General features: G+C 46.6%; 56 protein-coding genes and 5 pseudogenes (1 of these 61 running past the window's edge). 58 read left to right on the forward strand and 3 right to left on the reverse strand.

Annotated features, from left to right (window positions below):
- The 3 genes from C400_RS28075 to coaD all read left to right on the forward strand — a co-directional run.
- The coding region (locus tag C400_RS28075; RefSeq protein WP_232795398.1) for a hypothetical protein at window positions 1-272 on the forward strand (272 nt) is incomplete at its 5' end.
- A 177-nt stretch (window positions 273-449) separates the two neighbouring features.
- Window positions 450-1,088: a 16S rRNA (guanine(966)-N(2))-methyltransferase RsmD gene (gene rsmD / locus C400_RS0119080; RefSeq protein WP_016819263.1), complete on the forward strand. Its 639-nt coding sequence runs from the start codon at window positions 450-452 to the stop codon at window positions 1,086-1,088.
- On the forward strand, window positions 1,081-1,602 hold the full coding sequence (gene coaD, locus C400_RS0119085; protein ID WP_016819264.1) for a pantetheine-phosphate adenylyltransferase: 522 nt from the start codon (window positions 1,081-1,083) through the stop codon (window positions 1,600-1,602). The genes rsmD and coaD overlap by 8 nt, the downstream gene beginning before the upstream one ends.
- Here coaD and C400_RS0119090 read toward each other — a convergent pair.
- The gene (locus tag C400_RS0119090) at window positions 1,565-2,848 is read right to left on the reverse strand and encodes a nucleoside recognition domain-containing protein (RefSeq protein WP_016819265.1); all 1,284 of its coding nucleotides are present in this window, start codon (window positions 2,846-2,848) and stop codon (window positions 1,565-1,567) included. The two genes, coaD and C400_RS0119090, sit on opposite strands and share 38 nt — an antisense overlap.
- Window positions 2,849-3,044: 196 nt before the next feature.
- Here C400_RS0119090 and C400_RS0119095 point away from each other — a divergent pair, with 196 nt between their 5' ends.
- Window positions 3,045-4,076: a SepM family pheromone-processing serine protease gene (locus tag C400_RS0119095; protein WP_017427903.1), complete on the forward strand. Its 1,032-nt coding sequence runs from the start codon at window positions 3,045-3,047 to the stop codon at window positions 4,074-4,076.
- Here the strand turns inward: C400_RS0119095 and C400_RS0119100 are convergent.
- Window positions 4,066-5,301, reverse strand: a complete 1,236-nt coding sequence (locus C400_RS0119100) for a nucleotidyltransferase (protein WP_017427904.1) — start codon at window positions 5,299-5,301, stop codon at window positions 4,066-4,068. The two genes, C400_RS0119095 and C400_RS0119100, sit on opposite strands and share 11 nt — an antisense overlap.
- 354 nt (window positions 5,302-5,655) lie before the next feature.
- On the opposite strand from C400_RS0119100, the gene C400_RS0119105 reads away from it, so the two are divergent.
- The 30 genes and pseudogenes from C400_RS0119105 (at window position 5,656) to C400_RS0119260 (ending at window position 33,959) form a co-directional block, all read left to right on the forward strand.
- Window positions 5,656-6,177, forward strand: a complete 522-nt coding sequence (locus C400_RS0119105) for a YceD family protein (protein ID WP_017427905.1) — start codon at window positions 5,656-5,658, stop codon at window positions 6,175-6,177.
- Window positions 6,178-6,367: 190 nt separating this feature from the next.
- Window positions 6,368-6,541: a 50S ribosomal protein L32 gene (rpmF, locus tag C400_RS0119110; protein ID WP_013370634.1), complete on the forward strand. Its 174-nt coding sequence runs from the start codon at window positions 6,368-6,370 to the stop codon at window positions 6,539-6,541.
- Window positions 6,542-6,817: 276 nt separating this feature from the next.
- Window positions 6,818-7,414, forward strand: coding sequence for a transcription factor FapR (gene fapR / locus C400_RS0119115; protein ID WP_014599659.1), 597 nt, complete (start codon window positions 6,818-6,820; stop codon window positions 7,412-7,414).
- A complete protein-coding gene (gene plsX, locus C400_RS0119120; RefSeq protein ID WP_017427906.1) occupies window positions 7,398-8,390 on the forward strand; it encodes a phosphate acyltransferase PlsX in 993 nt (330 codons plus the stop codon). The genes fapR and plsX overlap by 17 nt, the downstream gene beginning before the upstream one ends.
- An 8-nt stretch (window positions 8,391-8,398) precedes the next feature.
- A complete protein-coding gene (locus C400_RS0119125; protein WP_017427907.1) occupies window positions 8,399-9,388 on the forward strand; it encodes a beta-ketoacyl-ACP synthase III in 990 nt (329 codons plus the stop codon).
- An 81-nt stretch (window positions 9,389-9,469) separates the two neighbouring features.
- Window positions 9,470-10,410 (forward strand): annotated as a pseudogene (fabD, locus tag C400_RS0119130) (ACP S-malonyltransferase).
- A gap of 51 nt (window positions 10,411-10,461) precedes the next feature.
- Window positions 10,462-11,211 carry a 3-oxoacyl-[acyl-carrier-protein] reductase gene (gene fabG / locus C400_RS0119135; RefSeq protein ID WP_017427908.1) on the forward strand — a complete coding sequence of 250 codons (750 nt, stop codon included), beginning with the start codon at window positions 10,462-10,464 and terminating at the stop codon, window positions 11,209-11,211.
- Between the two features lie 109 nt (window positions 11,212-11,320).
- The gene (locus C400_RS0119140) at window positions 11,321-11,554 is read left to right on the forward strand and encodes an acyl carrier protein (protein ID WP_007429985.1); all 234 of its coding nucleotides are present in this window, start codon (window positions 11,321-11,323) and stop codon (window positions 11,552-11,554) included.
- Between the two features lie 227 nt (window positions 11,555-11,781).
- Window positions 11,782-13,020, forward strand: coding sequence for a beta-ketoacyl-ACP synthase II (fabF, locus tag C400_RS0119145; protein ID WP_016819273.1), 1,239 nt, complete (start codon window positions 11,782-11,784; stop codon window positions 13,018-13,020).
- Between the two features lie 12 nt (window positions 13,021-13,032).
- Window positions 13,033-13,731, forward strand: a complete 699-nt coding sequence (gene rnc, locus C400_RS0119150; protein WP_013309856.1) for a ribonuclease III — start codon at window positions 13,033-13,035, stop codon at window positions 13,729-13,731.
- A 256-nt stretch (window positions 13,732-13,987) separates the two neighbouring features.
- Window positions 13,988-17,557 (forward strand): chromosome segregation protein SMC, encoded by a 3,570-nt coding sequence (gene smc, locus C400_RS0119155; protein WP_017427909.1) that lies wholly within the window; start codon window positions 13,988-13,990, stop codon window positions 17,555-17,557.
- Between the two features lie 38 nt (window positions 17,558-17,595).
- Window positions 17,596-18,612: a signal recognition particle-docking protein FtsY gene (gene ftsY, locus C400_RS0119160; protein WP_016819275.1), complete on the forward strand. Its 1,017-nt coding sequence runs from the start codon at window positions 17,596-17,598 to the stop codon at window positions 18,610-18,612.
- Between the two features lie 153 nt (window positions 18,613-18,765).
- Window positions 18,766-19,416, forward strand: coding sequence for a PAQR family membrane homeostasis protein TrhA (gene trhA, locus C400_RS0119165; protein WP_017427910.1), 651 nt, complete (start codon window positions 18,766-18,768; stop codon window positions 19,414-19,416).
- A gap of 168 nt (window positions 19,417-19,584) precedes the next feature.
- The gene (gene ylxM / locus C400_RS0119170; protein ID WP_017427911.1) at window positions 19,585-19,953 is read left to right on the forward strand and encodes a YlxM family DNA-binding protein; all 369 of its coding nucleotides are present in this window, start codon (window positions 19,585-19,587) and stop codon (window positions 19,951-19,953) included.
- 51 nt (window positions 19,954-20,004) lie between these two features.
- Entirely contained in the window at window positions 20,005-21,381 is a 1,377-nt protein-coding gene (gene ffh, locus C400_RS0119175) for a signal recognition particle protein (protein ID WP_017427912.1), read from the forward strand.
- A 69-nt stretch (window positions 21,382-21,450) separates the two neighbouring features.
- Window positions 21,451-21,723, forward strand: coding sequence for a 30S ribosomal protein S16 (gene rpsP, locus C400_RS0119180; protein ID WP_013370647.1), 273 nt, complete (start codon window positions 21,451-21,453; stop codon window positions 21,721-21,723).
- 23 nt (window positions 21,724-21,746) lie between these two features.
- Window positions 21,747-21,977: a KH domain-containing protein gene (locus C400_RS0119185; RefSeq protein ID WP_013370648.1), complete on the forward strand. Its 231-nt coding sequence runs from the start codon at window positions 21,747-21,749 to the stop codon at window positions 21,975-21,977.
- A gap of 97 nt (window positions 21,978-22,074) precedes the next feature.
- On the forward strand, window positions 22,075-22,590 hold the full coding sequence (rimM, locus tag C400_RS0119190) for a ribosome maturation factor RimM (protein WP_016819279.1): 516 nt from the start codon (window positions 22,075-22,077) through the stop codon (window positions 22,588-22,590).
- Window positions 22,590-23,408 carry a tRNA (guanosine(37)-N1)-methyltransferase TrmD gene (gene trmD / locus C400_RS0119195; protein WP_017427913.1) on the forward strand — a complete coding sequence of 273 codons (819 nt, stop codon included), beginning with the start codon at window positions 22,590-22,592 and terminating at the stop codon, window positions 23,406-23,408. The genes rimM and trmD overlap by 1 nt, the downstream gene beginning before the upstream one ends.
- Before the next feature lie 224 nt (window positions 23,409-23,632).
- Window positions 23,633-23,977, forward strand: coding sequence for a 50S ribosomal protein L19 (gene rplS, locus C400_RS0119200; protein ID WP_007429998.1), 345 nt, complete (start codon window positions 23,633-23,635; stop codon window positions 23,975-23,977).
- 101 nt (window positions 23,978-24,078) lie between these two features.
- Entirely contained in the window at window positions 24,079-24,705 is a 627-nt protein-coding gene (lepB, locus tag C400_RS0119205; RefSeq protein ID WP_016819281.1) for a signal peptidase I, read from the forward strand.
- A gap of 87 nt (window positions 24,706-24,792) precedes the next feature.
- Entirely contained in the window at window positions 24,793-25,653 is an 861-nt protein-coding gene (gene ylqF, locus C400_RS0119210; RefSeq protein WP_026065473.1) for a ribosome biogenesis GTPase YlqF, read from the forward strand.
- Between the two features lie 169 nt (window positions 25,654-25,822).
- Complete coding sequence (locus C400_RS26300) at window positions 25,823-26,509, forward strand: ribonuclease HII (RefSeq protein ID WP_017427915.1); 687 nt, start codon at window positions 25,823-25,825, stop codon at window positions 26,507-26,509.
- Window positions 26,510-26,599: 90 nt separating this feature from the next.
- A pseudogene (locus tag C400_RS0119220) lies at window positions 26,600-28,722 on the forward strand (DNA ligase).
- Window positions 28,719-29,018, forward strand: a complete 300-nt coding sequence (locus C400_RS0119225) for an EscU/YscU/HrcU family type III secretion system export apparatus switch protein (protein ID WP_017427916.1) — start codon at window positions 28,719-28,721, stop codon at window positions 29,016-29,018. Before C400_RS0119220 ends, C400_RS0119225 begins: the two are co-directional and overlap by 4 nt.
- Window positions 29,018-29,401, forward strand: a complete 384-nt coding sequence (locus tag C400_RS0119230; protein ID WP_017427917.1) for a YraN family protein — start codon at window positions 29,018-29,020, stop codon at window positions 29,399-29,401. Before C400_RS0119225 ends, C400_RS0119230 begins: the two co-directional genes overlap by 1 nt.
- Window positions 29,402-29,554: 153 nt before the next feature.
- The gene (locus tag C400_RS0119235) at window positions 29,555-30,106 is read left to right on the forward strand and encodes a nitroreductase family protein (protein ID WP_017427918.1); all 552 of its coding nucleotides are present in this window, start codon (window positions 29,555-29,557) and stop codon (window positions 30,104-30,106) included.
- Between the two features lie 164 nt (window positions 30,107-30,270).
- Window positions 30,271-30,810 (forward strand): annotated as a pseudogene (locus tag C400_RS26965) (magnesium chelatase domain-containing protein); the annotation flags it as partial.
- A 1,146-nt stretch (window positions 30,811-31,956) separates the two neighbouring features.
- Window positions 31,957-32,119, forward strand: a pseudogene (locus C400_RS26970) (EscU/YscU/HrcU family type III secretion system export apparatus switch protein); the annotation flags it as partial.
- A 220-nt stretch (window positions 32,120-32,339) separates the two neighbouring features.
- Entirely contained in the window at window positions 32,340-33,959 is a 1,620-nt protein-coding gene (locus tag C400_RS0119260; RefSeq protein WP_016820939.1) for a YifB family Mg chelatase-like AAA ATPase, read from the forward strand.
- A gap of 278 nt (window positions 33,960-34,237) precedes the next feature.
- Here the strand turns inward: C400_RS0119260 and C400_RS0119265 are convergent, their stop codons facing one another.
- A complete protein-coding gene (locus C400_RS0119265) occupies window positions 34,238-34,666 on the reverse strand; it encodes an organic hydroperoxide resistance protein (protein ID WP_016820940.1) in 429 nt (142 codons plus the stop codon).
- 147 nt (window positions 34,667-34,813) lie between these two features.
- Here C400_RS0119265 and C400_RS0119270 point away from each other — a divergent pair, with 147 nt between their 5' ends.
- The 24 genes and pseudogenes from C400_RS0119270 to fliM form a co-directional block, all read left to right on the forward strand.
- The gene (locus tag C400_RS0119270) at window positions 34,814-35,284 is read left to right on the forward strand and encodes a MarR family winged helix-turn-helix transcriptional regulator (RefSeq protein ID WP_016820941.1); all 471 of its coding nucleotides are present in this window, start codon (window positions 34,814-34,816) and stop codon (window positions 35,282-35,284) included.
- A gap of 340 nt (window positions 35,285-35,624) precedes the next feature.
- On the forward strand, window positions 35,625-36,785 hold the full coding sequence (sucC, locus tag C400_RS0119275) for an ADP-forming succinate--CoA ligase subunit beta (protein ID WP_016820942.1): 1,161 nt from the start codon (window positions 35,625-35,627) through the stop codon (window positions 36,783-36,785).
- 49 nt (window positions 36,786-36,834) lie between these two features.
- Window positions 36,835-37,764, forward strand: a complete 930-nt coding sequence (gene sucD, locus C400_RS0119280) for a succinate--CoA ligase subunit alpha (RefSeq protein WP_013370665.1) — start codon at window positions 36,835-36,837, stop codon at window positions 37,762-37,764.
- Between the two features lie 227 nt (window positions 37,765-37,991).
- On the forward strand, window positions 37,992-39,110 hold the full coding sequence (gene dprA, locus C400_RS0119285) for a DNA-processing protein DprA (RefSeq protein ID WP_017427920.1): 1,119 nt from the start codon (window positions 37,992-37,994) through the stop codon (window positions 39,108-39,110).
- Between the two features lie 215 nt (window positions 39,111-39,325).
- Window positions 39,326-41,429: pseudogene (gene topA / locus C400_RS0119290) on the forward strand (type I DNA topoisomerase).
- A 27-nt stretch (window positions 41,430-41,456) separates the two neighbouring features.
- Complete coding sequence (trmFO, locus tag C400_RS0119295; RefSeq protein ID WP_017427921.1) at window positions 41,457-42,797, forward strand: FADH(2)-oxidizing methylenetetrahydrofolate--tRNA-(uracil(54)-C(5))-methyltransferase TrmFO; 1,341 nt, start codon at window positions 41,457-41,459, stop codon at window positions 42,795-42,797.
- A gap of 26 nt (window positions 42,798-42,823) precedes the next feature.
- Window positions 42,824-43,366, forward strand: a complete 543-nt coding sequence (hslV, locus tag C400_RS0119300) for an ATP-dependent protease subunit HslV (protein ID WP_013370669.1) — start codon at window positions 42,824-42,826, stop codon at window positions 43,364-43,366.
- A 36-nt stretch (window positions 43,367-43,402) separates the two neighbouring features.
- Window positions 43,403-44,803: an ATP-dependent protease ATPase subunit HslU gene (hslU, locus tag C400_RS0119305; protein ID WP_017427922.1), complete on the forward strand. Its 1,401-nt coding sequence runs from the start codon at window positions 43,403-43,405 to the stop codon at window positions 44,801-44,803.
- Window positions 44,804-45,210: 407 nt separating this feature from the next.
- Window positions 45,211-45,618 carry a flagellar basal body rod protein FlgB gene (flgB, locus tag C400_RS0119310; RefSeq protein WP_017427923.1) on the forward strand — a complete coding sequence of 136 codons (408 nt, stop codon included), beginning with the start codon at window positions 45,211-45,213 and terminating at the stop codon, window positions 45,616-45,618.
- Window positions 45,619-45,624: 6 nt separating this feature from the next.
- Window positions 45,625-46,077 (forward strand): flagellar basal body rod protein FlgC, encoded by a 453-nt coding sequence (gene flgC / locus C400_RS0119315; RefSeq protein WP_017427924.1) that lies wholly within the window; start codon window positions 45,625-45,627, stop codon window positions 46,075-46,077.
- Window positions 46,078-46,116: 39 nt separating this feature from the next.
- Window positions 46,117-46,431 carry a flagellar hook-basal body complex protein FliE gene (gene fliE / locus C400_RS0119320; RefSeq protein WP_007430020.1) on the forward strand — a complete coding sequence of 105 codons (315 nt, stop codon included), beginning with the start codon at window positions 46,117-46,119 and terminating at the stop codon, window positions 46,429-46,431.
- Window positions 46,432-46,468: 37 nt separating this feature from the next.
- Window positions 46,469-48,052, forward strand: coding sequence for a flagellar basal-body MS-ring/collar protein FliF (gene fliF / locus C400_RS0119325; protein ID WP_013370673.1), 1,584 nt, complete (start codon window positions 46,469-46,471; stop codon window positions 48,050-48,052).
- An 11-nt stretch (window positions 48,053-48,063) separates the two neighbouring features.
- Entirely contained in the window at window positions 48,064-49,080 is a 1,017-nt protein-coding gene (gene fliG, locus C400_RS0119330; RefSeq protein WP_013370674.1) for a flagellar motor switch protein FliG, read from the forward strand.
- Entirely contained in the window at window positions 49,073-49,909 is an 837-nt protein-coding gene (locus tag C400_RS0119335; RefSeq protein ID WP_013370675.1) for a FliH/SctL family protein, read from the forward strand. Before fliG ends, C400_RS0119335 begins: the two co-directional genes overlap by 8 nt.
- Entirely contained in the window at window positions 49,896-51,215 is a 1,320-nt protein-coding gene (gene fliI, locus C400_RS0119340) for a flagellar protein export ATPase FliI (RefSeq protein WP_016820950.1), read from the forward strand. Before C400_RS0119335 ends, fliI begins: the two co-directional genes overlap by 14 nt.
- Before the next feature lie 10 nt (window positions 51,216-51,225).
- Window positions 51,226-51,669 carry a flagellar export protein FliJ gene (gene fliJ, locus C400_RS0119345; protein ID WP_013370677.1) on the forward strand — a complete coding sequence of 148 codons (444 nt, stop codon included), beginning with the start codon at window positions 51,226-51,228 and terminating at the stop codon, window positions 51,667-51,669.
- Between the two features lie 47 nt (window positions 51,670-51,716).
- A complete protein-coding gene (locus C400_RS0119350) occupies window positions 51,717-52,718 on the forward strand; it encodes a magnesium transporter MgtE N-terminal domain-containing protein (RefSeq protein ID WP_017427925.1) in 1,002 nt (333 codons plus the stop codon).
- Between the two features lie 27 nt (window positions 52,719-52,745).
- Complete coding sequence (locus C400_RS0119355; protein ID WP_017427926.1) at window positions 52,746-54,200, forward strand: flagellar hook-length control protein FliK; 1,455 nt, start codon at window positions 52,746-52,748, stop codon at window positions 54,198-54,200.
- Between the two features lie 19 nt (window positions 54,201-54,219).
- Complete coding sequence (locus C400_RS0119360) at window positions 54,220-54,753, forward strand: flagellar hook capping FlgD N-terminal domain-containing protein (RefSeq protein ID WP_017427927.1); 534 nt, start codon at window positions 54,220-54,222, stop codon at window positions 54,751-54,753.
- Window positions 54,750-55,130: a TIGR02530 family flagellar biosynthesis protein gene (locus tag C400_RS0119365; RefSeq protein WP_016820954.1), complete on the forward strand. Its 381-nt coding sequence runs from the start codon at window positions 54,750-54,752 to the stop codon at window positions 55,128-55,130. The genes C400_RS0119360 and C400_RS0119365 overlap by 4 nt, the downstream gene beginning before the upstream one ends.
- Before the next feature lie 93 nt (window positions 55,131-55,223).
- On the forward strand, window positions 55,224-56,033 hold the full coding sequence (flgG, locus tag C400_RS0119370; protein ID WP_017427928.1) for a flagellar basal body rod protein FlgG: 810 nt from the start codon (window positions 55,224-55,226) through the stop codon (window positions 56,031-56,033).
- Between the two features lie 60 nt (window positions 56,034-56,093).
- On the forward strand, window positions 56,094-56,318 hold the full coding sequence (locus tag C400_RS0119375) for a flagellar FlbD family protein (RefSeq protein ID WP_013370683.1): 225 nt from the start codon (window positions 56,094-56,096) through the stop codon (window positions 56,316-56,318).
- Window positions 56,315-56,788, forward strand: coding sequence for a flagellar basal body-associated FliL family protein (locus C400_RS0119380; protein ID WP_013370684.1), 474 nt, complete (start codon window positions 56,315-56,317; stop codon window positions 56,786-56,788). Before C400_RS0119375 ends, C400_RS0119380 begins: the two co-directional genes overlap by 4 nt.
- A 43-nt stretch (window positions 56,789-56,831) precedes the next feature.
- Window positions 56,832-57,671 carry the 5' portion of a flagellar motor switch protein FliM gene (fliM, locus tag C400_RS0119385; RefSeq protein WP_016820956.1) on the forward strand. 159 nt of this gene lie beyond the right edge of the window, so the window shows 840 of its 999 coding nt (coding positions 1-840); it begins with the start codon at window positions 56,832-56,834; its stop codon lies beyond the right edge, outside the window.

Here is a 57,671-nt window from a genome sequence, read left to right on the forward strand (position 1 = left end):
ACGTTCCGAACGCAGGGAACAAGCCTCATGACGGCAGCCGTGCAGAACATGAAGAAGATGGCGATCCACCTGGATCGCCTGGAAAAACAGGGGTGAACCCTGTTTTTCCAGAGACCAGAGATCTCGTATGTAAAGAAAAAAAAACCACGTCTCAAAAAGACGGGGTTTCTCGACAATCTGAGCTTCTTTTTATGCAAAAAAACAGGCGCTCTACGAAAGAGCGCCCGAATGGGAGAGGAGAAACCGGACGAAGAGCTTATGGGGAAACGTAAGTCTTCTCCGCGGTTGTCTACGACATTGGTTGAATGCCGATATCCTAAGGATGCCCAGGAGATGGTTTTTTATACCTGCTTCATCACTAAGTTTTTCAAACGGCGATGCATGTGGTACGATAACGTCATAATCTTTATATGGTTATGAACACATATAGAAAATAGGTGAGTTTCAGCGTGAGAGTGGTATCGGGTAGTGCCAAAGGAAGGCCGTTAAAGGCAGTTCCCGGCACCGGGACGCGACCGACCACGGATAAGGTCAAGGAAGCGCTATTTAGCATGATAGGTCCTTATTTTGATGGAGGAGTCGCGCTTGATTTGTTTGCTGGCAGTGGCGGCCTGGGTATAGAGGCGCTTAGTCGGGGAATGGACAAGGCAGTTTTTATTGATATGGAATCCAAAAGCATTGATGTCATTAAAGAAAATTTGCGAAAAACTGGATTGGAAGGAAAGGCAGAAGTGTTCCGCAATGATGCCGGACGAGCGCTTAAGGCGCTGGCAAAACGTGGAGCTCTTTTTGATGCTGTTTTTCTGGACCCGCCTTATCGTCTCAAGCACGGGGATGAATTGATGAGCCGCATGGCCGAGTTGGACTTGCTTCGTTCAGGTGCAATCATCGTGCTGGAGTATGAATCGGGACATGAGTATCCGATAAGTTTCGGACCGTTTGAACAGGTTAGAAAAGCGGTCTATGGTGAAACAGCGTTATCCATTTATCACTTTGATGATGCTTTGTCAGACGCCGAAGAACATACAGAAGCCGAAGGGGTCAAATTCGGCATCACCGAATCAGACGGGGAGGACCATCATGATTGAGCACAAACCACGTATTGCCGTATATCCGGGAACCTTTGATCCCGTGACGATGGGGCATCAGGATATTATTCAAAGAGCGGCCCGACAGTTTGATTTACTGATCGTCGCGGTTCTTAACAATATTAGTAAAAATCCGCTGTTTTCACTTGAGGAGCGAATGGAGCTGCTACGTACGGTAACTCGCGATATTCCAAACGTTGAAGTGGACAGCTTCCGTGATCTGACAGCCAATTATGTACGCCAAAAAGGGGCTCAGGTTATTGTCAGAGGAATTCGGTCAGTGACCGATTTTGAATATGAACTCCAATTAGCCTCTACAAATCATAAGTTGAACCCGGATGCGGAAACGATCTTTATGATGACCAACCCGGCTTATTCATATCTGAGTTCCAGTATGGTGAAGGAAATTGCGCATTTTGATGGCAAGGTCGTAGATCTGGTGTCACCAGAGGTGGAAGACGCACTGCGTGCCAAGGTTAGCGCGAATCGCGGTGGCTCCACCATGAAGTCATAAAGGAAACGGCGAGCAGAGCAAGTATAATCGTACTCAGAAGTACAACGGACAGTACGGTTAGTTGCCAGGGGTACATGGATGTTCCTACTATTTGTGTTAATAAGCTGCTGGCTCCGGCCATGACAGATTGCGATCCGGAATCATTTACACTTTCGGCAAAAGAAGATACAGAACTGCGGCTGACGTAAGCAGGAATTGTATTACTGACAATGTGGCTAAGCGGAGTCCATGCCGCCAAGGTTAGTCCAAAAGCAATGATCCCATGTAGCACTCGTGATAAGGTGAAGGTGATGCCCTTGTCGGAAGGTTTGGTGACGGCGGTAATTTGAAGCCAGCCGCACAAGCCGCCCCAGCCCAACACAGCACTGATCAGCGCTGCTTGTGTACGGAGATCGTAGGGCAGGCGGCTGATTTCATAGGAACCCAGATGGATTTCCATCCAGGCAGGCCACACCATAGAAAGCGTTCCTTGACCTGAGTATAAGGTCAGCAGCCGAATCAGTACGGAAAAGAAAATAATGAATCCACCTGTCACCATCAGCATCTGTACAGCATGGGATACGGTTTCGCCTAACAGTTTTCCAAAGCTGCGGCCATCCCGTTCTCTGGCAGAGCGGGTAGCTTCCCATGCGGATCGGATCAGGGAGGTGGTAGTGCGGGAAACAGAAGCGCGCCGGATGGCAGCTGGCGTTTCCCGTTTTTTCGATTTTCTGGACGAATCAGGTATTCTGGCTGTGATCCAGCCTGCCAGCAGCCCGGAAATCCAGTGAACAGCAAGTAACAGCCCACCTACAGCAGCATTGTGCAGCAGTCCTGTGCCAATGACGAGCAGGATCGTAATCGGATTGCAGAAATGAGCGATAGCGGTCAGACGTCGAAGCTGAAGCGCGGTCATATCCTCCTGTTGTGCCCATTGGCGTACCGCTTCCGCAGCAGCCGGGAATCCCGCAGTTAGACCGAGGGCCAATACCCAGCCGCTTCGTCCCGGCAGCCGAAACCAGGATCGCATGAACGGCTCCAGCAGAACACCTAGACCATGTACCAGACCAAAGGCGATGAGCATTTCAGATAGCATCAAAAAAGGCAGCATGGCCGGGAAAATAATGCTCCACCATAATTTAAGTCCCTGGGTAGAGGCTTGAAATACTTCTTCTGGTGAGGCAACAATAGCCATTACAAGCAATATGGCTCCGAGGCCAAGCAGCAAGGTTGTCCAGTAAGGAGCAGGGCGGGCTTCCTTTTGCATCAAAGATTTCACCTCTCATAAATATACTAAGGAGAGTCGGATGCTGTCTCCAGCGTTATGCACCTTCATTGTCTGGATATAGGTTGCTCGTACATGTTGTCGTAAACAATGTATGCTTTTTTGGAAGGCTTGAGAACAGGTGGTGCAGAGGCACTTGGGTAAGATAAGAGAAGTTAGGCTGCAAGGGGGAGAAGCAATGATGCGAATTAACCGGAAAAGAGCCTTTTTTACAACCGGTTATGTCTTAATGCTGGCTGCAATGGTCTATGTGCTGGTTTATATGCCAACCCCTTATCTGATCTATGGACCAGGTGGGGCAAACGAGATCAAACCGATGGTTAAAGTACAGGAAGGTGATAGCAACGAACGGGGGAGCTTTATGATGACGACGGTATCGGCGCGATATGCCAATGTCATCATGCTAGCTATGTCCAAACTGGACAGCAACTCGGAGATTCAGCGCAAAGAGGATCGTCTGCATGGCAGAAGTGAAGATGAATATGCAGCAGAGCAGGTATGGTATATGGGGGATTCCCAATCTTCCGCGATGGAGGCTGCCTATACCCGTGCCCATGTTTCCTATCGCATTGTGCCGGATTATGTGTATGTATTTAAGGTTCCGGGACCGAACAGCGTGTTTGAGCCCGGAGATGAAATATTAGAGTTAAACGGTACGAGGGTAACTGATAATCATTCCATTCGGAAGGCATTGAAGGATGAGAAACCCGGAACGCTGGCTAAAGTGAAGCTAAAGCGCGATGGAAAGTTGCTGGCAGTGCAAGCTCCATTAACAACCATCACGGACAGTGAGACGAGAAAACAACGTTCCGGGTTTGGTGTCAGTATTGCTACAGTACAGAAGGTAGAGCCGAAGGATGGACGTAAAACGATTCATTTTACATCCACGGATGTCGGCGGACCTTCGGCAGGTTTGATGTTTACTATGGAAATCTATAACCAGTTGACGCCAGGTGACTTAAGTAAGGGATATCGTGTAGCCGGTACGGGTACTATTGATAAGGACGGTCAGGTTGGAGCGATTGGTGGCGCCAAGTATAAAATCGTCGCTGCTGACCGTCAGGGTGCGGAATTGTTTTTCGTCCCGGCGGATAATTATAAAGAGGCCAAAGCCAAAGCAGAGCAAATCGGAACCCAGATGAAGCTTGTCCCGGTTCGCAAGCTTGGCGATGCGCTGAATTATATGGAAAAGCTTCCTATTAAACCATAAGGGGCGGTCGTAAGTAATCAGCATACATGTCACGTATGGCGGGACGCGGCATCCCGGCTGCATGTATGGCGGCTGCGGCAGTATCCCAGTCCAGATGGGCATGTGATCCGGCAGACGGCTTGACCCATACTGGCAGGGTGGCGGTGTCTTTCATTCGCGCCAGCAGCTCGCGTCCAGCCCTATTAAAGCCGAGCACGCGGATATAGCCGGGACCTTTCGCCAGCTCAGTGGGAGTCATATCAGCTTTGGCATGATTCAGTAAAATATGTGTACACATCCGCTGAAGCTTTGTACGAGTATAGCGCTTTGTCTTGACAGCGGCAAACAGGGCCTCCATAGAGGGATGAGGCAGCGTGTACAGTGATTGCTGTAGGCGATGCTCCAGCCCTTCGGTGACCTCGTGCAGCTCCGCCAGCTGCTGCGGGCTACGCGTGATCAGGGCGTTCAGCAACGGCTGGCAGAACGCTTCCCAATGCAGCGGGGCACGTTCTTCTTGCCACTCGCGCTGCAAAATCTCCAGGGTCGCCGCAGGTACGTACGGCGACGCGGCCTCCGGCCCGCCGTCCAGCAGCAGACGGCGGATGGCCGTGGCGCTGGCGATGACTCCGTCCGCAGGCGCCACCGTCTCATGGTATCCCGATCCCGTGCGGGCCACCGTAAAGGGCTTGATTGTGCTGCCCAGCCGTTCCAGCGCAATCAAGTAATGCAGCCCGAGCGTATTGTTGGGCTGCTGCATGAGAGCGGCGAGCGCAGCACCGTCCGCTCCTTCGGCCGCCAGCGCGGCTGCGGCTCCTGCGTAGGCGGCAGGATAACTTGCGCCCTTGCTCAGGCGCTGGGCGATGCCGGCCTTGAGTTCGGCCGGCTCTGCCGCCAGCACGCGGGCCAGCGTGTGCAGCGGGGCGATATCTCCGCTCTCGCTGCCGAAGCAGAGCGCGTCGACGATGCCCGTCGCGCAGAGCAGGGTCACCGCGCCGCGGGCAAACCATTCTGCGGGCTGGACAGCATAGGCCACAGGCAGCTCCAGAACCAGATCTACCCCCATAGCAAGTGCCATTTCGGTGCGTGACCATTTGTCTGTAATCGCGGGTTCGCCTCGTTGAAGGAAGGGACCGCTCATCACAGCCACCGTTCGCTGTGCACCAGTGATACGAAGAGACTCCTTCCAGTGATGGACATGTCCGTTATGTAGGGGATTATACTCTACAATGATACCGAGTGTTTTCAAGACTGTATGTCGGCTCCTTTCTTGAAGTAGCTTATTTGATAACTATTTTGAATGAGTGGTTTACTACTAGCGAATGCATGTTTTCAGGGCAGCTATCTGATATTTCATCATGCACTTGAACAAGACCATTGAGACCTGGAGCAAAAAGCTTTATACTCGCATTATTGTACACGAAGAGTGGCGGGGGTACGAATACTCACAGGTACATGATAAATACAACACATTTTTGCATCCGCATAGATCTTGCCGAACCATTGGAAAATCGATGGATTTGTAAGTGGTGTAAAGTGAAAGGTGTTGACAAACGACTCGATCAGTCGGTATAATAATTTTTGTTTGTTTGGAGTGATAGTGATGCAACTATTTTTTCGCAAAGTAGCAACAAGTGACGGTCCCTTTCCTATCCGTGAATCTCTTAATGTGAGTGAATTGGTGGATGATCGTGCTGATGTTACAGCCGTTTCCCCGCTGGAGACCGACTTGGTCGCCGTTAGTCTGGGTCAAGGCTCGATGAGTGTGGAAGGCACGTTGACCGCAGGTCTGGACATGCTTTGCTCCCGCTGTTTGAGCCCGATGCACGAGGATTTGAATATTGAATTTCGTGAACGGTTTAAGCAAACCTCATCTTCAAATGTTGAAGAGGAGGATGAAGATGGCGATTTTATCGCAGTGACGGAGGATTCCTTCGACATTGCACCGTATTGTGAAGAACTGTTTGTACTGCATGTGCCGTTTGCGCCTATATGCAGTGAGGATTGTCAGGGGATCGCGCCAGCGGCCGGACAAGACTGGAGCCTTGGCTCCGACGACAGTAACGATAGTGATACGGAAAAGATTGATCCGCGTCTGGCAGGGCTTAAGGATTTTTTTAAATGAGAATTGAGTTCAATTCTGAAAAAAATCATCATCCGCTTGTGCCGGGAAGTTATTGAACCGATACGTGGATGTTGCAGGCTTGATTCACCGGCTGTAAGATCATTGTCTTTTGGCATTTTCTTTCGGTCTTGAATGAGATAAGAAGTCATACCCGTCATGCGGGGTTGATCTGTTTAAGGAGGTGGGAATAATGGCAGTACCTCAACGGAGAACATCCAAAACTCGTCGCGACAAACGTCGTACTCACTTTAAACTGGAAGTACCAGGTATGGTGAAATGCTCCGAATGCGGCGAATTGAAACTTGCTCACCATGTGTGCAAAGTTTGCGGAACGTACAAAGCTAGAGAGATCATCTCTCAATAATGTCCGATAAGCGGATTCTTTGGAATATTCGCAGAGAAAGTAGCGCTTCACTACAGTGAGGCGCTACTTTTTTTATCAGCATGCTTTCTTTTTGCGTCAGCATGCTATATACTGTTTTAGTACCAGGTTCTAAGAAAGAAGGGCCTAAGGGGTTCCTTTATACATACAAGAAGACAAACCGGCTTGAAGTTTAGCCGTTAGAACGTGAAGTAACCTGAACTGTCGGCTGAACGGCAGTTTACTGTAGGGAAAGGAGGCGTCACTGATATCGAACGTTTGCCGAAGAGACAGAGACAGCAACGGCTGACTCAATTAATTGACGATAATCCGTTCGTGACGGATCAGGAATTGACAAGACAGCTGAAGGTAAGCATTCAGACCATTCGGCTGGACCGGATGGAACTGGGAATCCCAGAATTACGGGAGCGGCTAAAGCTGATGGCTGAGCGCTCCTACGATCAGGTTCGTTCCTTGCCTTTACATGAAGTAATTGGGGACATCGTTGATCTCCAGTTGGATCGAAGTGGTATTTCGATTTTTGAAATCAAAGAGGAACATACTTTTTCACGTACAGGCATTGCGCGAGGACATTATGTGTTTGCACAGGCCAATTCATTGGCCGTTGCCGTAATTAACGATGAGATAGCATTGACCGCTTCAGCGGATATTCGCTTTGTTCGTCCGGTTCATTTGGGTGAAAAATGTATTGCCAAGGCATATGTACGCTCAAATCCAGAACAAAAAGGGAAGGCCAAAGTGGAAGTGTTTGCTTACGTAGGAGAAGAAATGGTATTCCAAGGCAACTTTGTCATTTATCGCTCCACGGAGGAAGAGTATAGCGAAGGAGGAAGTCAGCATGCGGATCGCCATTGATGCCATGGGAGGAGATAATGCTCCTGAGGCGACAGTAGAGGGCGCGTTATCTGCGGCGGCGGAATGGAAGGATACAGACATTACGCTGGTTGGTGACCGGGAACGGATTGAAGCGGTTTTGAACGGGAGGGCGCTGCCGACGAACCTCACCATTCGCCATACGTCCGAAACGATAGATGCGCAGGACGAACCTGTAAAGGCAGTGCGGCGTAAAAAGGATGCCTCCATGGTCGTAGCGGGTCGAATGGTTAGAGAAGGCGAAGCGGATGCCATGATTTCCGCAGGTAATACAGGCGCTCTAATGACTACAGGATTACTAGTGGTTGGAAGAATGGAGGGCATTGAGCGTCCGGCTCTCGCGCCGATGATACCGACGATTGATGATCAAGGTATTCTGGCGCTGGACTTGGGGGCCAATATGGATGCTAAGCCTGAACATCTTGCCCAGTACGCACTGATGGGGAGCTTGTACCGTCAGAAAGTTCACGGAGTGGCTTCTCCAAGGGTAGGTCTGCTGAATGTTGGGACTGAAGCAGGAAAAGGCAATGAACTAACAAAGTTGGCGTATCCTCTTATCGAGCAGTTACCTGTCAATTTTGTGGGGAATGTTGAATCCAGAGATGTGTTAACCGGAAATTGTGATGTACTGGTGTGCGACGGATTCGCCGGAAACATTATGCTAAAATCGCTAGAGGGAACAGCCGGAGCGATATTTTCTCTCCTTAAAGAGCAGTTCACCAAATCCTTAAAGACCAAGCTTGCGGCAGCCTTGATTATGCCTGAACTTCGGGGGCTGAAAGGGAAACTCGATTATAAAGAGCACGGCGGGGCTCCTTTGTTGGGGTTGAGCGGACTCGTCTTAAAAAGTCACGGTTCGTCTGATGGCATTGCCGTCAAAAATGCGGTAAGGCAGGCTCGTACGGCCTTGCAAAACCGGTTGGTGGAAAGTATATCCAAGGAAATCAGCAGGAAGTGAGTGACGATATGAATAAATTACGGCCGGTTGGTGTTATCGGAACAGGGAAATACGTACCTGAGAAAATTCTGACCAATAAAGATTTGGAAGAAATCGTTGAAACAAGTGATGAGTGGATTGTTAGCCGTACAGGGATTCAGGAGCGCCATATTGCTGCTCCTGAACAGGCTACATCTGATTTGGCTTATGAAGCAGCAGTTAAGGCGTTGGAGTCTGCGGGTATGACGGCACAAGATCTGGACCTGATTATAGTAGCTACGGTTACACCAGATATGGCGTTTCCGTCAACTGCTTGCATTCTTCAGGACAAGTTGGGGGCCAAAGGCGCAGCGGCTTTCGATTTGTCTGCTGCATGCTCGGGTTTTGTGTACGGGCTGGCTACGGCAACGAGCTTCATTAAGACAGGTATTTATAACAATGCGTTAATCATTGGTGCAGACTGCCTTTCCCGGATTACAGATTATACTGACCGCAACACCTGCGTGCTTTTCGGAGATGGAGCAGGAGCTGTAGTGATTGGTGAAGTACCTGAAGGTAGAGGATTCCAATCCTTTGATCTGGGGGCTGAAGGCGCTGGAGGCACCTTGCTCAAGTTGGAAGCTGGGGGCTCACGTTTGCCTGCGAGTGCAGACACACTGGAAAATAAACAGCACTATATTTATATGAATGGACGCGAAGTGTTCAAGTTCGCGGTTCGCGTTATGGGAACAGCAACGGTTGATGTGTTGGAAAAAGCTGGGTTGTCCAAAGATGACATCGATCTGTTCGTTCCGCATCAAGCCAATATCCGAATCATCCAATCAGCAATGCAACGTTTGGATTTGCCAGAGGAAAAGGTAGTTATTAATGTTAATAAATATGCGAATACATCCGCAGCATCCATTCCTCTTGCTCTTGTGGAAGCAGCTGAGGAAGGCCGCATGAAGGAAGGCGACCGTATACTAATGGTGGGCTTTGGTGGCGGTTTGACTTGGGGTGCGTCGGTTCTTATCTGGTAATTAAGTGGAAGATTTGATATAATATTGAATTTGTCTGGTGTTTTACAGAAGAAGCATTGGATACAGAGAGGTGCATGCACGATGGGCAAAACGGCATTTATATTTCCCGGTCAGGGTTCACAAGCTGTAGGTATGGCTAAAGATGCTTATGAAGCAGTTCCGGCTGCAACAGAAGTATTCCGTAAAGCGGACGAACGTTTGGGTTTCGCGCTAAGCACACTGATCTTTGAAGGGCCTGACACAGCCTTGAAGCAAACATCCAATACGCAGCCTGCGCTGTTAACGGCGAGTATTGCGTTGTATGAAGCGTTCAAGGAAAAGGGCATCCGCCTGATTATGTGGCTGGGCACAGTCTAGGAGAGTACAGTGCTCTAGTGGCTTCCGGTGTTCTCACATTTGAGGATGCAGTTGAGACTGTTCGTGCACGTGGTCAGTTTATGGAGCAGGCCATTCCTGATGGACAAGGCGGGATGGCTGCTGTGCTGGGCGCTGATCGTGAAGCATTGGCGGCATTGTGCCGTGATATCACAGAATCTGGTCAACTGGTAGAACTGGCTAACATCAACTGTCCCGGACAAATTGTTGTATCCGGTACACAGGCGGGCGTAGCTGCCGTCGCTGAACGTGTGAAGGAAGCAGGTGGCAAGCGTGCTATTACTTTGGAGGTCAGCGGACCTTTTCACTCGTCATTGATGAAGGAAGCGGCAGATAAGCTCTCCGATAAATTGGAGACTGTGAAATTTGCCGAAGCCCAGATCCCGGTTGTGACCAATGTGACAGCAAAACCTGTACGTGAGGGAAGTGAAATTCGCCAACTGTTGGTGGAACAGGTCTATTCCCCGGTACTATGGGAAGACAGCGTAGCATGGCTGCTGGAACAAGGGGTGGACACCTTTGTTGAGTTCGGACCGGGAAGTGTTTTGACCGGACTGGTTAAAAAGATTGACAAAACGGTTAAGCTGTATAACATGAGTAACCTGGAGTCGTTTGCTTCTATAACAGAAGCCCTAGAAGCCCGTTAAAAGTATTAATGATTACCTTTACGGGTTAAATACTTGCAAGGGAGGATAATGATGTCTAAGCCATTAAGTGGAAAAACAGCGCTGGTTACGGGAGCATCGCGCGGAATTGGCCGTAGTATCGCACTGGCGCTGGCTGAAGCAGGCGCTAATGTTGCAGTAAACTATGCTGGTAGTGAAGCGGCTGCGACTGAGGTAGCAGAGCTGATTCGTGCCAAAGGTGTGGAAGCTATTACAGTTCAGGCTAATGTGGGACGTGCTGAAGAAGCTGATCAGTTGATCAAGGATGTGGTTGGCGCTTGGGGCAAGATTGATATCCTGGTGAATAATGCTGGCATAACAAGAGATAATTTAATCATGCGGATGAAAGAAGAGGAATTCGATCAGGTGATCGAAACGAATCTCAAGGGTGTGTTTAATTGTCTCAAAGCGGCGACACGCCCAATGATGAAGCAGCGTTCCGGCCGAATTATCAATATCTCTTCCGTTGTTGGTGTACTTGGTAACGCAGGACAAGCCAACTATGTTGCTGCTAAAGCGGGAGTGATTGGTCTTACTAAATCCTCTGCTAGAGAGCTTGCCTCAAGAGGAATTACAGTCAACTGTGTGGCTCCTGGATTCATTGATACTGAAATGACGCAGGTGCTGGCTGATGATTTGCGTGACAATATGCTTAGCGGTATTCCGCTGGCCCGTCTTGGACGGCCTGAGGAAATTGCAGATGTGGTGCTATTCTTGGCCTCGGATGCTTCCTCATATATGACGGGCCAGACTTTGCATGTGGATGGCGGCATGTATATGTAGTTCATGTTGCCAATCCGCATGCCCCGATGAAGAGTAGTTAATGAAAACTCTCTTCTATGGCATTTTAATTGTAATTTTCGTATAATACCATAAGGAGGAGGTGAGCCGGATGTCCGATGTATTGGAGCGCGTAAAACGCATTGTCGTTGACCGTTTGGGAGCCGACGAAGCCGAAGTTACACTTGAAGCATCTTTTAAAGATGATTTAGGCGCTGATTCTCTCGATGTAGTTGAATTGGTTATGGAATTGGAAGATGAGTTTGATATGGAAATCTCTGATGAAGATGCAGAGAAAATTACAACTGTAGGTGAAGTTGTGAAGTACATACAATCTCATACCTAATTCATGTCATCAAAAGTCCCGTTCTGTTACAGGCGGGACTTTCTCCTAATTATACAGATTGAACTAAAGACGGAATTGTCGTGTGTTTTTGAATTTGCTTAGCTTCACTTCGTCAACGGCTGAGTATAATGCGGCATTACTAACTTTAGTTGATTCTATATTATTTTTGTACACAAGCGTGTGCGATCTAAAAATACAATTTGCAGTAGACATAGAGGTGATTATCTTTGAAACAACGTGTTGTCATAACAGGAATGGGTGTAATCACTTCGCTGGGACAGGATTTGAACACACTATGGGATAATCTGATGGCTGGTAAATCTGGTATCAGTAAAATCGAAGCTTTCGATACAAGTGAGTACACTACGAAAATAGCCGCTTCCATTAAAGATTTTAATCCAGAGGATTATATCGATCGTAAGGATGCGCGCAAAATGGACCGCTTTGTGCAGTTTGCGGTTGCTGCTAGTAAATTGGCACTTGAGGACAGTAAGCTCGTAATCGGAGAGAATGTGGATGCCGAGCGTGTTGGTGTATCTGTCGGTTCTGGCATTGGCGGATTGGGTACTTGGGAAGATCAGCATAATGCATTGATCGAAAAGGGACCTAAACGCGTAAGCCCTTTCTTCATCCCGATGATGATTGCTAATATGGGTTCCGGTCAAGTTTCGATTTCACTCGGTGCTAAGGGCCCCAATACATCGCCAGTTACGGCTTGTGCCACAGGTAGTCATGCCATTGGTGATTCCTTCCGCATGATTCAGCGTGGTGACGCTGACGCTATGATTTGCGGCGGTGCCGAAGCGACGATTCGCCCGATTGGTATTGCTGGATTTTGCTCCATGAGAGCGATGTCCACACGTAACGATGAGCCGGAAAAGGCAAGTCGTCCATTTGACACCGAAAGAGACGGGTTTGTTATGGGCGAAGGCTCTGGTGTTCTGATTCTGGAATCGTTGGATCATGCCTTGAAGCGTGGTGCACATATTTACGGCGAAGTGATTGGCTACGGTCTTTCTGGTGATGCCCATCATATGACAGAGCCGGATCCAGAGGGAGCAGCACGCTGCATTAGAATGGCGATCCGTGATGCTGGGTTGAATCCTGAAGATATCGATTATATCAATGCGCACGGTACATCTACACCGGTTGGTGACAAGTCGGAAACAGAAGCAGTCAAGAAAACGCTTGGAGAGCATGCCTATAAGGTAGCGATCAGCTCAACCAAGTCGATGACAGGGCATCTACTGGGTGCAGCGGGAGGTGTTGAAGCTGTAATCTGTGGTCTTGCGCTTCAACATCAGACGATTCCGCCAACAATTAATTTGGATAATCAAGACCCGGCTTGTGATCTTGATTATGTGCCTAATGAGCCAAGAAAAGCGGAACTGAATGTGGTTATGTCCAATTCCTTTGGTTTTGGCGGTCACAATGCTACGGTTATTCTAAAAAAATATGAAGCGTAAGGGGTCAGTTCGTTGAGTGGAGACTTGAAGCAATTACAGCAGAAACTTCATATTCAATTCAACAATCGGCAGCTTCTGAAGCAGGCCTTTACGCACGCTTCCTACGTAAACGAACATCGGTTCAGTCAGCATGCAGATAATGAGCGTCTGGAATTTCTGGGTGACGCTGTTCTGGAGCTGACGGTGTCCGAGCAATTGTACAATCAGTACCCTAACCGGCCCGAAGGCGAACTAACCAAGTTGCGTGCAGCTATTGTCTGTGAGCCTTCTTTGGTGAAGTTTGCTGTCGGGCTTGAGTTCGGGCAGTATGTACTGCTTGGAAAAGGTGAAGAGCTGACAGGCGGACGTACTCGTCCTGCTCTGTTGGCTGATGTGTTCGAGGCGTTCGTAGGCGCGCTTTATTTGGATCAGGGTCTGGAAGCCGTCCGGTCGTTTCTAGAACGTTATATTTTTCCTCAAATTGTATTAAACGGTAAGCTTCAGATGAGTGATTTCAAAACAGAGCTTCAGGAACTGACACAGCATCATAACATGGGGATGCTTGAATACAAAATTGTCGAGGAACGCGGACCTGCCCATGAGCGCGAGTTTGTAGCCGAGGTATATATGGACAGTGAACGGTTGGGGGCAGGTACAGGACGCTCTAAAAAAGAAGCTGAGCAGCAAGCGGCGGCAGTTGCTTTAAACCGTTTGAAGCTGGCGGAATCGTAATCGGTACCTGAGCGACCCGAACGGGTGACGCAAGCAGAGGACACAAAGTAAGAGCAAAGGGCAGTCCGCGGGGAGTCCCGGCCCGTAATGGCGAATGGACTGCGTTTTGCTCTTTTTTCGTGGCTTTACTGCTATAACGTGAGCGTCGATACTGTGCTTTTTCCACATTAGTCTTATGCTACAATAGGGATAATTCATATCAATCAGGTCAATGGTGTTGTACAAGCATATTTGAATGTTAGAGGTGAGATTGAGGATGTTTTTAAAGCGCATTGAGCTGGCGGGCTTCAAATCGTTTGCAGATAAAACGGAAATGGAATTTGTCCGCGGCATTACGGCAGTCGTCGGACCCAATGGGAGCGGGAAAAGTAATATTTCCGATGGAATTCGTTGGGTGCTGGGCGAACAGAGTGCCAAATCACTGCGTGGCGGCAAGATGGAGGACATTATCTTTGCAGGTAGTGACGCTCGTAAGGCTGTTAATTACGGTGAAGTATCGCTTACGCTGGATAATGAAGATCAGGCGTTGCCTCTGGATTTTGGTGAAGTGACGGTAACGCGACGTGTGCATCGGAGTGGGGATAGTGAATATTTCATTAATCGTCAATCATGCAGACTTCGAGATATTACAGAGCTGTTTATGGATACAGGGATTGGTAAAGAAGCTTATTCGATTATTGGGCAAGGACGTATTGAAGAAATTCTGAGTACCCGATCTGAGGATCGACGGGGGATTTTTGAGGAAGCCTCGGGTATTGTAAAATATAAATCACGTAAAAAAGATGCGGTTCGCAAGCTGGATGAAACAGAGCAAAATTTGCTGCGTATTCACGATTTGGTCAGTGAACTGGAGGATCAGATTGGACCTCTTAAGGAACAGTCTGAAAAGGCGATTCATTATAAAGAGCTGCGCAGTGAATTAAAATCAAAAGAAATTTCGATGTACGTGCATCAAATTGAACAAATTCACTCTTCATGGAGCGAAGCAACTTCCAAACTAGCTTTGTTGCAGCAGGAGCAGCTTCAATTGTCTACAGTGGTGTCCCGCCATGATGCAATGTTGGAAAACGACCGCAATGAATTACGGCAGCTGGAAGAGCAAGTAGAACGTCTGCAAAAGGATCTGCTGCAATACAGTGAAGCTACGGAAAAAAGTGAAGGCTACGGTGAATTGCTCAAAGAGCGCACACGCAATTTGGAGGCCAATCGGGAACAATTGATCTTATCCCTCAGCACAAGCGAATCACGGCATTCCGAACGCAAAAGCGAACTGGATCAACTAAATGAAAAGCTGTCAACGCTGAATGTAGAGTTGGACGAGTTGCGTGCGCGACTGTCTGACGAAGAAGCCAAACTGATTGGCGTCACAGGTGGAATCAGCCAGGAGCAAGAGGAGAGCCTTAAGGGTGGTCTGCTGGAGCTGATGAATCAGATGGCGCAGGCGCGTAACGAAATTCGTTATACCGACCAACAGAGGGAAGCGTTGGAACGCCGAGTGAATCGCGTGAGTGATGAATCCGGCAAATGGGAAGCCCAGAAAGCTGAGCTTGAACAGCGAAAAAAAGGATTGGAAGCAGCGATTCAGAAGCTGGGACAGGAAATTAGCAGTTTGCGCAGTGGCTATATTCAGGGAAGTGAACAATACCAGGCCCTGCAAAAACTACTGGAAGAAAACCAGGGTACGGTTCGTAAATGGGAACAAAAACGAGAGGCCCAAATTTCACGACGAGATACAATGAAAGAAATGCAGGATGACTTTGACGGCTTCATGCTCGGAGTTAAAGAGGTGTTAAAGGCTTCACGCAAGGGTACTTTGCACGGTGTGCATGGAGCGGTAGCGGAGCTGATTCGAGTACCTGAGCATTTAGAGCAGGCGATGGAAACCGCTTTGGGCGCTTCAGTTCAGCATATTGTGATGGAAAATGAATCGGTATCCAGACAGGCGATCAGTTTTCTAAAGCAACGTCAACTGGGCAGAGCGACATTCTTGCCTATGGATGTTATCCGTCCGCGTCAGATCGGTGCGGGGGAACGCCAGATTGTAGAAAGCGCAGAAGGCTTTGTCGGGATCGGTGCAGATCTTATTCAGTATGATGATCGATATGCCGGAATCGTAGGCAGTCTCTTGGGGAATGTGGTCATTGCTCGTACGTTGGAAGATGCCAATCGCATTGCGGCCCGTTGCCAATATAGATATCGTGTTGTCACGCTGGAAGGCGATGTTGTCAATGCAGGTGGTTCCATGACTGGGGGGAGCCAGTTCAAGAAAAATGCTAATCTGCTAGGCCGTAAACGTCAGCTGGATCAGTTAGATCAAGACATTCTAGATACGGAACAGCAAATTGCAAGATTGCGTCAGAGTGCAATAGATACCAAACGGCAGTTGGAGGAGACACAGACCCGTCTGGACGAACTGCGCCAGGGTGGCGATGTGAAGCGGACCGAAGAGCAGCAGATGGCAATGGAGCTCAAACAACTCGAGCATGAACTTCGTCATGTACTGGAGCAGGTAGCTGCGTCTGGTCAGGAGAAAAAGGGCTTTGACCAGGAAATCAAGGAGCTGGAAGCTTCCCGTGCAGAAGCACTGGTAAAGTTGGCTGCGCTGGAGGAAGAAGAGAAGAAAACGCATCAGGCCATTCACGCTGCCGAATTTGCGCGTAAAGCGAATGAATCAGCCAAAGAGCAGCTGCAGGGAGAGCTTACGAATCTCAAGGTAAGAGAAGGCAAGCTGGACCAAGAGCGTTTTTCATTGGAAGAGCAGATTCGTAGATTGCGTGGGGATTATGATACCCTTGGTAAGGATTCAAGACAAAACAAGACCTTGCTTGCTTCCATTGAAGCCGATTTGCTCACCAATGAGCAGGAGACCGTAAAACAGATTGAAAATCTCAATCAATACCGTTTGAAAAAGGAAGAAGCTGCAGAGCAATTGGAGTTCAAACGGGCTGCACGTAGCAGCTTATCCCAAAAACTGGAAGCTGCTGAGAATGATACAAAAGAACAGCGAATTCAGCTTAAGTCGGTGGAGGAACTGCTTCGCCAAACAGAAATTGGAGTAAACCGACTTGACGTGGAACTGGAAAATGTTTTGAAAAAATTAAGTGATGATTATGAACTCAGCTATGAGCTGGCCAAGCAGCGTTACCCTATACCGGAAGATATTGAAGGTACGCAGAGTGAGGTGGAAAGGCTCAAACGCGGGATCTCTGCGCTGGGTGAGGTTAATCTGGGTGCTATTGAGGAATACCAGCGTGTACACGAGCGTTATACGTTTCTGGATGAGCAAAAGTCTGATTTGGTAGAGGCCAAGACAACGCTCTACCAGGTTATTCGTGAAATGGATGATGAAATGTCCAAACGCTTCAAGACCACGTTCGATGCGATTCGTCGCGAATTTGGAACGGTTTTTTCCAAGCTGTTCGGAGGCGGACGTGCAGACCTTGTGTTGCTTGATCCAGAACGATTGCTGGAGACGGGTATTGACATTGTAGCTCAGCCTCCAGGCAAAAAACTTCAAAACCTGCAGTTGTTGTCAGGCGGTGAACGGGCTCTAACAGCAATGGCTTTATTATTTGCCATTTTACACGTTAAACCTGTTCCATTCTGTGTACTTGATGAAGTAGAGGCAGCATTAGACGAAGCAAATGTGGTGCGTTTTGCTCAGTATTTACGGGAATTCTCAGAGCAGACACAGTTTATCGTAGTTACACACCGTAAGGGCACCATGGAAGAATCCGATGTGCTGTACGGGGTGACAATGGAAGAAGGCGGGGTTTCTAAACTCGTATCTGTCAAGCTGGACAACGATGAAGCTGAGATTGCCTGACATCAAATAACATACTTTCAGATCAACGGAGGGAATCCATGAGTTTCTTTAGAAAATTGAAGGAAAGCATCGCAAGCAAAACGGAATCGGTCACAAAGCAGTTCAAAGATGGCTTGGAAAAGACACGTAAAGGTTTTGTTGAAAAAGTAACGGACCTTATGATTCGCCGTAAAAAAATTGATGAGGAATTTTATGAGGAACTGGAAGAAATTCTGATCGGAGCGGACGTAGGCGTCAATACGGTTATGAACCTCATTGAAGACTTGCGGGGAGAAGTGAAAAAACGCAAAATCGAGGATGCATCCGAGTTACAGCCTGTACTGTCGGAAAAGCTGTCTGAGTTGCTGCGGGGCAATGACAATAGTCAGCTCAAAATGAATCCAGACGGGATTACAGTCATTCTATTCGTAGGCGTTAATGGAGTCGGCAAAACAACGACCATTGGCAAGTTGGCTCACCGTTTTAAACAAGAGGGCAAAAAAGTATTGTTAGCCGCTGGAGATACGTTCCGAGCGGGCGCGATTGAACAGTTGGAGGTTTGGGGTCAGCGGGCAGGAGTAGAGGTTATCAAACAACAATCTGGTTCTGATCCAGCTGCGGTTATGTTTGATGCCGTACAGGCTGCCAAGCAGCGTCAAGTAGATGTTTTGTTGTGCGATACAGCAGGACGTCTTCAGAATAAAAGCAATCTGATGGAGGAATTGAACAAAATATTCCGCGTTATCCAGCGTGAAATTCCAGACGCACCTCATGAAGTTTTGTTGGTACTTGATGCGACGACTGGACAAAATGCACTTAACCAAGCCAAGCTATTTGGTGAGAAGAGCGGCGTAACCGGTCTGGTACTGACAAAATTGGATGGTACAGCAAAGGGTGGGATTGTTGTGGCCATCCGTCAGGAATTGAATTTGCCTGTTAAGCTGGTAGGCTTAGGTGAAAAAGTGAATGATCTACAACCGTTTGATTCAGAACAATTCGTTCATGCCTTGTTCGCCGGTTTGATCCAAGAAGAGGCTGTCGAAGCAACTGCTACTGGCGAGGAAGAGCAGAACTAATCCGTTTGATTAGGCTTGCTTATAAGTCTGGGACTAAGCAGTGCTCCTGTTGCTGCATAAGCCCGCCCAACTGTATAATGAAAGCAAAAGGTTTGGCGATGCCGGATAAATTCTTGTAAAAAAATATTACTCAGGAAGCCGGGTGAAAAAACGATGGCAAACACCTATACTTATTCCCGACGGGAAGAAGTAGCTAACGCGATTACACATGGTATTGGAGCCGTTTTAAGTGTGGCGGCGCTTGTGCTGCTCATTGTTTTTGCTAGCATGAAAGGAACTGCTTGGCATGTCGTAAGCTTTACAATTTACGGATTTACAATGCTGTTGCTGTATACCAATTCCACGTTGCTTCATAGCCTGCGTGAAGGAAAATTGAAGGATTTGTTCGAAATATTCGATCATTCTTGTATTTACCTGTTCATTGCAGGTAGCTACACCCCTTTTATGCTCGTTGCATTGCGAGGTACTCTGGGATGGACGCTGTTTGGAGTGATTTGGGGGATCGCTTTGTTTGGTGTACTGTTCAAGGCGTTCTTCACCAAACGCTTCCTGTTTATGTCTACTGTGTTTTACATTATAATGGGCTGGCTTATTACCATTGCCTGGAATCCCCTGATGGCCATTGTTCCCGCCGGAGGGATGACGCTACTGTTCGTAGGTGGTCTTATGTATACGCTGGGCACGATTTTTTATGTGTGGCGAGCATTTCCATATCACCATGCGATCTGGCATCTGTTTGTTTTAGCAGGCAGCATACTTCATTTTCTGGCTATTCTGCTGTATCTTACTCCGGTAAGAGTGTGAGTGAGAGGGACAAAAAAAGTCGATCTGTTTTCCCGTTTAAGGGTAGCGGATCGGCTTTTTTTTTATATGACAAGGGATAACGCTTGACATCTTCTTTTCTTTTATGTATGATAAGGAACGTTGAAAAGAACTGTAAAGTGTTTTTCCTTGACGATGGAGGTATACACGATGAGTCAGGAGAATCGGCTGGAAAAGACAAACCGGATTAACCGACTGTTTGACTTCTATGAACCTCTACTTACAGAGAAGCAACAGATGTTTTTAAAATATTACTTCCATGATGATTTTTCTTTAGGGGAAATTGCATCGGAATTCCAAATTAGCCGTCAGGCAGTCTATGAACATATTAAACGTGCTGAACAGGTATTAGAAATGTATGAGGAAAAGCTTGGATTGCTAAGTAAGCATGAACGTAGACTCCAAGATTTAGAGGAGCTGAATGTGACGCTATATGATGCATTCAGTAAAGTTGGTAAGCCTGATGAGGGGACATTGCAACATGTCCAACAAATTGTAAATCGCCTGCAGGAATTGTAGGATATATAAATGAAGAACTAACAACCCTGGTAGACAAGGAGGTGCGAAAGTATGGCATTTGAAGGATTATCGACTCGCTTGCAAAATGTATTCAGTAAATTGCGCGGCAAAGGAAAGGTGTCTGAGGATGATGTGGCTCAGGCAATGCGTGAAGTGCGATTGGCTTTGCTTGAAGCGGACGTTAACTTCAAGGTTGTAAAGGACTTTATTGCCAAGGTAAAGGAGAAATCCGTTGGTAAGGAAGTGATGGACAGCTTTACGCCAGGTATGGTCATTATCGACATCGTAAACAAGGAATTGACCGAGTTGATGGGTGGAAGTCAGGCCAAGCTTGCCAAAGCAAACAAACCGCCTACAGTCATCATGATGGTGGGTCTCCAGGGCGCAGGTAAGACGACGACGTCAGGTAAGCTGGCGAAGTTGCTGCAAAAGCAAAACCATCGTCCATTGCTTGTAGCTGGTGATATTTATAGACCTGCCGCGATCAAGCAGCTTCAGATTCTCGGTGAGCAGATTAATGCACCTGTATTTACATTGGGAGACCAGACAAGCCCGGTGGAAATCGCAAAACAGGGTATGCAGCATGCTAAGGATAATGGTAATGACTACGTTATTATAGATACTGCCGGTCGTCTTCATGTTGATGAAGAACTCATGGAAGAGTTGCGCCAGATCCATACTAATGTCAAACCGGATGAAGTTCTGCTGGTTGTAGATAGCATGACAGGACAGGACGCAGTTAACGTTGCGGAGCACTTTAACAATAGCCTTGAGTTAACGGGAGTTGTACTGACAAAGCTGGATGGCGACACTCGTGGTGGCGCGGCCTTGTCGGTTAAAGCTGTGACGGGATGCCCAATCAAGTTTGCTACATTGGGTGAAAAGCTGGATGCGATGGAGCCGTTTCACCCTGAGCGAATGGCTTCACGGATTTTAGGCATGGGTGACATGCTGTCCCTGATTGAAAAAGCGCAGTCCAATATCGACGCCGATAAGGCGAAGGAAATGGAACGGAAAATGCGCAATGCCGAGTTTACTTTCGAGGATTTTCTGGAGCAAATGGATCAGGTTAAGAAGCTTGGCCCGATCGACCAGATTCTCGATATGATTCCTGGTATGGGCAACATGAAGCAAATGAAAGACATCAAAGTGGATGACAAACAGATGGGCCGGATTGAGGCTATCGTTCATTCGATGACTACACAGGAAAAGCAAAACCCGGACATGATTAATCATAGCCGTCGCAAGCGGATTGCTGTAGGTAGTGGAACATCGCTGGCTGAGGTAAATCGTCTCATTAAGCAATTTGACGAAATGCGCCGTATGATGAAGCAATTCTCAGATATGATGGGACCTAAGGGTGGCAAAAACAAGGCTCTGAAGCAGCTGAAGAGTATGGGCAAAGGTATGAAGTTTCCTTTCCGTTGAAAGGTCGATAGGCCTTTGGATTTATGGGATAGCAATATACAGTCTACTTTTTGAAGGAGGTGAATTTTCGTGGCAGTTCGTATTCGTCTGAAACGTATGGGTGCACATAAAGCTCCTTTCTATCGCGTCGTGGTATCTGATTCTCGTTCCCCGCGTGACGGTCGTTTTATCGAAGAAATCGGTTACTACAACCCTATTACAGTACCAGCGGTTGTAAAAATTGATGAAGATAAAGCGCTGAAATGGTTGCAAGATGGTGCACAAGCATCCGACACTGTTCGCAACTTGCTTAGCAAAGCGGGCGTGTTGAAAAAGTTTCATGAGCTTAAAACACAGAAATAAGGTGCTGATACGGAGGGTCAACCATGGAAGAATTAGTGATAATCATTGCTAAGGCTTTAGTCGATCATCCGGATGATGTGACCGTGAAGACCTTGGAGAAGGATCGACTTGTAGTGTATGAGCTTAGTGTACATCCTGAGGATGTGGGCAAGATCATTGGCAAGCAGGGACGTATCGCCAAGGCGCTTCGCACTGTGGTTGCATCAGCAGCCGTTAAGATGGATAAACGGGTTACCGTAGACATCATATCTTAAAGATATACGAAAGTGGGTTAGGATGTATGTCCTAACCCTTTTTCGTACATGATGAAGATGATATGGAGCGGAACCGATTACATGCAGGAGGAACACGATGCAGCAAATGTTTAATGTCGGGAAAATTGTGAATACACATGGAATTCGCGGTGAGCTAAAAATATTAACGACAACTGATTTTCTTGAGGATCGTTTTGCCAAAGGCAGCGAGCTAATGATCTTTCCAGCAGATGACAAAGCACCGATTCCCGTAACTGTAGAAACAGCGCGTTTTCAAAAAAATATGGTTATCGTGAAATTTAAGGAATATCACAACATCAATGATGTTGAAAAATATAAAGGTACTTTGTTAAAGGTCTCTGCTGAGCGGCTAGGGGAATTGGAAGAAAACGAGTTCTATTTTCATGAAGTAGTTGGTATGGAAGTAGTAACGGAAGACGGAGCTGAGCTCGGTGTGGTAAAAGAAATTTTGACACCGGGAGCCAATGATGTATGGGTAGTCCAAATGCCTAAAGGTAAAGAACTGCTATTGCCGTATATAGAGGATGTTATTTTGGATGTAAATGTGCGTGAAAAACGGGTTACAGTACGGTTAATGGAAGGTCTGCTGTAATGCGGGTGGATGTATTGACCCTGTTTCCAGAGATGTTTGATGGAGTTTTTAATGCAAGCATTCTGGGAAAAGCAAGGGATAAGGGGATTGTATCACTGCAAGCGGTTAATTTTCGCCAGTATGCCGGTAACAAGCATGGGCAAGTGGATGATACACCCTATGGTGGTGGGGGCGGCATGGTTTTGAAGCCTGACCCTATTTTTGCTGCCGTGGAGGCGCTGTTGGATAAATCAGAGCAACCAGCATTTGAAACTGCCGTTGAAGGTATTCGATATGAAGATGCCGAACATAATGCAGACATAAAAACTCCGCGTATTATTTTGATGTGTCCACAGGGAGAGACTTTTACGCAAAAAAAAGCGGAAGAGCTGGCCAAAGAGGACCATCTTATTTTTATATGTGGACATTATGAGGGTTATGATGAGCGTATTCGAGAGCATCTGGTGACGGATGAGCTTTCGATCGGAGATTATGTATTGACTGGTGGCGAGCTACCAGCCATGGTCGTCATTGATAGTGTGACACGGTTGTTACCAGGAGTGTTGGGTAATGAAACGAGTGCGGTAACAGATTCGTTTAGTACAGGACTGTTGGAATACCCACATTATACTCGGCCTGCTGAGTTTCGGGGCTGGAAAGTGCCGGGTGTACTCTTATCAGGGCATCATGTCAATATTGACTCTTGGAGACGACAAGAGGCGTTACGTCGGACGATGGAACGTCGACCGGACTTACTGGAACAGGCTGAACTGACAAGCAAGGAGCGCGCGTGGATTGAGGAGCAGCACCAATCGGACCGTTCGGGGGACAAGCGATAAAGCACTATTAACATGAGTGGATTTGAAAGCAGGCAGGGACCTGTTTTATAATGAAGTCAATTAAATAATGTTTGGTCAAATCCCTTTTTGTTGTTGCAATGCGGTAACCTCCATGATACAATACATCTGTTGTGTGTAATACGGTGGTCCTCTGTGGATGATGAAGGAAACGGAAGAGTTTCCAGAAGAAACATGAACACCTGTACGGAAGGAGGGAGTCATAGATGAATATCGTCCAAGCGATTACTGAAGAACAACTGCGTAAAGATCTGCCTAACTTTCGTCCTGGTGACACTTTGAAAGTGCACGTGAAAGTTATCGAGGGAACTCGTGAGCGTATCCAGTTGTTTGAAGGTGTAGTAATTAAACGCCGTGGTGGTGGAATCAGTGAGACTTTTACAGTTCGTAAAATTTCTTACGGTGTAGGTGTGGAAAGAACTTTCCCGCTTCATTCCCCAAAAATCGATAAAATCGAAGTGGCTCGCCGTGGTAAAGTGCGTCGTGCGAAGCTTTATTATCTTCGTGAACTGCGCGGTAAAGCAGCGAGAATTAAAGAAATTCGTCGTTAATACAACGAATAACGAAAGGGGCTTGGTTACAAGCTCCTTTCGTTTTTTCTACGTACATAGGGAACTGTGGATTATTGACCGTAAAGAGAGGACAGTGAGCTATGGAACAAGAAGTAGGACAAGGAGCTGTACAGCAGCCAACTGATCAGGATGGTACGCCCAAGCGTAAACCAAAAAATGAGATTTTTGAGTGGCTCAAGGCCATCATTATTGCGTTAGTGCTTGTCTTTTTAATCCGCTGGCTTCTCTTTAAGCCTTTTATTGTGGATGGCCCGTCGATGCAGCCTAACTTTCATACCGGAGAACGCGTCATTGTAAATGAGATTTTGTATGATTTTCGTGCTCCTAAACCGGGTGAAGTAATTGTGTTCCATGTCCCGGAAGAAAAGAGAGACTTCATCAAGCGCGTCATCGCCGTTGCGGGTGATACGGTCAAAGTAGAAGGTGACACGATTACAGTAAATGGTAAGCCGATTCAAGAACCTTATCTCAAGACTTCTTTGGAAGAAGCACATCAAAATGGCGAGCTTTACAACAAGTTTACCAATTTTCCAAATGAGAAATTTAAGGATGGAAAAGTGCCAGAAGGGCATATTTTTGTTATGGGCGATAACCGTTCCAATAGTACAGATAGCCGGATGATTGGATACATTGATTTGAAGGAAGTCGTTGGCCGGGCTGATGTCATTTTTTGGCCGGTGAAAGATATGCAGTGGATTAACCACTAGAAATAACTAATAAGCAGCATAGCTGCCGTAACCCTAACTAGGAGCCTAAGGGTAAATGTAGGGGTTACGCTCAATGGGGTGATGACGGTGACGATTCAATGGTTTCCTGGTCACATGACCAGAGCGCGCCGCCAAATTGAAGCAAAATTAAAGCTGATTGATTTGGTTATTGAGCTGATTGATGCTCGGTTGCCGCTTTCCAGCCGAAATCCGATGATTGATGATATTTTGCAAGGCAAGCCGCGAATGATTATTTTGAACAAGGCAGATTTGGCGGACCCTGTAGTATCACAGCAATGGATTGCCTACTTTAAGGAGCAGGGGCATGTAGCCTTTCCGGTGGATGCCTCGACAGGGACGGGGCTCAAAGAAATTCCGGTTCAGGCCAAGCTGTTACTTAAGGAAAAAATAGACCGGCAGATTTCGAAGGGAATGAATCCGCGTCCTATACGTGCTTTGATTGTCGGAATTCCAAATGTCGGCAAATCGACATTGATCAACCGAATGGCAGGACGTAATATTGCAGCTACAGGCGATCGTCCAGGAGTAACGAAGGCGCAACAGTGGATCAAGACCGGTGAAATTGAGTTGTTGGATACACCAGGTATTTTGTGGCCTAAATTTGAGGATCAGAACGTCGGCTATCGTCTGGCAGTTACAGGCGCGATCAAGGAAGAAATTCTAAATGTAGAGGACATTGCCTTTTTCGCGACAAAATATTTTGTCCAATATTATTGGGATACCATGGCAGAGCGTTTTGAGCTTACCGAACGTCCTGAGGATACAGAAAATCCAGATGATGTTGTGAGCGTTATGGAGGCTATCGGACGTAAACGTGGCTGTATTGTGAGTGGCGGGCGTGTAGATCTCGAAAAGGCGTCAAAAATTATTTTGCGTGAGCTGCGTGCAGGCAAGCTGGGACGATTCAGTTTAGAAGCACCATACTGATAATCCTAGTACACCTGATACAGAAGATTGCATTTTGTGGCAAGGAAGAACCTTCCTCATCTCTCCGGAGAGGAGGAAGGTTTTTTGGTATGTAAAGGTAGATAGAAAAGGGTTTTGAACGGTAGAGGTCTGTGGTAAGCTGAATTCAATCGCTAGAGCTACGGCATGAGTGAAGCATAAACTACGTAAAGATGGGCAGGTATTGATTGTGGAAGCTAAAGAGAATGCAGTAAAGGACATGCTACACTATGAAAAAAAATGCTGGGAGCAATCTTGGGAGCGGATTGCAGGTATTGACGAGGTGGGGCGTGGATGTCTGTTTGGAGATGTTGTGGCGGCAGCAGTCATTCTGCCAGTAGGTGAGTTATTGGAGGGTGTAGACGATTCCAAAAAATTGACGGACAAGAAAAGAGAAGCCTACTACGAACTGATTATGGAGAAGGCAATCGCTGTAGGAATTGGTCATGTAGACGCGCGGATGATTGATGATATCAATATTAAACAAGCGGCTCGTTTAGCTATGAAAAAGGCTATTGAGGCTTTGCATGTGTCTCCCGATTATTTACTTGTGGATGCAGAAAAGGTAGATGTGCCTATTCCCCAGCTATCCATCATTAAGGGGGATGCGAACAGTCAGTCTATTGCAGCAGCTTCTATCATTGCCAAGGTGACCCGTGATCGGCTATGCAAAGGTGAATGGGATGCGAAATATCCGGAATATGGGATTGGTATACATAAAGGTTATGCTACCAAGTTGCATAGAGAACAAATTTTGGCGCTAGGGCCTACAGAAATGCATAGACGCAGCTTTCTGGGCAATTTGTTAACCGAGCAACCGACGTTGTTTGATCTGTAGGTACTTATTATGAATCAGGACAATACCGATATAAAATATATCTAATATTACAGGCCCCTTTGATAGGGGAAGAGCGAGGGGAGGGGCGATATGAACATCGGATCTGTATTCCGTGGATTACTTGGAGATGTGAAGGCGGGAGAGGCGAAAAAACTTGATATGCAGCCAGGCCAGGTCGTAAGAGGAGTCGTATTAAAGGTGTCTGAGGACGGCGACGAGGCAGTGTTGCAAATACAGGGTTCTCAGGTTAGGGCAAAGCTGGAGACCCCTCTTCAACCTGGACAGACTGCAACGTTTCAGGTACAGCCGGCTTCTTCCAGTGGAATGACTGTGCTTAAGCCTCTGAATGATGCTGCCAATATGCCACAGCAAACCGTAGCGCTGACAGATGTATTGGAATCGGTGGGACTGCCGGATACAGCTCAGAACAGAGAGCTTATACAGGCAATGCAAAAGAATGGTGTGCCGTTGACATCTGAAAATGCGGCTTCTTTACAAGAAGCCTTGTCGAAGCAAAGCGGAAATGTGCAATTGGGCACATTTGTACAGGCAGCGGCAGTTGCCTTTCAGCGGGGACTCCCATTAACAGCCGAAAGCATAAATGGATTGCGCCAAACGATGTTTGGGCCTCCTTTAAATGATCTGTTGTCATCGTTGGAGCAAGAACTTGAAGCGGTGTTAAAGCAGCAAGGGCAGGGAACGCCCACTGACCGTTCAGTTGGGGAAGCAACAATAAAAAGCGCTGACCGAACATCAGCTAGTCCAACAGGCACTTCTTCTGTGATGATTGCAGATGGACAGGAAGGCCAAACTCTTACATTGTCCAAGGAGCCCTCTGGCACTGCCGCTGCAAAACAGGCAGAAACGGGACAACAAGCCACAGGTGGCAAGGAATTGTTAAAAGGGACTCAGGCAGCCAATCTCGCTGCTACAGTGAGCGAAGCGAGTGTTTTGGCTACCGATTCGGATACTCCGGCGGGATCTACTGCATTTGCAGCCAACGGGACTGCTTCAGAAGAGCCGGAAGCAGTTAACGGACGAGGAGCGACAGTGGTATTGGACGCTGGTGCAAATGCGCCTGAATCGGACGCTGCTGACGCATTAAACGGCTCCCGCACTAAAGCGGAGCAACCACAGCAAGCTACTGCGGCAGGTACGCAGCTTAAGGATGCCGATGGTGCTCCAGCTCCGGCCACGGCAGAGCCTGCGGAGGCGAAGTCTGCCTTAAATGTAGTCATGGCAGACCGTCCTTCTGCACAGTCAGCAGCTGGCTCTGCGCCGCCCTCCGCGGAGGGCAACGCTGCTACGCTAGAGGCTCCGATCCAGCGGCTGCGTCTCCTTCTGCAAGAGCTGCGTGCAGCAGTGCCACCCGAACTGAGCACGGCTGCGCCAGATCAGTCCAAGGGAGAGGTAGCGCAGCCAGCGGCTGGCGCTTCGCGTACGGCAGATGCTGCCGCTTCACAGCCTACGGCGACGAGCACGAAGATCAGCCTATGGAGGATCCGTGGGTAGGCCGCGTGCTGAAGCTACTCGGTGCTGAGCACGAGCAGCAGGTACACCGCTCGACTGCACAGCTCGCGCAAGGGACGGCGGCACGTACAGAGCCGCCCGAGGGAGTGCCGCAGACGCTGCCGGGATTAGCGGCTACGGCAGACGACTCCGTGTCAGCGGCCGCAGACACCGTAAAAGGGGCACTACTCCAGCTAATGAGCAGTGACGACCTGCCGCCTGCTTTGAAAGAGGCGGCACAGCAGGTTGTACAGCACCTGACAGGCCAGCAGCTGCTGCTCAATACAGACCGAACGGCACCTTTTGCACAAGTGCATATGTTTATACCGTTTATTGGGCCGGACGGTCGTGAAACAGCTACAATCCAGATTCAGTCCCGCCGCGGCAAACGCGGAGAACTGGATGCCTCCAACTGTCGACTTTGGTTTGATTTGGACATGAAAGGGCTTGGTCCGACGTTAGTGGATGTACAGGTTGTAGATCGGATAGTAAGCCTCAAGCTTCATAATGATCAGGAATGGGCGGCTTCGCTGTTAACCAGTGGACGTGAGTCCATTCGCACCGCGCTGGAGTCGCTAGGCTACCAACTTCTAACACTGCGAATCGAGCCAATGCCCATAAGGACTGAACAGAGCAGTTCCGTCTCTTCAGAGGTACAAAGCTATGTACCTCAGCCATATAAAGGAGTCGATCTTAAAATATGAAAGAGCCCTTGGACCCTCCCTCTCCTTCCATGAAGAAGGCGGTCGCCCTAAAATATACGCCCGGTGAGAGCGAAGCGCCGATTGTTGTTGCCAAGGGAAGCGGCCGCATTGCGGACAGTATTTTAGAAAAAGCCAAAGAGCATGGTGTGCCTGTTCAGGAGGATGCTGCGCTGGTTGAAGTACTGTCCAAACTTGATTTGGACGAGCAAATCCCAGCTGAACTCTATCAGTTGGTAGCAGAGGTGCTAACCTATATTTATCAAATGGATCGGCTTGCTCCAAGAGATGACTGGTGATGGGGTATGACATGAAGACGAGAGGTAAGGATCAACGGAAAGCCAAAGGAGCAATGGGAGAAGAGGCTGCAGCTTTGTTTTTAGAAACCCTGGGTTATCGTATCCTAGACCGCAATTGGCGATGCCGCAGCGGGGAAATAGATCTGATTGCCAGGCAGGAGCATATACTCGTGTTTATTGAAGTACGTAGCCGAAGTAGCTCCAAATATGGAACACCAGCAGAATCAGTTACTCCGCGTAAAATCACCCAGGTTCGTCAAACAGCCGCAGTATACTTGCATATGAACGGAATTGGAGATGCTCCAATTCGTTTTGATATGATTTCTGTACGATTATCTGATGAAACGGCTGTGGTTACGGACCATTTTATAGATGCATTTTAAAAGAGTAAGAACTTACGAAGGTTGGAGCGCAGGACTGAATTCATATGTACAGGTTGACAGAAAGGAAAGCTGCAGGTATATTTTATTGAGAATAGTTATCATTTTCATTCTATAATGAATATCTAGTCGTTGTACCTGTGAAGGAGGATTTACGTGACAAAGCATACCTTTAGTGAACATGTCATAGATGTAATTCAGGAACGCCGGACGATTAAACGATTCAAATCTGACTCTATCCCGGTAGATACGATTAAAGAACTACTGGACGTCGCGGTATGGGCTCCTAATCATAAAATGCGTGAACCGTGGCGCTTTCTGTTGTTTGCTGGTGAGGGACGGAGAAAGCTTGCAGAGGCAATTGCCGCCGATATCGGTAAGGATAACAAGTTTGAAAGTGGGATTTTACACAACCCGATTCAGCTTTTAGTAGTGATGGAAGAAGACCCGCGTCAAGCAGTTTGGGATGAAGATTTTGCAGCGGTCAGCGCGCTTGTACAGAACTTTATGCTTGCTGCATGGAGCAAAGGAATCGGAACGTTTTGGGTAACAAAACCATTTTTGTATTCGCCTAAATTCCGTAAATGCTTGGGAATTCAACCAGGTGAGAAGGTAATTGGAATGATATATGCAGGCTATCCTGATGTTATCCCGGAATCAAGATCGCGTACTCCAGTAGCCGATAAGTTAACCTTGATTGACAAATAATCTGTCGTCAGATAAGCTTAGTTGAGGATTTGAAATTAGGGTTGAGAGCTAAATTTAGAACATTATATTTTTTTGCAATGAATGAAAATTTGGAAGCACCTTTTTTCATATAGGCAATGATTCCCCAGAGGAACATTTCAATATGAGAAGAGGTGCTTTTTGATATGTATAAAAAATTACATGGAGCGTGTCTATATGGGATAGATGGCGTTCTGATCGAAGTTGAGACTGATTTGTCCAATGGCTTGCCTCAAACCGCGATAATCGGATTGCCGGATTCAGCGATTCGAGAGGCAGTAGAGCGTGTGAGAGCAGCAATCAAAACTGCGGATTCAAATATCCATCCCAGCGTATCACGATTAACTTAGCTCCTGCTGATTTGCGTAAGGAAGGCTCATCTTTTGATCTTGCCACCGTTTTAAGCTTGCTGACAACCAGTGAACAGATTGTTTTGCCAGTGGGGAAACGAACGCTGTTTATTGGCGAACTGGCGCTGGATGGCAGCATTCGTTCTGTAAATGGGGTGTTGTCCATGGTTGATCTGGCCAAGCGAGAGGGATTCGATTCCGTGCTGCTTCCTCAAGAAAACGCAAGCGAGGCACGTCTAATTACGGATATACGTATTTACGCTATACGTCATACGCCATCTAGTGCATCTTATTCCGGTTAATGATCATGCACAAGGCACCCCAGACGGCCAAGTGATGGAGTTCCTTGATCTTCATTTGTAGCGTGGCAATCCGCTTGAGCAGCTCTCCGTCGTTTTTCGTTCGCTCACTTCAATCAAGTTTACGAGCATAGCCCTGACATCGCGGGGCTTTTTTTTATTGCCTACTGATAAAGATGGTCATTTTTTTCAATCTGTTTGTCTGTTTCGATTCTATAAAAACTAGCATATTCTATATTATTACAAAAGAAGGGAAGTTGATTCGAATGGGAAAAGTAAATTCTTCTAGAAAAATTCTGAAACCTACGCGTCGCCTAAGAACTAAAGCAGGTACCGCATTCATTTTTAGTCTCAACAATGTAGGTCCGAATTTGTTCCAAAGTCGCTTGAACCTGGCTGGGTTTGTTAATTCCTCAAGTAGGGTACTTGTCTCGATCACGGAAATTGGTATTTTTGGCGGTCAAGTTAAGCCGTTTCAAGGAGCTGCTACCATGACGATCCATAACGTCGTTCCGCATGACGACGGTATAGTAATTGTACGTGGGAATACTGGCTGGGGTAGTCCCCTCAATATACGACTTTCAGTCGTGGTTTTCTAATCGTTCAGACCTGCTGAACGCACTTCTCACGGGTGAAAACTGAAAACTCCCGCCACTACGCGGAAATAAAATGTCGAATTCGCGGCAGCGCACAGAGCAAAAAGTCCTGACCTCTCAGTTTTTTTTGTTCCTTCAATTTCTCATCAGACTTATCTATCGGAGAACGCAGTTATCCATGATGATCCATCCTTTAGTTAGGGTAAAGAAAATCAATAAAGAATGGAAATCGCACTCCCGCGTACGGCAATAGGAAACGCTCGTCAAGCCTTCGGCTTCTCCTCTTCGCGCCGACCCAAAGGGAGACGGCTTACTTGTCTTCTTTTTAGAGTTACGTCATCGTGGAAAGTAAACTCGACAATACATCATTCCTGATAAATTTTAAATTAATAGTATTTATGAAATTATAAGAAAATCACAAATGTGTTTAATAGAGCCTAAAAGAAAAAAGCGATCTCCCACCGAAAGGAAAACCGCCTAGTATCGCCAAACCCTTGATATTACTTGGTTTTTCAATGCGTGAAAATGTATCATAATATCCTTCTTATGGGACGGCCGGGTGCTAGAAAAACGATGCTCATCCGCAGGTCGCCCTTAAATATACGCCCGGTGAGAGCGAAGCGCCGATTGTCGTTGCCAAGGGGAGCGGTCGCATTGCGGATAGCATTTTAGAAAAAGCCAAAGAACATGGTTCCTGTTCAGGAGGATGCTGCGCTGGTTGAAGTGCTGTCCAAACTTGATTTGGACGAAACCCGGAATCAAGATCACGTACTCCAGCAGCCGATAAGCTAACCTTGATTGACAAATAATCTGTCGTCAGATAAGCTTAGTTGAGGGTTTGAAATTAGGATTGAAAGCTAAATTTAAAACATTATATTTGCAATGAATGAAAATTTGGAAGCACCTTTTTTCATATAGGCAATGATTCCCGAGAGGGACATTTCAATATGAGGAGAGGTGCTTTTTTGATATGTATGGAAAATTACATGGAGCGTGTCTATATGGGATAGATGGCGTTCTGATCGAAGTTGAGATTGATTTGTCCAATGGCTTGCCTCAAACCGCGATAATCGGATTGCCGGATTCAGCCATTCGAGAGGCAGTAGAGCGTGTGAGAGCAGCAATCAAAAACTGCGGATTCAAATATCCATCCCAGCGTATCACGATTAACTTAGCTCCTGCTGATTTGCGTAAGGAAGGCTCATCTTTTGATCTTGCCATCGCTTTAGGCTTGCTGACAACCAGTGAACAGATTGTTTTGCCAGTGGGGGAACGAACGCTGTTTATTGGCGAACTGGCGCTGGATGGCAGCATTCGTTCTGTAAATGGGGTGTTGTCCATGGTTGATCTGGCCAAGCGAGAGGGATTCGATTCCGTGCTGCTTCCTCAGGAAAACGCAAGCGAGGCACGTCTAATTACGGATATACGTATTTACGCTATACACCATCTGGCGGATCTTATCCCAGTTAATGATCATGCACAAGGCATCCCTGACGGCCAAGTGACCGATCAAAATTGTACTGCCAGTAAGCAAGTTATAATCCATTCCTATGGCCATTTACCTCAAGCAGAGCATATACCGTTGTGCGAGAAAGAAGAACTAGCCAGTAATATGGAGGATTACAGCGATGTGCTGGGTCAGCTACACGCCAAACGTGCATTAGTTATCGCTGCAGCAGGAATGCACAATATTCTTCTTATGGGACCACCGGGTGCTGGAAAAACGATGCTCATCCGCAGGTTGCCCTCTATCCTACCGCCTTTGACTGAAAAGGAGTCGCTAGAAGTGACCAAGGTATACAGCGCAGCAGGAAAATGGAAGGAGTCCTCGCCTCATCTCATGCATGTTCGTCCCTTCCGTGCGCCTCATCATACAATCTCTGCTGCTGGATTGGTGGGCGGAGGAGGCATACCCAAACCAGGAGAAATCAGTCTTGCACACCGAGGGATTTTATTTCTAGATGAGTTGCCAGAGTTTAGCCGCCATGTGCTAGAAGTGCTGCGGCAGCCCCTGGAAGACCACCATGTGACAATCAGTCGTTCACGTGCTGTATTTAAGTATCCGGCGCATTTTTTACTTGCAGCTTCTTTGAATCCGTGTCACTGTGGCTTTTTTGGCAATAACACGGAACATCAGCGCTGTACCTGTTCACCTACAGCAGTAGCTCGATACCGTTCACGTATTTCCGGTCCATTGCTGGATCGAATTGATCTTCAGCTTGAGGTATCACAACCAAAGGACTGGCGGGAGGAAAAAGAATCCCTGTCGTCTGCTGACATGAGAAAGCAGGTGTTGGTTGCTCGAGCAATACAAATCCGCAGATACAGTAAGCTTCCTTTTTCATGGAATAGTGAGCTGTCCGGTCAGATGCTGCGTAAATATGCAGTATTAGATCAAAATGCAGCGGAGCTGCTTAATCAGACGATGGATGCACTTGGTTTAAGCATGCGTGCGTATGATCGAATTCTCAAGCTGTCCCGCACCATTGCAGACTTACATGAGTCAGAGAAAATTACGACTTCACATGTGGCTGAAGCTATTCAATACCGCCATATGGATAAAGCAAGCGCCAATTTATCCGAAATGTAAAAAGGCGATAAAATTAGCAGATACAGTACGATCATTTTTACGGAAAAGTTTTCCAAAGGATATGTGTACGAGAGAAAACGGAAAAAAGGACAAAAAAAGCTCCAGGCAAAAAGACCTGGAGAAGAAAAAAAGATTATGACAATAGTGATTATACTATGAGTATATCAATTTCGTATATACGATTATGCATCATCTCCCATGTTACTTGATGGAAAAACAACAAGCCCCTTGACCAATATGGTTGAGGGGCTTGTTGTGAATTTCATTCTAACTCTAAGTTACAAAACGTTCAGTTTCACTTCAATATTACCGCGGGTAGCGCGGGAGTATGGGCATTGTTCATGTGCGCCTTCCACCAGTTTTACCGCAGTTTCATGATCTAGGCCTTTGACCAGAACGTCGAGGTTTACTCCGATTCCGAAGCCACCGTCTTCGACTTTGCCAAAATGGACCGTAGCTGTGACTTCGGTACCTTCATGTTTTACACGCTGCATGCGAGCCACCATATTTAAAGCACTGTCAAAGCAAGCAGAATAGCCTGCTGCGAACAGCTGCTCTGGATTTGTACCTGCACCACCAGCGCCACCCATTTCTTTTGGAGTATCAATATCTAAACGAAGTTCAGGGGAAGAAGACTCGATATAACCGTTACGCCCACCAACTGCTTTTACTGTTGTTTCATACATTTTTTGTTGAATGGTCATCATAATCCAATCACTGCCTCTCGCTCAATTTATATTTTACACAATTTAATTTATCAAAATAATTTTTGTTTGTAAAGTATTTTAGGCAATTAGAATGTATTTTGTTATATAATGTGCTAAAATAATGACGAAAGCAGGTGACTAGACAGCATGGAAAACAATTTTAATAAAGATGCAGCGTTGAAACTTGATAATCAGTTATGCTTTGCCATATATGCATGCTCCAGAGAGATTACAAAGCTGTACCAGCCTTATCTGGAAAAGCTTGGTGTAACGTACTCGCAATATTTGGTGCTCATCGTGCTTTGGGAGCGTGAAGAGTGTACAGTGAAGGAATTGGGTGAGGCGTTATATTTGGATTCTGGCACACTAACTCCACTATTAAAGAGGTTACAGAATGCCGGGTTGATCGATCGAAAGCGTTCCACTCAAGATGAGCGTAAGGTGCTGATTTCTTTGACGACAGAGGGAAGAGCGTTGCGGGATAAAGCCCTGTCTGTACCAGGATGTATACAAGAAAAAACAAGTATGACTCATGATCAATTTGGGTCGCTTTTGCTTCAGTTTAATGATCTGCTTGATCGTGTTCATCAAGCGAATGTACAGATTGAAAAATCATAATAGATACTTTCAGTTGCTCTTGCGAATTCTTACGACATGAGTTGTTGTTAACTGAAAGAAAAATGCCCTTAAATTCTAATGAAATAAAGTACCTCTCATTGCGGATTAGGTAATCCCATTTTGCGGAGGTGCTTTTTTTGTGTGAATTTGTATTAAAAAATAAAATCCAATAATATCCAAACATTCGATTTTGGGAATGATAATGATATCAAAATACTGTAATTCATGAGGTTAAATTATAAGGAAAGCGTTTTAAAAACATGTTACAATGATGTAGGTTTAGTATAGATTTCCTTGTGAACCGCCCTTGTTGCAGTCATGTTGATAGGAGGATTCCAGAATGAATATCCATGAATATCAGGGTAAAGAAGTATTAAAGCAGTACGGAGTGGCTGTACCGAACGGCAAGGTTGCCTACACGGTGGAAGAAGCCGTTGCTGCGGCAGAAACGCTTGGAAGCGCTGTTACGGTCGTAAAAGCACAAATTCATGCTGGTGGACGCGGTAAAGCGGGTGGCGTAAAAGTTGCCAAAGGTTTGGATGAGGTGCGTACTTTCGCTTCTGAAATTTTGGGTAAGGTGCTTGTGACACATCAGACCGGACCTGAAGGTAAAGAAGTCAAACGCCTTTTGATTGAGGAAGGCTGTGATATTCGCAAAGAATATTACGTAGGCGTTGTCGTGGATCGCGCTACTGGACGCATCGTATTGATGGCCTCCGAAGAAGGCGGTACGGAAATCGAAGAGGTGGCTGCGGCTACTCCGGAGAAGATTTTTAAAGCAGTTGTTGATCCAGCAATTGGGCTTCAGGTGTATCAAGCTCGTAAACTGGCGTATGAGATTAATATTCCCAATGAGCTGGTAAATAAAGCGGTTAAGTTTATGCTGGCGCTTTACGAAGCATTTGTGGACAAGGACTGTTCGATTGCAGAAATTAATCCCCTAGTCGTTACGGGTGATGGGAATGTAATGGCACTAGATGCCAAATTGAATTTTGATTCCAATGCGTTGTTCCGTCATAAGGATATTCTGGAATTGCGTGATTTGGATGAAGAGGACGAGAAGGAAATTGAGGCATCTAAATATGATCTAAGCTATATCGCTCTGGACGGCAATATTGGCTGTATGGTCAATGGTGCAGGTTTGGCGATGGCCACGATGGATATTATCAAATATTACGGTGGCGATCCGGCCAATTTCCTGGACGTTGGAGGCGGTGCAACAACGGAAAAGGTAACCGAAGCGTTCAAAATCATTTTGTCCGATCCGAAGGTAGAAGGTATTTTCGTCAACATTTTCGGCGGGATTATGCAGTGTGACATCATTGCGAATGGCGTCGTGGAGGCTGCCAAGCAGTTGGGGCTGACTCGACCGCTTGTTGTCCGTCTTGAAGGAACGAATGTTGAGCTCGGCAAACAGATTTTAGCGGAATCCGGTTTGAATATTGTGGCAGCTGATTCCATGGCGGATGGTGCCCAAAAAATCGTTGAACTTGTTCAATAGCCTGTTTGCATTCCGATATGCCGAATAAACGATAGGGGATGTGAAGATCGTGAGTATTTTGGTCGATAAGCATACAAAGGTGATTACACAGGGGATTACGGGAAAAACGGCGTTGTTCCATGCCAAAGGTGCACTTGATTACGGTACACAAATGGTAGGTGGCACCTCTCCAGGTAAGGGAGGCACCGAGGTAGAAATTACACTGGAAAACGGGCAACAGGTCAAACTGCCAGTGTTTAATACAGTAAGCGAAGCCAAGGAAGCTACAGGCGCAACTGCTAGCGTCATTTACGTGCCGCCGGCTTTCGCAGCGGATTCCATTTTGGAGGCTGTGGATGCGGAACTGGACCTCGTGATTTGTATCACAGAGGGGATTCCGGTGCTTGATATGATCAAGGTCAAACGTTTTATGGAAGGCAAAAAGACCGTTCTGATTGGCCCTAACTGTCCGGGTGTTATTACGCCAGGAGAGTGTAAGATTGGTATCATGCCAGGTTACATTCATCTGCCAGGTCATGTAGGCGTTGTGTCACGTAGTGGTACTTTGACCTATGAGGCAGTGCATCAGTTAACCACTAGAGGTATAGGTCAATCTTCCGCGGTTGGTATTGGTGGTGACCCAGTTAAAGGTTCAGAATTTATTGATATTTTACATCGCTTTAATGAGGACCCCAACACTCATGCTGTCATTATGATCGGAGAAATCGGTGGTACAGCCGAGGAAGAGGCTGCCGAGTGGATCAGGGACAATATGACGAAGCCGGTGGTTGGCTTTATCGGTGGGGTGACTGCGCCTCCAGGCAAACGGATGGGGCATGCAGGTGCCATTATTTCTGGCGGAAAGGGAACGGCAAAAGAGAAGATTGCTACGCTTGAAGCCTGCGGGATCAAGGTGGCGCCGACTCCTTCCGAAATGGGCTCGACACTGGTAAGTGTGTTGGAAGCGCGTGGTATTTTGAATCTGTGTACGACACATTAAATCGTGTTTCTTCATTAATATACAGGCTGTAAATCAGCATCGAAATTTGCTGCTGGCTAGTGTATAATGAAAGAAAGGTAAGCAACCTTTTTATCTTCTGAAACAGGGGATGAAAAGGTTGCTTTTTTTGCGTTAAGACAGGCTTGTCAGGGAAACGCTTGCAAAATGATTCATTGTGCCACAAAATAAGGAAGGGTTCACTCTTCCATGAATGGGGGAACCACAGTTTGGAAGAAAGATGGCTTTTATTAGGTCTACATGAGTTAGAAGGAATCGGAAGAAGAACAATTCAGCGTATTTGGTCGAGTGATTATCGATTGCATGAGCTACTGCATTTTAGCGAACAAAAGTGGATTGAGATAGGCTTAAGTCCCAACCAGGCACGCATTGCGGCACAGTGTTACGATGAAGAATGGGTACATGAACGATATCAGCGAATTCAATCGAGTGATATTGGTATGGTAACTTATGTGGACGAAGATTACCCCCTATTAATGAAGGAAACAGTTGACCCACCTTGGGTAATGTATACAAAAGGGGATAAATCACTTTTGCACACATGCTCTGTAGCCATGGTAGGAACTCGCGTTCCTACTGCGTATGGTCGAAGAGCAGCGGAGATACTAACAGAGGAATTATGTAATGCAGGGATTACAGTGGTGAGTGGATTAGCGAGAGGAATTGATAGTATTTGCCATGAAACAGCCCTACGCCGGGGAGGCAACACGATTGGTGTGCTTGGAACAGCGATTGATCAAATTTATCCTCCCCAAAATGCCTCTTTGTTTGCAGAGATGGTTAGTAAAGGTCTGATCGTATCGGAGTATCCTCCAGGTACGAGGTCGCATCCCGGGATGTTTCCACAACGTAATCGCATTATTGCCGGTTTAACGAAGGGGACACTCGTTGTCGAAGCAGACGCTAGGAGCGGTTCCTTGATTACAGCGGATGCTGCGCTGGAGGCAAATCGAGATGTGTTTGCTGTTCCTGGGCCCATTACGTCACCGAAGAGTAGAGGCACGCTGAACTTGATTAAGCAAGGAGCCAAAACGGTCACTGAGGCTTCGGATATTATTGAGGAGTATGAAGCAGATTTGCGTACAATGCAGGTTTCTTCATACAATAGAGAACAGAGTCTTAATCTTAAGAAGATCTCCAAAGCATCAGAAAGTGAGACTTCTGAGGAAAATCGTGTGGTGGTGCTGCTGGAACAAGGAACCATGACACTGGATGAACTGCTTGATGCTACGGCATGGGATTTTGGACTTTTACACGCAGTTCTGTTATCGTTAATCATAAAAAAAAGGATCGCTCAGCTAGCGGGCACAAAATACAAGCTTATTTAGTAGTTGTTTTTGTCAAATCCTTAGTTAGTAAATGCGCAAAATTCAATTTTAAACATAGGTGGAGGGAAACATGGCGTTTATCCGCATCGCGGGTACCTACTCCTTCCCCACTTCCTGAAATGTGTTGAATTTATAGCTCGTACTAACGAACTATACTCACCACATTTCAGGAAGTCTATCATATTCATGTGTGTAATTGAGAGGAGGAAGAGCCTATGGCGGATTCACTCGTCATCGTGGAATCGCCTTCCAAGGCGAAGACGATCGGCAAATACTTAGGCAGCAAATATATCGTCAAGGCTTCCATGGGTCATATCAGGGATTTACCTAAGAGCCAGATCGGCGTAGAGGTCGAAAATGATTTTAATCCCAAATATATTACCATTCGAGGTAAAGGCTCCATTCTAAAAGAGTTAAAGGATGCCCGAAAAAAAAGTAAAAAAAGTATATCTGGCGGCTGACCCGGATCGCGAAGGTGAGGCTATTGCTTGGCATCTGGCGCATGCGCTGGAACTGGACGATACGGCGGATTGTCGTGTGGTGTTTAATGAAATTACGAAGCAGGCCGTCAAAGATGCTTTTAAAACCCCACGCAAGATCAATATGGATTTGGTCAATGCGCAGCAGGCACGACGGATATTGGATCGACTTGTCGGCTACAAAATTAGTCCATTGCTCTGGAAAAAGGTAAAAAAGGGTCTGTCAGCTGGGCGTGTACAGTCGGTTGCAGTGAAAATTATTTTGGACCGGGAAAACGAGATCAATGAGTTTGTACCGGAAGAATACTGGACGATAACAGCTAAACTAGCTATTAAGGACAGCACTTTTGAAGCGAAATTCCATAAGCTACGCGGCGAAAAGAAAGAGCTCTCTAGCGAAGCGGATGTACAAGAAGTGTTAGAAGCTATCGGAAAATCGTCTTACAAGGTGCGCGATGTGAAAGAGAAGGAGCGTTTACGCAATCCGTCTCCTCCATTCACAACAAGTTCCTTGCAGCAAGAGGCGGCTCGAAAGCTCAACTTCCGGGCATCTAAAACCATGTCTGTAGCGCAGCAGCTGTATGAAGGTGTGGATTTAGGTAAAGAAGGGACTGTGGGTCTGATTACGTATATGCGTACGGATTCCACACGGATCGCTACTTCGGCTCAAGAGGAAGCGAAAGAGGTCATTATTCAAAAATATGGCGAAGATTTTGTGCCTGAAAGTCCTCGTCAGTATTCAAAAAAATCGGCTAATGCTCAGGATGCGCATGAAGCGATTCGTCCAACCTCCGCCTTGCGTGATCCGGAAACCGTTAAGCCTTTTATGAGTAGAGACCAGTTCCGATTGTACAAACTGATATGGGAACGTTTTATGGCGAGTCAGATGGCTTCCGCTATTATGGATACTTTGTCCGTTGATATTGAAGCAGGCGAGACGATATTCCGGGCAGCCGGTTCGAAGGTTCGCTTTCCAGGCTTCATGAAAGTGTATGTGGAGGGGAATGACGACGGTAAAACCGAAGAAGATAAGCTGTTGCCGCCACTTCAGCCGGGCGATAAGCTGAAAAAGGAATCGGTTGAACCGAAGCAGCATTTTACACAACCGCCTCCTCGTTATACGGAAGCACGACTGGTGAAGACACTGGAGGAATTGGGTATAGGACGCCCGAGTACGTATGCACCGACCCTGGAAACCATTCAGAAGCGCGGTTACGTCGCTATTGAGGAAAAGAAGTTCTTCCCAACCGAGCTGGGAGAGTTGGTCATTGAGCAGATGGAAGAATTTTTTCCAGAGATTCTGAATGTAGAATTTACTGCGAATATGGAAGGTGATCTTGACCACGTCGAAGAGGGCGAAGGTGATTGGGTCAAGGTGTTGAGTGACTTTTATGAGTCATTCGAAAAGCGTCTGGAAGTGGCTGAAGAAGAAATGAAAGAAATTGAAATCAAGGATGAAGTATCCGACGTCATCTGTGACAAGTGTGGCAGTCAAATGGTATATAAGCTGGGTCGTTTTGGTAAATTCCTGGCTTGCTCTGCCTTCCCGGATTGCCGTAACACCAAGCCAATTGTCAAGGATATCGGGATGAATTGTCCTACATGCGGTGAGGGACATGTCGTCGAACGACGAAGTAAAAAAGGACGTGTCTTTTACGGATGTGACCGCTATCCAGAATGTGATTTTGTATCCTGGGATAAACCGTCCATTAAGCCTTGTCCAAGTTGCAGTGGCCTAATGGTCGAAAAACGTACTAAACAGGGGACGAAGCTCAACTGCACCGTCTGCGATCACAGCGAAATGCTGGAAGAGAGCGATGAGAGTGTAGAGACTTCTTAAGAACAAAGATAGCAGGGGGATTTAAAAGTGAGTGAACAACAAAAGGTAACGGTCATCGGAGCAGGTTTGGCGGGCAGCGAAGCTGCCTGGCAAATTGCAAGCCGTGGAGTGCCAGTTAAATTATATGAAATGAGACCGGTTGTAAAAACGCCCGCACATCATACAGATAAATTTGCCGAACTTGTATGTAGTAATTCCTTGCGCGCGAACGGTCTGACGAATGCAGTAGGCGTATTGAAGGAAGAAATGAGAATACTAAACTCTTTGGTTCTGAGTGCGGCAGATCTCCATGCTGTTCCAGCTGGTGGGGCATTGGCAGTGGATCGTGATGGATTTTCCGGTCATATTACAGATACGCTTCATCAACATCCTTTGATCGAAGTCGTTAATGAAGAACTTCAGGAACTCCCGCAGGACGGTATCGTGGTCGTTGCCACGGGACCATTAACTTCTCCAGCTTTGTCAGAACAGATCAAAACGCTGATGGGAGAGGAGTATTTTTATTTCTACGATGCGGCAGCTCCGATTGTAGAGAAGGACTCCATCGATATGAGCAAGGTCTATCTGGCTTCCCGTTATGATAAAGGAGAAGCAGCTTACTTAAATTGTCCGATGAACGAAGCGGAATTTGATGCTTTCTATGAGGCTTTGATTACTGCTGAGGTGGCACAAGTCAAGGAGTTCGAAAAAGAAATCTACTTCGAAGGCTGTATGCCTATCGAAGTGATGATGCAGCGCGGGAAACAAACGGCATTGTTCGGACCGATGAAACCTGTAGGTCTTGTAAATCCACATACAGGGGAACTACCCTATGCAGTTGTTCAGCTTCGACAAGACAACGCTGCAGGTACGCTATATAATCTGGTTGGTTTCCAGACTCACCTCAAATGGGGGGAGCAAAAGCGTGTGTTTTCAATGATTCCGGGACTCGAAGAGGCAGAGTTTGTACGTTACGGTGTGATGCATCGCAATACCTTTATTAATTCTCCACAACAGCTTCACCCAACTTATCAGTTCAAGGGAAGAAGTAATCTGTTCTTTGCCGGACAAATGACAGGTGTAGAGGGTTATGTGGAGTCGGCGGCCTCAGGTTTGCTGGCTGGTATAAATGCAGCACGAGCAGCACGTGGACAGGAAATGTTCGTATTTCCTGCGGAAACGACACTAGGCAGTATGGCACGATATATTACAACTGCTGACTTCAAACATTTCCAACCGATGAATGCAAACTTTGGTCTTCTTCCAAAGCTGGAGACACGCATTCGTAACAAAAAGGAAAAGAATGAAGCTCTCGCAAATCGCGCGTTGGAAAGTTTGCGCGGTTATATCAACCAAACGGGAGTTATGTCAACAGAAGTACAGGCATAAGGATGAAGGAAAAGGAGGAGCGCGTTATGGATATGTCCTTTCATGCTACCACCATCTGTGCTGTACGCCATAATGGCAAAGGAGCTATTGCGGGTGATGGGCAGGTAACGTTCGGCAACAGTGTTGTGATGAAGCAAACGGCTAAAAAAGTGCGCAGATTGTATCGTGGGCAGGTCGTTGCGGGATTTGCGGGTTCGGTGGCCGATGCTATCACATTGTTTGAAAAGTTTGAAAATAAGCTGGAGGAACATCACGGCAATCTTCAAAGGGCTGCTGTAGAACTGGCCAAAGACTGGCGGCAGGATCGTGTACTACGCAAGCTGGAAGCGCTGATGATTGTGATGGACTCATCCGGGATGCTGCTCATTTCTGGAGGCGGAGAAATTATTGAACCTGACGATGATGTGTTGGCCATTGGCTCAGGTGGTAATTTTGCATTGGCAGCTGCCCGTGCTTTCAAACGTCATGGCTCTGGTATGGAAGCAAAGGACATGGCACGGGAAGCGTTAGAGGTTGCTTCGGAAATATGTGTGTATACGAACAGTCAGATTATCGTGGAAGAATTGTAAGTCGGCTCTGAGTATTCAAGGGTGGAGGAGTGCAAAATGAATAATCAATCGTTGACGCCCAGACAAGTGGTATCCGAGCTGGATAAGTATATTGTCGGACAAAAGGAAGCTAAAAAATCAGTTGCTGTTGCCTTGCGCAACCGTTATCGGCGTAGTAAACTGCCGGATGATATTCGGGATGAAATTGTGCCTAAAAATATTTTGATGATCGGACCGACAGGTGTGGGTAAAACTGAAATTGCACGTAGACTTGCACGGCTCGTGGGAGCACCTTTTGTCAAGGTAGAGGCCACCAAATTTACAGAAGTGGGTTACGTCGGTCGTGATGTAGAATCCATGGTGCGGGATCTAATGGAAACCTCTATCCGTATCGTCAAGTCGGAACGAACAGAGAATGTGAAAGACAAAGCGGAGGACATGGCAAATGAACGGATTGTCAATATCCTTGTACCTGCAGAAAAGTCAAATAAATCGCAACGTAATCCTTTTGAAATGCTTTTTGGCAATAACACAGGGACTTCGGTAGAAGAAGAACCACCACAACAGGACGGAACCTTAGCAGAGAAGCGACGCAAGGTTAAATTTGATCTGTTGTCCGGTAAGCTTGAGGATGATGTCATAGAGATTGATGTGGAGGATACCGCACCCAATATGCTCGATATGTTTGCTGGGCAAGGGAATGAACAAATGGGTATGAATATGCAGGAGATGTTCGGAAGTTTCCTTCCTAAGCGGACGAAGAAGCGCAAGCTACCAATCAAGGAAGCTCGCAAGGTACTGATTCAAGATGAAGCAGCCAAGTTGATCGATATGGATGATGTGATTCAGGAGTCTGTGAAGCGTGCTGAGCAATCCGGTATTATTTTTATTGATGAAATAGATAAGATTGCCAGCCAAGGCAAGGGGAGTGGCCCTGATGTGTCGAGAGAAGGAGTCCAGCGCGATATTTTACCTATTGTCGAGGGCTCTACCATTATGACCAAATACGGCCCGGTAAGAACAGACTACATTCTGTTTATTGCTGCTGGAGCTTTTCATGTGGCTAAACCATCAGACCTGATCCCAGAGCTTCAAGGTCGTTTTCCAATCCGTGTGGAGCTAAGCAGTCTGACCTTGGATGAGTTTGTGTCGATATTGACGGAGCCTAAAAATGCGCTGACCAAGCAATACACTGAACTGCTCCGCACCGAGGAAATAGAAGTCGAATTTTCTGCGGAAGCGATTCGTGAGATCGCTAGTATTGCCGAGTCCGTTAATCGCAACACCGAAAATATCGGCGCACGGCGTTTGCATACCATCTTAGAGAAGCTACTGGAGGATCTGTCATTTGAAGCCCCGGAGCTTACATTGGATCGTATGATCATTACCCCGGAATATGTGCGTGAGAAGCTGGGAGATATTGCCCAAAACAGGGACCTTAGTCAGTATATTTTATGAACAGGGTGTCTAAAAATAGGGTGTGTGGTCCAGAATAACACTATCTTGCACCGTCGTTTAGTCCTAGACACAGGTTAAGTTGATGATTTTTCTGTCTATTCCAAAAGTAGGACGTATAATCTTTTACAGGTGTAAAGTGCTAAGAAAACATTCATTTTCTTGAAAAAAACCTGAAAAATTTAACATTTTATGCATCTAAAGCCCTCTTTTTTAAAAAAGATAGGGCTTTTTTCTTATTGTAATTAGGTCCCAACTCTACGAAACTTAGAATATATGACAGAAAGTTAAGATTTTCTACTTAAGACCTAAAAGAAATGTATAATTATGAAATTTTATTGTCGAAAAAAAGTGAAAAATCTTGTTTTATTGAATCTTACTTTGGAGTAGACGCTGGAGGGAGGAGCTAAATGAATCTGCTGGGTGATATAAGCTTTCAAAAGCTTCAGGCAGGTGTACAGGCGGCCAATACGAGACAACGTGTGATGGCCGATAATATTTCCAATGCGGATACCCCGTATTTTAAGCGTTCGGAGGTTTCATTTGAAGAACTGCTTCAACAGCAAATGGACGGTGATGTCACGCCACTGCGTGGAAAAGTAACCAATTCAAGACATTTTCAAATAGGACCTGTGAACTCCATTCCTGATGCCACGGTCACCAAAGATGGGTACTCAGTCATGAATAACAACATGAACAACGTAGATATAGACAGAGAAATGAGTCTTATGGCTGAAAATCAACTAAGATATAATACCTACATCCAAGAAATTAATGAGCGCATCAAAATGATGAGAACAGCGGTAGAAGGGAGATAGGACGAGGTGAAGATTAACAACGGCTTTGATATTAGTGCATCTGCTCTTACGGCCCAACGGTTGCGGATGGACGTTATATCGAGCAACATTGCCAACGCAGAGACAACTCGGGCGAAGGTGGAGAATGGACAAGCAATTCCATATCGAAGAAAAACGGTTGTTTTGGAGCCGAACCAATCTGGCTTTGCCGATGTTTTGAAGGCTCAAATGGAAGGAAATAGTACAAGCGCCGCTGGCGTTAAAGTTTCGCAAATTCAGGAAGATCAGTCACCTTTGAAGCCAGTGTACAATCCGGGTCATCCGGACGCTGATAAAGATGGCTATGTATATATGCCTAATGTAGACATAATGAAAGAAATGGTCGACATGATTTCCGCAACACGCTCATACGAAGCCAATGTAACAGCTCTGAATGCTTCAAAGGCGATGGTTTCCAAAGCGCTTGAAATCGGTCGCTAAGTTCCAGGACTACTAACTACTTAATAGGGAGAGTAAAACATGATTCAGAACGCCATGTTTAACGTACAGACACCGGTAATACAGCAGATTCAATCGCCTAACAATGAGTTGACGAAAGCGACGCCTTCCGAATCCTTGAAGGATTTTGGCTCCTTCCTAAAGGATGCTCTTAATGAAGTAGGGCAGCAGGAAGCCGCTACACACCAGATGTCCGACCAATTCATGGCAGGCAAAGTTGATGTAGATCAGGTCATGATCACTTCACAACAAGCGCTGCTTTCCCTGCAGCTTACTACACAGGTCCGAAACAAAGCGATCGAAGCCTATCAGGAGATCATGCGTACACAGATGTAAAGTGAGGGTTTAGCAAAGTTTCGGATGGGGTGACGGAGTGAACGAGAGAATCGCCCAATACCGGGATAAGATTTCCGGGTATTGGAATAATTTCAGCAAAAAACAGAAGATATTACTTGTTTCGACATTAGCATTCATCATTATCGCCATTGTAGTGCTAACGATGCAGTTTACCAAAACTGAGTATGAAGTGGCCTTCCAGGATCTTAATGCAAATGATGCCGCTGGGGTCATTAAATATCTCGATTCTGCGGGTATACCATATCAGCTTAATGCTGGGGGGACACAAATTTCAGTCCCAACCGCAAATGCAGATAAGGCGAAGGTAGATGTTGGGTCTCAAGGCCTGATACAGAAAGGGTCAATCGGCATGAGCGCCTTTGACCAGTCCTCCTCGGCCATAGGTATGACGGAGAACGAGTTCAATGTGAAGTACAATAACGCATTGAACGGCGAAGTACAGCAACTGTTGGAACGGATGGATGGTGTCCAAAGCTCCAAGGCTGTCATTAATATGCCAAAGGAAAATATCTTTGCCGGACTTGAAGAAAAGGACAAAGCATCTGCTTCGGTTCAAATGGAATTTGAACCTGGCTTTACTCCCAATCAACAAGCGATCGACGGATATTTTAACCTGGTAAAAACGGCTGTACCGAATTTGCCAGTAGAAAATATTACGATCACGAACAAGGAATATGAGTTGATTCCAACGGCCAAGGGCGGCCAAGGCGGACTCACGAGTGGTGTTCAGGAAAACATGGCTCTACAGAAGAAGTTTGAGAGCGATGTAAGGAATAATGTTCAACAATTTTTGTCGAAAATTGTTGGAGACGACAAGGTAAACGTGCTCGTTATGTCCCAACTAAATTTCGACAAAGTAACATCAAAGGAACAAATGGTCACACCTGTTGACCAAACGAAAATGAAGGGTATTGAAATCAGTGCCCAACAAATTCAGGAAAGTTATACGGGCAGTAGTGGACAGACCGGAGGAGTTGCAGGGACAGGAACGCAGGATGTCCCGGGTTACCCTGGAGGAGCCAATTCGGGCAATACCAGCTCGGATAAGAGCTCAAGTACGATTAACTATGAAGTTAACCGAATTGCAAGGGATATTATCCAAAGTCCGTACACTGTAAAAGATTTAACCATTAATGTAGCAGTTGAACCACCAACAGGTCAGCAAACGTTGGATACTGCAACTCAGACAGCAATTCAAAATATTTTGGTTAATATTGTAAGAGCGTCGCTGGCGAATTCCGGTACTACTTTTACAGACGCTGATTTGGCTAAAAAGGTTTCAGTGTTCTCGCAAGCTGCTCCGGCGCCTACGAGTACCAATACATTCTTCTCAGCTTCCAACCCGTGGATGTGGGGCATCGGAGCTGCAGTTCTGGCACTGTTGGCGGGTGTAATCTTCTTCATCGTACGCAGTCGTCGTAATCAGGAAGAAGAGTTGGATGAAGAATTGCAACTCATGCCAACGCCGACGGAATTCCCGTCCATTACCATGGAAAGTGTGACAAATGAAAGTCAAGTGCGTAAACAGCTTGAAAGTCTGGCGAAAAAGAAACCCGACGAATTCGTCAATCTGCTTCGTACATGGCTGGCTGACGAATAGAGGTGAGTTCATTGGCAAAGGCAAGCAGTCAAGGTTTAACGGGAAGACAGAAAGCAGCTATTCTTTTGATCACAATGGGGCCAGAAGTATCTGCTCAAATATTCAAGCATTTGCGAGATGAAGAGATCGAGCAACTTACATTGGAAATTGCCAATGTACGGAAGGTCGATGCCATTGAAAAAGACTCCATTATGGCCGAGTTTCATCAAATTTGTCTGGCTCAGGAGTACATTTCTCAAGGCGGTATTAATTACGCTAAAGAAATATTGGAAAAAGCGCTTGGATCGCAAAAAGCAGTTGAGGTTATTAACCGTTTGACAGCGACATTACAGGTGAGACCTTTCGATTTTGCTCGTAAGGCTGATCCGAACCAAATATTGAATTTTATACAAAATGAGAATCCGCAAACCATTGCTCTCGTGCTTTCATACTTGCAGTTTGAGCAAGCGGCGGCAATTCTATCGTCCTTACCACAGGAAAAGCAGGCAGATGTGGCCCGGCGTGTTGCTGTCATGGACAGTACATCTCCGGAAGTCATCTCTCAAGTGGAGAGAGTATTGGAGCAAAAGCTCTCGGCAACTGCGACGCAGGATTACACGAATGCAGGCGGTATCGAGTCTATCGTTCAGATTTTGAATGGCGTAGACCGCGGAACCGAGCGTACAATTCTGGACTCGCTTGAAATTCAAGACCCTGAACTGGCAGAGGAAATCAAGAAAAGAATGTTCGTATTCGAGGATATCGTCAATGTGGACAACCGGTCCATTCAACGTATTATCCGCGATATCGACAATGCAGACTTGCAATTGGCGCTTAAAGTGTCCAGTGAAGAAGTACGCGATGTGATTTTCCGAAATATGTCGAAACGTATGGCAGAAACCTTCAAAGAGGAAATGGAGTACATGGGACCGGTGCGGCTGCGTGATGTGGAAGAAGCACAAACACGTATCGTTTCAACGATCCGCAGATTGGAAGAGGCCGGTGAGATTATAATCGCACGCGGCGGAGGAGATGACATCATTGTCTAACTTGATTAAATCTTTCCAATATGTGCCTGTAGAGGCTTTGAAAACGATTGATGTGGCACATACGTACGTGCCAGAAACGACGGATGAAGAAATCACAACTGAATATACGGAGCCAGAGCCTCAGCGAGATTATGAGGCAGAACGGCTCCGAGATGAAATGTTGAATGATGCTAAGGACTTTGCTGAACGTCAGGTACGCGAGGCGGCTGAAGAAGCGGAACGAATGCTTCAGGAAGCACAGCAGCAGATTGAAGATTGGTGGCAGGAACGACGCGAGCATGACGATCAGTTGATTCAGTCGATAAAAGCAGATGGATTTCAACAAGGATATGAAGAAGGCCAGAAGCTGGCTGAGGCTGAGCTTCAGACGAAATCGGAGCAGATGATGGAAGAAGCACAAGATATTCTGCGTCAGGCCTATGAGATTAAGGAACAACTGATTCAGGAAGCAGAGCCTTTTTTGGTTGAACTGAGTAGTGCGATTGCCGAGAAGGTCATTGAAAAACAGCTTAGTCTTGAACCGGAATATACAATTGAGTTAATTCGCAAAAATTTGGCTCGTAAGCGAGAAAAAGGAATCATTACATTGTGTGTGTCGCCTCAGCATTTCGCATTTGTGCAAGGTGCGCGGGAAGAATTGTCATTAACTGTCGATTCGCAGGCAGAACTGCAAATTATTCCGGATGGTACCGTAAAGGATCGCGGTTGCGTCATCCGTTCTTCCTTTGGAAGCGTGGACGCCCGGATCGATACGCAATTAGCTGAGATTAAAAAGGAACTACTGCGTCTGGCACATGAAAATGAGGAGCGAAGACATGAAGGGGCTTAATGCGCAGCGCTACATGGATCATTTGCGACAGCTGGACCCCGTTCGGGTGAATGGCAAGGTTACACAGGTTATCGGCTTGATGGTTGAATCGGAAGGTCCGGACGCGAGTATCGGGGATGTTTGTTATATTTATCCAGGCAAAGCGGCAAAGCCATTGCAGGCAGAGGTTGTTGGCTTCAGAGACAATAAAGTGCTTCTGATGCCACTTGGAGAACTACAATCCATTGGTCCTGGTTGTGATGTCGTAGGAACAGGGAAGCCGCTGAATGTGCAGGTTGGTTCGGAGCTGTTAGGCAAAGTGCTGGATGGTTTGGGTCAGCCTTTGGACGGATCACTGATTCCCTCGAGAATGGCGAGATATTCAACCTTCAATATACCGTCCAATCCGCTGAATCGTCCACGTGTGCAGGAACCCATTAGTATCGGAGTACGTGCAATTGACGGGTTGCTTACGATTGGCAAAGGACAACGGGTTGGTATTTTTGCGGGTTCGGGTGTAGGTAAGAGTACTTTGATGGGTATGATTGCCCGTAATACGGAAGCAGATGTGAACGTAATTGCCTTGATCGGAGAACGTGGACGCGAGGTGCTGGACTTTATTGAACGGGATTTGGGTCCTGAGGGACTAGAACGCTCTGTAGTCATTGTGGCCACTTCCGACCAACCTGCGTTGATCCGCATTAAGGGTGCACTTATTGCAACGACGATAGCGGAATATTTTCGGGATCGCGGGTTGAATGTCATGTTAATGATGGATTCAGTTACCCGATATGCGATGGCCCAGCGTGAAGTCGGTCTAGCGGTGGGTGAGCCACCAGCAATGAGAGGATACACTCCATCTGTGTTTGCTAGTCTGCCTAAGCTTCTGGAACGCGCAGGGACAGGTCCTACTGGCTCCATAACCGCTTTTTATACAGTGCTGGTTGATGGTGACGACATGAACGAACCCATCGCGGATGCGGTGCGCGGGATATTGGATGGACACATTGTCTTGAACCGCGGGATTGCGAACAAAGGACATTTTCCCGCAATTGATGTTTTAGCAAGTATTAGCCGGGTCATGAAGGACATTGCACCACGAGATCAAATAGACGCTGCCGAAAACATTAAGCGCTTGATGGCCATTTACAAAGATTCAGAGGACCTGATTAACATTGGGGCTTATCAACAGGGTTCGAATGCAGAAATTGACGAATCTATGGAGCGCATACGGGATATATGGGATTTTACAAGACAAAGAACCGATGAAAAGGCTGAGCTGGACGAAGTACGAGAACGTTTGATTTCTGAATTTACGAGGAGATGAAGGTTGAACGATGAGATTTCAGTATTCCTTTCAAAAAGTTGTAGACTTGAAAACGAACGAAAAGTCACAGGCCGAATGGCTGCTTTCCAGTGCTGTTGGACAATTGCAGGTTGAGGAGCAGACATTAACACAGCTTATAGGCGAAAGGAATCGGGTCATATCAGCCATTCAAAAGGCTGCCGAAGATTGCGCGCCACTCTCTAGCATTCAGGAATTACAAGCTTATGTCAATCATCTGGACCAATGTATTACACGCAAGCATAGGGATGTTCAATATGCGCAGCAAAATGTGCAAAGCAAACAAACCGTTTTGACCGATAAAATGCTGGATGAACAAGTTTGGCTGAAAGCAAGAGAGAAGGCCAACGTGAAATTCCAACAGGAAATGCTCCTGCGCGAGCAGAATGAGCTGGATGAAATGGCTTCCGTGCGATTTGCCATGAAAGCCCGGTAAGCGGAACGTCATAGGATACGCATATCAGCTGCCTGAGGAGGAAGACGATGGCACAGAAGTTAGCAGAAAATGAACTGGATATGGATTTAGGGAAGGAATCAGGCGGGGGATTTGAACGGTTTATGTTTTTCCTGATTCCGATTGTCTTCACAATTGTTCTGGTCGGGGTCTTGCTCACACTGTTCAATATGGACTTCAGAAGCGAAATGATCTCATTAGGGAACAAAATACCAATTGTTAAAAATTGGATTCCTGAACCGAAGGATAAGGCAACCCAGACAAAAGAGGCAGATCAGAAGGCACAGTCTGAAAGCTCTGAAGCAACCATTCAGCAGTTAAAAGCGGATTTAGCCAAGCAGACGGAAGAACTCAAAAAGGCTACGGCTGCTAAAACGACACAAGATAAAAAGGTTACTGAACTTCAAAATCAGGTCAATACACTGCAAACGCAACAGGAACAACAGTCGCAGACGGGTCAACAGGGACAGGTCGGGCAGCAGGGACAAGCAGGTACGCAAACTACAGACGGAACAACAAGTGAAGATCCTTATGTAAAACAGACCAGAGAACTTGCCAGCATGTATGAAGGAATGACGGCAAGTAAAGCTGCACCGATCATGGAGAATCTGACTACGGAAGAGACCGTGCAGCTGTTAAGTTATATGGACCCTGCCAATAGTGCGAAGATTTTGCAAAAGATGGACGCTAAAAAAGCAGCGGATATTACGATGGCTCTGAAAAACGTAACGCCATCTACGGATTTATCGGTAGCGGCGTTGCAGTCCCGTTTGAAAAAGGATCAGGGTAGTACAGCTGGAACGACGAGTAAAAGTCTGCAAAGTACTCAAATCAGCAGCACATTTGCTTCCATGGACAAGAAAAGTGGTGCCGAACTTATTTTACAAACTTACAAAATCAGTCCAGATAAGGCATTAAACATATTAAATACAGTAGATGATTCGACACGTGCTTCTTTACTGCAAAATATGTCTGCGAAGGATGCAGGTCAGACCGCGAAAATTTTGAATAAGCTGATGGGCAGTAAGTAATTTAAATTGAAGGGAGGTGAAAAATATATGACCCTTATTTCTCAAAGTGTATCTCTTAGCTCTAGTCCAACAGCTAGCAGTACGACAGCGTCAGCAACAAGTACAACCACGGCTGCTGGAGCAACCACGGGCGCCTTTAATCAAACACTAACGCAAATGATGACAGGTGGGCAAACAGGCTCAGCTGGAACAGATGCGAATGGTTCTCCATTAGTTATGGTACTACCGCTTATTGCAAACGGAGAATCTGCGGAAGCTCCAACCGAGCCGCTTGTTGAAACATTGGCTCCTTTGCTGCAAAATCTCGAAAAGTTGGATGATCAGGTAGTTGCCGATCCTGCGCTGCTTGCAGCTTTACAATCATGGATTCAGCAAGTACAACAGTTTTTGCAAGGCAATGGAACCAATCAACAGGCAGACGGCGGGGAAACGGCAGAGGCTGCAGGCTTAACGGCCTTGGCAGCTAATCCGGCAACTCTTCGGTTTGCATTGCAGGACGCTTTGTCACAACTTGCCAATGTAGCAGAGCAGGCTTCGGGCGACCAAAAGGCTAAGGTGACACAGTTACTACAATCGCTTCAAAGCGCAACAGCTGGGACTGGAGCTATTTCCGATGAGCAGTGGAATGGAGTATTGAAAGCTGTGGAACTTGCTGATATTGGAGATTCACAAGTGGTTCAGCCTTCTGCACAACGGGCAAATGGTACTCAGACATTAACTGCGGCATCTACAAACAAACAGGTTGCTCCTCAGCAGCAAGCAAGTCAGGGTGAAACTAGCCAGCAAGGCTCAGAAGGACAACGTTCATCAACGAATCTCCTCGTTCAGTCCGCAGTTAAAACGACTGTAACGGATGAAGCGGGTACATTCGTAGATGCAGCTGAGCAAGCGGATCCGTCGGCAACTGATAATCAGACTCCGGTGATAACGACTGCGGGGCAGCTTTCGGTACAAACGCAGGGAACAACACCTTCGGCTCCGGCTCAACCAGTCGTACATGTACGACAATTTGCCAAGGAGATGACTGAGTTTGTAGTGCAGAAACTTGATATTGTAAAGCACACTGGTTTGACAGAAGCGACCATCATGCTTCGTCCAGATCATCTGGGCCAGCTGGAGGTTAAGCTGACGATGCAAAACGGCCATCTGGTTGCCCAGTTTATGACTGAGCATAGCGGGGCGAAGGATCTGCTGGAGCAGCAAATGTCTCAGTTGCGTACGAGTCTTCAGAGTCAAGGTATTCAAGTGGATAAAGTAGAAGTAACGCACAATGAGTCGCTATCCTCCCATATGTATCAGGATGGACGCGGTTCTGGAGCTAATCAGCAGCAGCAATCTAACCAACGTTCTAAAGCTCGAGGTAGAGAAGAGAGCGAGGATGCTTTGAAGGTAGCTGAAATGACAGAAGAGCTTCGTAACTGGACAGCAGAACAACGCGCAGATGACATGAATCGGACAGGCTCCTTTACAGCACAAGCGTAATGATGGAGGTGAGAACACAATGACGACTACAGACAACAATGTATCCACCAGTAACGTCTGGCCGAATTACAATGTGAATAATGTCAAAACAGCAAGCGCCAAGGATACTAAGACGATGGGTAAAGATCAATTTTTAAAGATATTGATCACTCAGCTACAAAATCAGGATCCAATGCAGCCTTTGGAGGATAAAGAATTTGTCGCCCAAATGGCACAGTTTTCCTCGGTGGAACAACTGATGAACATATCTACGCAGTTGACTGCATTGGGACAGTCTTTGGGTACAGCTTCTGGTTTGATAGGAAAAGAAGTTAGCTGGATTGAGCCGGGTAAAAAGGATTCCATTACAGGTGAAGCAGGCGCAGGTACAGTAAAAAGTGGAATCGTAGATTCCATCGTTATTCGCGACGGTGTGCAGTATGCCAAAATGGGAGCGGCTGAGGTGGCATTAAAAGACGTAACATCAGTAAGCCAGGCTAACACAACGGCTCCTGTTACTGATACGTCAGATACTACATCTTCTTCCTCTACTGGAAGCGGTGAGAACTCATGAATGACAGGATAACGGTCGGACGCCTTTTTCCTACCAACGTTCCTCCGGCAGCGATTTCTCAAAACCGAGTAAATTCGGTAACAAAGGACACCAAGCCGTTTGGTCAGGTGTTGCAGGAACAGGTGCTCAAGCTCAGCAACCATGCAGCCAAGCGATTGGAGCAGCGAGGAATAGAGTTGAGAAGTGACCAAATGGCGAAAATTAACTCTGCTGTGGATAAGGCTGCTGCCAAGGGCGCTAAAGAATCTTTGATTTTAATGCAAGATATGGCTTTGATTGTTAGTGTGCCTAATCGAACAGTTGTTACTGCGATGGACAAGCAGTCCATGGAGGATAACGTATTTACGCAGATAGATAGTGCTGTAATTATTTCATAAAAAGTGGCTGGCCCGAATAGGAAAGCCATGAAAAAGCCGCGGATCGACTGATGCGGCCAACTAAGCAACCAATCAGAGGAGGATTTATACTCAATGTTGAGATCAATGTATTCAGGTGTATCGGGCATGAAGGGCTTTCAAACAAAGCTGGACGTTATCGGTAACAACATTGCAAACGTAAATACTACAGGCTTCAAGTCCAGCCGAGTGATGTTCAAGGATATTTTGAGCCAAACCAGCTCGGGCGCAAGTGCACCTGATGCTACGACAACTGCAGGTCAAAATGCCAAGCAGGTAGGTTTGGGGGTGTCCGTCAGCTCAATTGATACGATGCATCTTCCGGGTAGTGCAATGACTACGAATAATCCAACGGATTTACGGATTAACGGTGACGGTTTTTTCCTGGTCAAAATGAATGATGCACAGGAAGTCCCTTATCTGACTCGTGCGGGTGATTTTCACGTAGATGCGAACCGAAATCTGGTGACTTCCGATGGGTTTTTCGTAGGGGATGCAGGTGGCGATCCTATCACACTTGCTGACAATGTTACATCGTTCTCCATCTCGCAGGATGGCACAATTGTGCAGCAATTGGATGACGGAACAGTTGACAATGGTACGCAAATTGGATTAGCCAGAGTCACAAACCCAGAAGGTCTGGAAAAAATCGGTGGAAGCTTGTACCGTACTACGGTCAACTCAAATATTGATGCAATTGAGCCTGGAGTAGCGAATGCAGATGGTCTTGGAGCTATCATCGCGGGTCAGCTGGAAATGTCCAACGTTGACCTGACAGGCGAATTTACCGAAATGATCGTAGCTCAGCGTGGATTCCAAGCGAACTCACGTATCATTACGACTTCGGATGAAGTGCTTCAGGAAGTTGTAAACTTGAAACGATAATCTCATTTAAACGCGGAGGAGTAGAGGCTCCTCCGCACCTATCAGGAGGTTGGTGTTACGATGATCCCGTTAACGCGGCTGAACGGCTCGCCTATGTGGCTTAATGCGCTGCTCATTGAGACTGTGGAGGAAACACCGGATACATACGTCACTTTGGTGACGGGGAAACGGTTGATTGTATTGGAAAAAGCGGCAGATGTCGTCTCCTTGATCAAGAGTTACAGCCGTGAAATCGGCATGCATGCCGCCACGATAAAAGTGCAACAAATGGAGGAAGACGAATGAAGAAGATGCTGCCATGGCTCATTACAATTTTACTCGCGATTACTTTGATTGCAGGCGCGGCCTTTGTACTTATACCAGCGCTTAGCGGGAAGAAGTCGGAAGTCATACCGAATGCGCAAGCCGCTCAAGCAGAACAACTTCCAAGATTGTCAGCGGATGAATTGGTGGAAGTAAGCTCTGAAATTACCGGTATCAAAACGAATTTGGCAGACGCAGATTACATTGTACAGATGAATCTTGCTTTTCAATTGAATGATGCCAAAGCAAAAGAAGCTTTTGAGAAAATTAAGGACATCAGTATTAAGCCCATCGTTATTCAATTACTTGCAGACACCAAACCTGATGAGCTCAGAACGGCTAAAGGCCGGGATCAGTTCAGTGACAAGCTGACGGATCTCATCAACAAGTCGCTCCCTGAAGGTCACCTGGGGAACGCCAAAATTACAGACTTTTTGCTGGCAGCCATTTGATTCCAGGTGATCTTGTCAGGAACACGTAAGGGGGTGAATAACATTGGTGGATGTACTGTCACAAGGGGAAATTGATGCCCTTTTAGCAGCTCTCTCGTCCGGTGAAATGGATGCGGAAGAACTCAAAAAGGAAGAAACCCAAAAGAAAGTTCGCGCTTATGATTTCAAGAGAGCGCTTAGGTTTTCCAAGGACCACATACGAAGTCTGACGCGGATACACGAGAACTTTGCCCGGTATCTGACCACTTATTTTTCAGCACAGCTTCGTACTTTTGTCCAAATTAATGTCGTTCAGGTGGAGCAGCTTCCATATGATGAATTCATTCGCTCCATTCCGAAAATGACCATTCTAAACATTTTTGAAGCTGAACCACTGGAAGGCCGAATGGTGCTTGAGGTTCACCCGAACGTAGCTTATGCCATGCTGGACAGGCTTCTCGGAGGAACAGGTTCGGCACCAACTAAGGTTACCGCATTGACCGAAATCGAGACGACGATCATGGAGCGAATTTTCAGCCGTACCTTTGATAGCCTGCAAGAGGCTTGGAAAACGGTACTGGACATTGAACCACGTCTAGAGGCTATGGAAACAAATCCGCAGTTCATGCAGATTGTTTCGCCGAATGAGACGATTGCTCTGATTTCGCTTAGCACCAAAATTGGTGATACCACAGGGATGATTAACCTCTGTATCCCGCACGTGGTATTGGAACCTATTATGGCCAGACTGTCCACGCACCAGTGGTTTACATCCGAAAAGAAATCAAGGGCGCCTGAAGAGATAGACGCCTTGAGATTACGGGTCACCAAAGCAGAGCTTCCTATTATTGCGGAGTTGGGTGAATCCCGGATAAATGTAGCTGAGTTTTTAGGCCTTTCGGTA

The sequence above is a fragment of the Paenibacillus sp. ICGEB2008 genome (assembly GCF_000307675.1).
Classification (GTDB): Bacteria; Bacillota; Bacilli; order Paenibacillales; family Paenibacillaceae; genus Paenibacillus; species Paenibacillus polymyxa.

Coding starts and splice junctions, on each gene's coding strand:
- coaD (WP_016819264.1), top strand. CDS start 1,081: ATGATTGAGCACAAACCACGTATTGCCGTATATCCGGGAACCTTTGAT.
- C400_RS0119090 (WP_016819265.1), bottom strand. CDS start 2,848: ATGCAAAAGGAAGCCCGCCCTGCTCCTTACTGGACAACCTTGCTGCTT.
- C400_RS0119095 (WP_017427903.1), top strand. CDS start 3,045: ATGATGCGAATTAACCGGAAAAGAGCCTTTTTTACAACCGGTTATGTC.
- C400_RS0119105 (WP_017427905.1), top strand. CDS start 5,656: ATGCAACTATTTTTTCGCAAAGTAGCAACAAGTGACGGTCCCTTTCCT.
- rpmF (WP_013370634.1), top strand. CDS start 6,368: ATGGCAGTACCTCAACGGAGAACATCCAAAACTCGTCGCGACAAACGT.
- plsX (WP_017427906.1), top strand. CDS start 7,398: ATGCGGATCGCCATTGATGCCATGGGAGGAGATAATGCTCCTGAGGCG.
- C400_RS0119125 (WP_017427907.1), top strand. CDS start 8,399: ATGAATAAATTACGGCCGGTTGGTGTTATCGGAACAGGGAAATACGTA.
- fabG (WP_017427908.1), top strand. CDS start 10,462: ATGTCTAAGCCATTAAGTGGAAAAACAGCGCTGGTTACGGGAGCATCG.
- C400_RS0119140 (WP_007429985.1), top strand. CDS start 11,321: ATGTCCGATGTATTGGAGCGCGTAAAACGCATTGTCGTTGACCGTTTG.
- smc (WP_017427909.1), top strand. CDS start 13,988: ATGTTTTTAAAGCGCATTGAGCTGGCGGGCTTCAAATCGTTTGCAGAT.
- ftsY (WP_016819275.1), top strand. CDS start 17,596: ATGAGTTTCTTTAGAAAATTGAAGGAAAGCATCGCAAGCAAAACGGAA.
- trhA (WP_017427910.1), top strand. CDS start 18,766: ATGGCAAACACCTATACTTATTCCCGACGGGAAGAAGTAGCTAACGCG.
- ylxM (WP_017427911.1), top strand. CDS start 19,585: ATGAGTCAGGAGAATCGGCTGGAAAAGACAAACCGGATTAACCGACTG.
- ffh (WP_017427912.1), top strand. CDS start 20,005: ATGGCATTTGAAGGATTATCGACTCGCTTGCAAAATGTATTCAGTAAA.
- C400_RS0119185 (WP_013370648.1), top strand. CDS start 21,747: ATGGAAGAATTAGTGATAATCATTGCTAAGGCTTTAGTCGATCATCCG.
- rimM (WP_016819279.1), top strand. CDS start 22,075: ATGCAGCAAATGTTTAATGTCGGGAAAATTGTGAATACACATGGAATT.
- trmD (WP_017427913.1), top strand. CDS start 22,590: ATGCGGGTGGATGTATTGACCCTGTTTCCAGAGATGTTTGATGGAGTT.
- rplS (WP_007429998.1), top strand. CDS start 23,633: ATGAATATCGTCCAAGCGATTACTGAAGAACAACTGCGTAAAGATCTG.
- lepB (WP_016819281.1), top strand. CDS start 24,079: ATGGAACAAGAAGTAGGACAAGGAGCTGTACAGCAGCCAACTGATCAG.
- C400_RS0119225 (WP_017427916.1), top strand. CDS start 28,719: ATGAAAGAGCCCTTGGACCCTCCCTCTCCTTCCATGAAGAAGGCGGTC.
- C400_RS0119230 (WP_017427917.1), top strand. CDS start 29,018: ATGGGGTATGACATGAAGACGAGAGGTAAGGATCAACGGAAAGCCAAA.
- C400_RS0119260 (WP_016820939.1), top strand. CDS start 32,340: ATGTATGGAAAATTACATGGAGCGTGTCTATATGGGATAGATGGCGTT.
- C400_RS0119265 (WP_016820940.1), bottom strand. CDS start 34,666: ATGATGACCATTCAACAAAAAATGTATGAAACAACAGTAAAAGCAGTT.
- C400_RS0119270 (WP_016820941.1), top strand. CDS start 34,814: ATGGAAAACAATTTTAATAAAGATGCAGCGTTGAAACTTGATAATCAG.
- sucC (WP_016820942.1), top strand. CDS start 35,625: ATGAATATCCATGAATATCAGGGTAAAGAAGTATTAAAGCAGTACGGA.
- hslV (WP_013370669.1), top strand. CDS start 42,824: ATGGATATGTCCTTTCATGCTACCACCATCTGTGCTGTACGCCATAAT.
- hslU (WP_017427922.1), top strand. CDS start 43,403: ATGAATAATCAATCGTTGACGCCCAGACAAGTGGTATCCGAGCTGGAT.
- flgB (WP_017427923.1), top strand. CDS start 45,211: ATGAATCTGCTGGGTGATATAAGCTTTCAAAAGCTTCAGGCAGGTGTA.
- fliE (WP_007430020.1), top strand. CDS start 46,117: ATGATTCAGAACGCCATGTTTAACGTACAGACACCGGTAATACAGCAG.
- fliI (WP_016820950.1), top strand. CDS start 49,896: ATGAAGGGGCTTAATGCGCAGCGCTACATGGATCATTTGCGACAGCTG.
- fliJ (WP_013370677.1), top strand. CDS start 51,226: ATGAGATTTCAGTATTCCTTTCAAAAAGTTGTAGACTTGAAAACGAAC.
- C400_RS0119350 (WP_017427925.1), top strand. CDS start 51,717: ATGGCACAGAAGTTAGCAGAAAATGAACTGGATATGGATTTAGGGAAG.
- C400_RS0119355 (WP_017427926.1), top strand. CDS start 52,746: ATGACCCTTATTTCTCAAAGTGTATCTCTTAGCTCTAGTCCAACAGCT.
- C400_RS0119360 (WP_017427927.1), top strand. CDS start 54,220: ATGACGACTACAGACAACAATGTATCCACCAGTAACGTCTGGCCGAAT.
- C400_RS0119365 (WP_016820954.1), top strand. CDS start 54,750: ATGAATGACAGGATAACGGTCGGACGCCTTTTTCCTACCAACGTTCCT.
- flgG (WP_017427928.1), top strand. CDS start 55,224: ATGTTGAGATCAATGTATTCAGGTGTATCGGGCATGAAGGGCTTTCAA.
- C400_RS0119375 (WP_013370683.1), top strand. CDS start 56,094: ATGATCCCGTTAACGCGGCTGAACGGCTCGCCTATGTGGCTTAATGCG.
- C400_RS0119380 (WP_013370684.1), top strand. CDS start 56,315: ATGAAGAAGATGCTGCCATGGCTCATTACAATTTTACTCGCGATTACT.